Genomic DNA, 55,706 nt, shown 5'->3' on the forward strand with positions numbered 1-55,706 from the left:
GGCGCTTCAAAGCCAGCGAGGACAGCCCGGTCTTGGCCTGGCTGATGAGGTAGATCGCCAAGAACCACAAACGCAACGGCAACTTGGTGTGCTCCATCAGGCTGCCGGCGGTCAGCGAGGTCTGGTGGCGGCAGCCCTGGCACTGAAAGAGCCGGCGCGCACCATGGCCGACGATGTAGTGCTCGGCGCGATCACAGCGGGGGCAGCGAAATCCCTCCGGCCAGCGGGCGGCCTTGAGTGCCGCCGCACACTGCTCCTCGCTGCCGAAGCAGGCCATGAATTCAGGCAGCGACATGCCACGCTGGAACTGGATGAAGTTGAACGCCATGGTCTGCACTCCGGGGTGGTTCGGAGGTCAGATTACGGGTCGGGTAGCTCATGGCGTGAGCCTGCTGAGGCACGTTACCAATCAGGAATCCTTATGCGGCCATGACTGCGGCCTCGTCAGCCACCAGCGGAAGCGTGTCCTACAGCTTCTCCCGCGACGCGGTCGAAAACAATACCCTCGACGCCAACGAGCAGTTCGGATATCAGCTCAATACCACGACGGGCGTGCTCCAGATGCAAACGGCAAGCGGCACGGTACAAAGCCTCAATGACCCGAATTTCGTCAAGATCACGGCATTTTCAGTGACGGACAGCAGCCCCCCCGTACTCTCTCTCGGCTATCGCTGCCCGACGGTATGCCTGGCCGGTACGCCGAACTGCCCGCAGATGTTCATTCGCCGCTACGACCTCGTCCTGACCGCAACATCCGCGCTCGACAGCACCGTCGTCAGAACCATGAACACGACGATCCGCGCGCGCAACGATCAAACCACGGGGGCATGCTCATGAAATACGCCAAAGCCCTGATGCCACCGCCGCATACCCGTCGCTCCGAAAGAGGGGCCGGCACGCTCACGCTCACGGTCATATTGTTGTTCATCACGATGGTGTCGGTTTTCTATACCAACCGCAACGTCATTTTCGAGCAGCGCACGTCGGCCAATGTGGCCAGGCAGGCGTCGGCCCAGGAAGTTGCCGAGGCCGGCCTTGAGTGGGCCATCGGCATGCTGAACCACCCCAGCAATATCGATGCCAATTGCAATGACGTGGCGACGGCCGGCACCAACTTCCGCAAGCTGTATCTGAAACCCGTCAAGACCAGTTTCACCCCGGTTACCAATATCTTTCCGGGTTGCCGGCGCAACGGCAATGCCTGGACCTGCTCATGCCCGACGGCGGCGGGCACAGCCAGCCTCGGCAGCACCGTGGAATCGAGCTTCACGGTCACGTTCGCGCCGCTGGCCGGCTACGCCAACGTCGTGCAGATCACGTCGACGGGGTGTACGCCCCAAAGTGCCGCCTGCACCCCCGCGTCGGCCTCCGGCGCCGATGCCAACGCCACCGTGACGGCCCTGGTCAAACCCAGCCCGCTGACGCCCGGGAACCCGGCCGCCGCCATCACCTGCGGCACCTCCTGCAACTTCAGCGGCTCGTTCAACGCCGTGAACACCGACGTCGCCACCAATGGCGTGCTCGTCAACTCCGGCACGACGAGCAATACCCCCCCGGGCACGACCACCCTCCCGGGCCAGCCGGTTCAGAACGCCATCATTGCCGGAGACACCTCGCTGTCCAGCCTGGCCGGATCGGACACCTCCTGCAACCAGTCCAAGATGTTCAACGCCTATTTCGGCACCACGCTGCAGGAATATCAGAACGCCCCGGGAACCCGGACCATCGACTGCAATATAGCGAGTTGCCCGACCGAAATCGTCAACGCCTACAACTCCGGATGGCGAGCCTTCTACCTGCCCAATGGATTCTCGTACAACAACAGCGCCGGCACCGATCTCGGCACTCCCACCGATCCCGTGACACTGGTATCTGCAGGGAGCGTGAAAATCAACGGCAACATCAATATCTATGGCCTTCTATTCTCAAACGATGCCGTCGACAATGCATTGGGCACCGGCGCCTCCAATATTGCGGGCGCCCTGGTGACCTGCGCCGCCTTCAAGACGAACGGCAACGGCACGGTGACCTATTCACCCGACGTGCTGAATTCGATGAACACCGCCAGCGGCACGATTGTCAAGCTGCTGGGCAGCTGGCGCGACTGGTGACCGGCATACCTTGAGGTCGAATATGCCATCCTTCTGCAACCACCCGACGGCACGCCAGCGCGGCTTCTCCCTGATCGAAGCCGCCATCGCCATGGCCATCATGGCATTCGGCATGCTCGCCATCATCGGCCTGCAGGGAATGCTGCACCAGAAGGCCGATCTCGGCCGCCAGCGCAGCGAGGCGACGCGCCTGGCCGAGCAGCAGCTGGAGCAATTGCGCTCCTTCAATGCCATCAGCTCCGGCACGGGGTTGGTCGCCTGGGCCGACATGGCCAGCGGCAGCGACACGCCCACGGGGTCGAATGCCTCATTCACCCGGAAGTGGACCGTGGGCGGCGCGGTGACGGATTCCTACCGGCCGATTCAGGTGGACGTCACATGGGCCGACCGAGCTTCAACGACTGGCGCGGTCACGATGAACACGGTCACGCTGAATTCGGTGATTGCCAAGGTCGACCCCGCATTGGCCGGTGCTCTCAATTTCCCGCTGCCGGGCAATGGCACGATCAAGCGCCCGTTCAATCGCAACCTGAATATCCCTGTCAAGTCCCTGGACCTTGGCGGCGGCCAGAGTGCCTACCAGCTGGCGAACAATTTCGCCGTCGTCTTCAATAATGCGACGGGCTATGTGGTGATGAAATGCACCTTCACCATCGTCAGCGCCAGCCAATTGAGCCAATGCCCCAACTATAACGCCTATATCGTTGCCGGCTATGTATCCATGGGCGGCAAGAAGCCACCCGCCACGATACCGGCCACCGGCCTCAACCTGTCTCAGACCACCGGCACCGTCTCCCGCGGCAGCACCGAATGCATCTACGGCCCGGCCAAGGATCAAAATACTGGCCAGCCGATTCCCGGCTATAACTACTACCTCTGCGTGATGACCGTCAATGGGGCCAATGGCACCTGGGCCGGGACGATTCAGCTGACCGGCATGTCCAGCGGCAGCCCCCCCTATCTCGTGTGCCGTTATCAGTATCCGGCCTCCACGGGCGCCGACAACAATATGCGCAATGTCCAGCCCTATGTCGCGGTGAACGAATCCCTGGACCAGCAGAACTACGTCATCACCGGAGACGCCAACTGCTCCAACCTGCCGGGCACCGTGCTGCACCAGTCCTGCACGACGGCGAATGCGAGCGGCTGTCCGGCCAACCCGGACTGACCCGGCCCGCCGCAGGCGCCCAACCGCTAGGCGGGCCTCGACGCAGTTGGGCGCCCTATCCGCACCAAGGCCGTGCATGGCCCGTGGCCTGCCCTGGTCGTGCGGGCGCGGGGTGCGGATGCACTCCCGGACGTCCCGGCGATCGCGGGCCGAGCCATGAACCTCGAAACTCCGGGGATGCCCACAGCCGTGCGCTTCGCCCATCCCGCTTGATGGGCGGCGAAAGCCCCAATCGCCAGACGGGCCGTGGATCAAGACAATCGCCGCCTCCCGGCAGCCGGCGGCCTCCTTGAGTCACACAACCTTACCGAAGTCGTACAAAACGCAAGATTGGCGCCGCCGGGTCGCCCGCAAGATGCGCCGCATGCTGGCGTTGGCGCTGTTGCCCTGGAGTTGCGCGGCCCTGGCGGCCGGCCTGCCGGTGCCCGCGGCATCCACGCCCGTCGACGGCGCGGGCGAGCTCAATGTGCTGCACTGGTGGACCTCCGCCAGCGAGCGCGCCGCGGCCAACCATGTCGCCGCGCGCATGGCCGAGAACGGCCTGAAATGGGTGGACGGCGCCGTGGCCGGCGGCGGCGGCGGCCCCGCGATCAAGGTGCTGAACGAACGCATCCTGCGCCGCATGGCGCCCAAGGTGGCCCAGCTCAACGGCCAGTCCATGACCGAATGGGCCGACATGGGCCTGCTGCTCGAACTGGACGGCATCGCGGCCAGGCGCAACTGGTCCAAGGTCATGTTCCCGCAGGTCATGGCCCAGGTCACGGTGCACGGCCACGTCGTCGCGGCGCCGCTGGGCATCCAGCGCATCAACAACCTCTACCTGAACAAGGCGGTGTTCAAGCGCCTGGGGCTGGAGCTGCCCAGCGACTGGGACGGCCTGGAGCACGCCGCCGCCAGGCTGCGCGCGGCCGGCATCACGCCGGTGGCCTTCAGCGACGAGCCCTGGCAGGTGGCCACGGTCTTCGAGGCCATGCTGCTCAGCGAGGCCGGCCCGGCGCTGTACCGGCGCATGCTGGAGCAGCGCGACGTCGCCGCCTTCGCCGACCCCGCGCTGGAGCGCGCCCTGAAGCGCCTGCGCGCCTGGCGCGATCTGGCCCTGCCGGCCAGCGGCGCGCCCCCCGGCGAGCGGCCCTGGACCGACGTCGTGGCCGACTTCGCGGCCGAGCGCTCGGCCATGATGATCATGGGCGACTGGGCCCGCGGCGAGCTCGGCACGATGGGGCTGGAGGGCGAGCGCGACTTCGGCTGCAAGGCCGTGCCCGGCACGGCCCAGGCCCATCTCTACAGCATCGACACGCTGGCCATGCTGGCCGGCAACGGCGGCAGCCAGGCCGACCAGGAGAAGATGGCCGAACTGCTCGGCAGCGCGACGCTGCAGCTGGGCTACAACCGCATCAAGGGCTCCATCCCCGTGCGCCGCGACGTGCCGGTGGACGAGCTGGACCCCTGCGCCCAGGCGTCCTTCCACCTCTTCGCCAACCCGAACACGCCGCGCGTGCCCAGCCTCGTGCACCGCATGGCCTTCGGCGAGGTCGGCAAGAACGCCATCATCGAAACCGTCCACCGCTTTGCGCTGGACCCGAGCCAAACGCCCGCCGCCACGCAGCGCAAGCTGCAGGGCCTGCTGCGCGCGCTCGCGCCCAAGAAAGCCTCCCCATGACCCGCAAGATCCTGATCGTCGACGACGATCAGAAAATCCGCAGCCTGCTCAAGACCTACCTCGAGAAGAACCAGTACGAGGTGCTGCTGGCCCACGACGGGGCCAGCTTCATGGCCGAGTTCGAGCGCCACCGCGACGAGATCAGCCTGTGCATCCTCGACGTGATGCTGCCCGACACCGAGGGCTTCACGCTGTGCCAGTCGGTGCGGCGCCGCTCCGAGGTGCCCGTCATCATGCTGACGGCCAGCGCCGACGAGACCGACCGCATCGTCGGCTTGGAGCTGGGCGCCGACGACTACCTCGGCAAGCCCTTCAACCCGCGCGAGCTGCTGGCCCGCATCAAGGCCATCACGCGCCGCGCCGGCCACGAGAAGGCCCAGGCCCCGCGCTACTACGCCTTCAACGGCTTCACGCTGGACCTGCTGGAACGCCGCCTCATCGACCCCGACGGCACGGCCTCGGCGCTGTCGGGCATGGACTACCAGCTGCTCAAGCTGCTGGTGGAGCACCCCGGCGAGGTGCTGGACCGCAGCCGCCTCGCCGAGGTCACGCGCGGGCGCGACCTGGGGCCGCTGGACCGTTCGCTGGACGTGCAGGTCAGCCGCCTGCGCCAGCGCCTGCAGGACGACGGCAAGCAGCCCGCCCTCATCAAGACGGTGCGCGGCTCGGGCTACGTCTTCTCGACCACCGTGACGGCGCGACATGCCCTCTGAAGTGGCCGAGGCGGGCCTCGGCCCGCCGCTGCCCGCCCGCCGCTGGTGGCAGCGCGCCAGCAGCTTCCTGTTCGACAGCCTGCAGGGCCGCTTCGTGCTGGCCATGCTGGGCGGACTGGCGCTGGTGCAGCTGGCGGTCAACCTCGTCTGGTACAGCCAGATCGAGCAGCGCGTGCGGCGCCAGACCGAGCTGGCCGCCCACCACGTGGCCGGCGGCGCCATCGGCGCGGTGCGGGCGCTGCGCGAGCTGCCCGCCGCCTACCGGCCGCTGCTCATCGAGCAGCTGCGCACGATGGGCGGCACGCGCTTCCTGGTCTTCTTCAACACGGCCGCCGTCGCCGTCACGCCGCTGGCCGGCCAGCCCATGGCGCGCATGCTGGAGCAGCAGGTCGTGCAGGAGCTGGCGGCGCTGCTGCCCAAGGGAACGCCGCTGCGCGTCGTGCTGGCCTCGCCCGTCGGCCTGGCCGTGTCGCCCGCCGGCGCGCTGCTGGGCGACCTGCCGGAGAGCTGGGTCGAGCCCTCGCTGATCACCGCCGAGCGCCCCGCGCCCTTCCTCGTCATCCAGGCCGAGACCGAGCCCGGCCAGTGGCTCTACCTCGGCAGCACCCTGCCCGACCCCTATTTCCTGGAGCAGCTGGAGTTCTTCACCTGGCAGCGCCTGACGCCGCAACTGCTGGCACTCGGCCTGGCCGTCGGTCTGACGCTGATCGCCGTGCGCGCCATCACGCGCCCGCTGGCCGGCCTGGGCCAGGCGGCGGCGCGCGTGGGCCGCCGCGTCGCGCCCAAGCCGCTGCGCGTCAGCGGCACGCAGGAGGTGCGCCAGGCCATCGAGGCCTTCAACGACATGCAGGAGCGCATCCGCCGCTACATCGGCGACCGCGAGCGCCTGTTCGCGTCCATCTCGCACGACCTGCGCACGCCCATCACGCGGCTGCGCCTGCGCAGCGAGCTGCTGGACGACACCGCCGTGCAGGACGAGTTCCATGAGGATCTCGACGAGCTCGACATGATGGTGAAGACGGCACTGCAGATCGTGAAGGACACCGACATCCACGAGAACCGCGCGCCGCTGCGCATCGACCTCGTGCTGCAGAAGATGGTGCGCGACGCGCGCATGGGCGGGCACAAGGTGGAGCTGGAGGGCGGGCCGCTGACGGTGTTCGGCAAGCCGCTGGCGCTCAAGCGCGCCATCGGCAACCTGCTGGACAACGCGATGTTCTATGGCGAGGGCGAGCAGCCGGTCGAGGTCCGCATGGAGGCGGCCGAGGACGGCAGCGTCGTGCTGAGCGTGCGCGACCACGGCCCCGGCGTGCCCGAGGCCGCGCTGGCTCGGCTGGGCCAGCCCTACACGCGCCTGGACCACGGCGCCGCGATGCGCAAGGAAGGCCTGGGCCTCGGCCTGTCCATCGTGCGCGAGATCGTCGCCGACCACGGCGGCACGGTGCGCTTTCGCAACCATCCCGAAGGCGGCTTCGAAGTGCGCCTGGCCCTACCCGCAGGCTGAACCATGACGCCACCCCAACACATCGCCATCGTCGGCGGCGGCACGGCCGGCTGGATGACGGCCTGCCTGTTGCGCCAACGCTGGCGCGAGCGCGGCATCGAGATCACGCTGATCGAATCGGCCGAGATCGGCACGGTCGGCGTCGGCGAGGGCTCCACGCCCTATCTGCGCCGCTTCTTCGCGACGCTGGGCATCGCCGAGCGCGACTGGATGCCGGCCTGCGACGCGACCTACAAATGCGGCATCCGCTTCCCCGGCTGGAGCAGCGTCGAAGGCTACGAGAGCTACGTCCACCCCTTCTTCAACGAGGCCGACCGCGAGCTGGGCAACCAGTTCTTCACCAACGCCTGCCTGCGCCGCCGCGGCCAGGCGGCGGACGCCAACCCGCAGGACTTCTTCCTCGCCGCCGAGCTGGCCCGGCAGCGCCGCGCGCCGCTCTACAAAGCCGAGGGGCCGGGCACCGACTACGCCTACCACTTCGACGCCGGCAAGCTCGGCGTCTTCCTGCGCGGCCATGCGGTGGGCCTCGGCGTGCGCCACGTCGTCGACACCATAGCCCGCGTCGAGCAGCACGAGGGCGGCGACATCGCGGCCGTCCACCTGAAGGGCGGCACGCGCATCGCGGCCGACCTGTTCGTCGACTGCAGCGGCTTCAAGGGCCTGCTGATCAACGAGACGCTGGGCGAGCCCTTCCTGCCCTACCGCGACAACCTGTTCAACGACCGCGCCATCGCGATCCCGACACCGCTGGTCGACGGCGAGGACATTCCCTCGGAGACCGTGTCGACCGCACTGCGCCACGGCTGGGCCTGGCAGATCCCGCTGACGACGCGTTACGGCAATGGCTACGTCTACAGCAGCGACTTCATCAGCGACGACGACGCCGAGCGCGAGCTGCGCGAGCACCTCGGCGCCGCGGCCGAGGGCGCGAGCGCGCGGCGGCTGCGCATGCGCGTGGGCCGCGTCGACCGGCACTGGTCGCGCAACTGCGTGGCCGTCGGCCTGGCGCAAGGCTTCATCGAGCCGCTGGAGGCGACGGCGCTGATGCTGATCCAGCTCAGCGTCGAGGGCCTCATCGCCGCCCTCGAAGCCGACGACTTCGGCCGCGGCCGGCAGGCCGACTACAACCGCCGCGTCAACGGGATGTTCGAAGGCGTGCGCGACTACGTCGTCGCCCACTACCGGCTCAACACACGCCGCGACACCGACTACTGGCGGGCCAACCGCGCGCACCGCCACATCTCGGACCGCCTCGCGAGCCTGCTGGACGTCTGGGACCGCGGCGGCGACTTCGAGGCCGAGCTGGAAAGCCACGGCTCGGCGCTGATGTATCTGCGCCCGTCCTGGTATGCCCTCTTCGCCGGCATGGGGCGGTTTCCGGCCGAGCTGCGCGCGGCGCCGCAGGCCGTCACGGCGGCTCAAGCCAAGGCGCGACTGGGGCCGATGGCAACGACATTCAGCTCACACCGCAGTCAGCTGTTGGGTCAGTGAGGCGGTCGGACAAGGCGCCGCCCGTTCAGCCGCGTCGGCGACGGCCTAACTCTGATCCAAGGCATCCAGGTTCCTCAACTTTCAATTCAAAGCTAGCCTAACCGAAAGCCTCCTGTAGCGACCGACCGTTCCTGGCCGGAAGTAGCCGTCGCGCGTTACAGCTGCGACCGACCGCGACCGCAGCGGAGCGGCCGGCCATAAGGACTCACCAACGCCTGAGCCGGCTACCGAACAGCGCGTAGAACAGGATGAGTCCGTACCAGGGCAGCATGACCCAGTAGCCGCGCTGCGGGCTGCTGACGTCGGCCAGGTGGCCATACAGCATCGGGATCAGCGCACCGCCCGCGATGCCCATGATGAGCAGGGCCGAACCAGCGGCCGTGTACCTGCCCAGGCCCTCCAGCGCCAGCGGCCAGATGGCCGGCCAGACCAGCGCGTTGGACAGGCCGAGCAGCGCGAGGCAGAACACCGTGTCCGGCACGGCCGGCACGCCGGCCCAGCCGAGCAGGGCCTGCGACAGGCCGCTGCTCGTCGCGGAGGTCAACGCGATGCCGCTGGCGAACAGCAGGCCCGTGCCGGCCGACACCACGAGGGCCATGCGCTGCGACAGCCAGCGCGGGATCAGCGCGACGCCGAGCAGATAGCCCAGCACCATGAAGCCCATCGTGTAGGAGGTCAGCACGCCGTAGTGGGCCACGCCGAGCTGGCGGCCGTAGAGGCCAATGGTGTCGCCGGCGATGACCTCGACGCCGACATAACCGAACAGCGCGATGGCGCCGAGCACGACCTGAGGATGCTGGAACACGCCCCAGCGCCTGACCTCGCCGGACGGTACATCGGCCGCCTCCAGCTCGGGCTCGCGCAGCGACGAGAAATGGATCAGCGCCATGAACAGCACGAGGCCGGCCGCCATCACGGCGTAGGGGAAGACCAGGCGCTGCGACAGCTCGTTGCGCAGGGCCTCGCGGCCGGCGGCGTCGAGCGCCGCCAGCGCCGGCTCGGAGAAGCGCTCCATGCCCGACAGGATCATGGCCGTGAACACCAGCGGCACGACGATGCCGGCGCCCTTGTTGAACAGGCCCATGATGGAGATGCGCATGGCCGCGCTCTCGCGCGGGCCGATGCAGACGATGTAGGGGTTGATGGCCGTCTGCATCAGCGTCATGCCGCTGGCCAGCGTGAAGAGGGCCAGCAGGAACACCGGGTAAGCGCCCGAGCGCGCCGCAGGGATGAAGACCAGAGCGCCGGTGGCCATGACGCCCAACGCCACCGTCATGCCGCGCTTGTAGCCGATGCGCGCGAGGATCGCCGCCGACGGCAGGGCCATCACGGTGTAGGCGATGTAGAAGGCGAAGGTCACCCACAGCGCCTGGAAGTTGTTCAGCTCGCAGACGATCTTCAGGAAAGGAATCAGCGAGCCGTTCAGCCAGGTCACGAAGCCGAGGATGAAGAACATCAGCCCGATGAAGATCATGGGCAGCAGCACGCCCTGGCCTGCCGTGGAATTGGGTGTCTTGGTGTGCATGAAAGCTGCGCAACGGATGAAACGCGGGACGAGCGCCGGGCCGCCCCAAGCCGGCCCGCGGGCGATGTGCGTGCGGCTCAATGCCGCACGCATCGCCGCCCCCTCGGGGGGCCGGCTGGGCTCGCCCGCGTTCAGCGCGGCGAGACCGGACGGGGGGCTTAGAACTTCGCGCGCACGCCAACCGTGTAGCGCGGGCCGTTCTCGTAGACCCCGACCGGCAGTCCGTCGGTCGTGTTCGTCTTGATCAGCGAGTTGGTCAGGTTGACGCCGGAGGCATACAGCGTGACCTTGGGCGTGATGTCCCACGCAGCCGTCGCGTCCCACTGGCCATAGGCGCTCGTCACGTCCTGGCCACCCTCGTCCAGGCCGCCATAGGACTTGGAGCGGTAGTTGTAGGACAGCCGCAGGCTCAGGCCGCCCTGCTCGTAGTAGCCGCTCGCATTGAACTGGTGGCGCGAGTTGCCGACGACGTTGAGCCGCGGTGCGCCGGCCACGCTGCCGGCCTTGGCGTCCGTGAGGGTGTAGTTCACGAGGCTGCCGAAGCCGCTGTTGCCGAAGGCCTGCTGCCACTGCAGCTCCAGGCCGTTGATCTTGGCGCCGTTGTCGGCGTTGTGCGGCCGCGTGACCGAGCGCGTCACGCCGCCGACGTTCTCGCTCGCGGTGGAGGTGTAGATGAAGGTGTCGAGCCGCTTCGTGAACAGCGTGGCCGACAGCAGCGAGGCATCGGCGAAATACCACTCGACGCCGATCTCCGCCTGGTTGGCGTGGTAGGGCTTGAGCAGCGGGTTGCCGGCCGTGGCGGCATTGGTCGTGCCGCTGACCTCGGTGGCCGCACTCAGGTCGCTGTAGGTGTTGCGCGCCATCGCCCGGCCGACCGCCGCGCGGACCAGCACTTCCTTGCTGAGGTCGTAGACCGCGTTCACGCTGGGCAGCGCGTCGGTGTAGGAGCGCGACTGGCTGCCCAGCGCGTAGTTGCCGGTGCCGCTCAGATCCTGGTTGGCCTCCGAGATCTGCTGCGTGCGCACCAGGCGCAGGCCGAAGTCGCCGTGCCACTTGCCGACGGCGAAGTCGGCCTTGCCGTAAAGCGCCGTGATCTTCTCGTTGATCTTGTAGAACTCGCCCTTGGCCTCGGCGTAGACCATGCCCTTGTCGTACATCGGGAAGCCCTTGCTGGCGGCCAGGCCGTCGTCCACCCAGGCGTATTGCGTCAGCGAGCCGGCCGTGGCCGCGGCCTGGCTCAGCCGCGGCGAGGGGCCGGTGGAGAGGTCGGCCAGCGTGAAGGACTGCCAGCCCGGGTTGCCCGGCCCGTCGGTGCCGATGGTGCGGTGGTTCTGCACGGTGGTGTCGCGCAGCTTCAGGCCGAACTTGAACGCGGTGATGGGCGAGTTGGAGATGTCGATGGTCACGTCGCCCTGCGCGTAGTTCTCCTTGGTCTCCATCTTGCGGATCCAGTCGCGCGAGCTCTGCAGCGTCAGCGCCTTCGGGTCCAGCGGGTTGATGTCGAGGTAGGAGACCTCATAGGTGTCTGGCGCGATGTTGAAGGTCGTGCGCGTCGTGCCGGTGAACCAGAAATTGCGGTCGTGCTTGCTGCCGCCCGAGCCCGAGGTCGTGCCGACCTGGCCGTGCAGGCGCCAGTTGTCGCCCTCGTAGCTGCCGTCCAGGTCCAGCACGCGGCTCTTGATGTAGGACTGGCGGAAGATGGGCTCGAAGCTGACGCCATTGGTCGGCCCGACGGTGCCGCCGACCAGGGCCTGGGTGCCGTTGGACGTCGTGATGAAGCGTGGGCTGGTCACATGGATGACGCCGTTGGCGTCCGCCAGGCCACCCGCCTGCCAGAGGTAGTTCTGGTTGCTGTTGTTCATGCTCATGTCGGAGTTCATCGCATTGAGCACGAGGTCGGTGCGCGCATTCGGGCGCAGTTGCAGCGCCAGATTGGTCGTCGTGCGCTCGCGGTCCTGGCGGAAGATCGCCGAGCCGCCGCCCCAGGACGCGTAGGCGTTGGGCGTCGAGACATTGTTCTGGTCGACGATGGTGTACTTGGTCGCGTCGGTGAAGTCCTCCAGGCCGTCGCGGCGCATCGTGCGCTGCTGGCGGCTCACGGCCAGCAGCACGCCGAAGGTCTTGTCCTCGTTCTTCCAGTTGACGAGGCCCGCCACCTGCGGGTCGGTCTTTTTGGGCAGCTTGCTGTAGGTCTCCTCCAGCGAGCCCTGCAGCGTCAGCGGCGCCTTGAAGTCCATGGGCCGGCGCGTCTTCACGATGACCAGGCCGCCGATGCTGCCTTCGTCCAGGTCGGCCGACTGGCTCTTGTGCACGTCCAGGCTGCCGACGATCTCGGAGGGCAGGATGTCGTAGTTGAAGCCGCGGCTCTGCGAGTCGTTCTTCCACCAGTAGGCTGACGCGACGGCCTGGCCGTTCAGCTGCGTCATGTTGAGGTTCTTGTCCGTGCCGCGGACGAAGATGTCGCGGCCCTCGCCCCAGCTGCGGTCCACCGAGATGCCGGGCACGCGCTGCAGCGAGTCGGCCACGTTCTTGTCGGGGAACTTGCCCACGTCCTCGGCGCTGATCGAGTCGACGATGTTCTGCGCCTCGCGCTTCTCGGACAGGTTCTTCTTCAGCGTGGCGCGCACGCCGGTGATCTCCACCGTGTCGAGCTGCTGCTTCTCCGGTGCCGCCGCTTGCTGGGCCCAGGCCGGCGCCACCGCCAGGCCTCCCAGCGTCAGACCGATGAGATGGGGCAAGAGTTTTTGCTTGAATTGAGGCTTGGCCACGTGGTGCTCCTGGGCAACGAGTTCTGTCGGACAACAAGGTACCCGCGCCGGTGCTTGGGCCACCGGCATGGGCACGACTCAGGAAGACCAGGGCCGGCTTGTCTCTCGTGCGCGGCGCCTGGTCAGTGCCGGCAATCTAGCGGCGCAGGCGCGCCCCGGAGCACCGCGTTGCGCTTTGTTGGACTTCATTGCGCCGACGTTACGAAGGCGCAAGACAGCCGAGGGTCTGCTCGCACCCCGGCAACGGGTCGCGTTGCTACCAGAAAGGCCGCGAGCAAGGCGCAAACCGCAGCCGGGCAGGTTGCCCGACGAGGATTTGCAACGCCGCGCGCGGCCTTTCTGGTAGCAACCCTTCGGGAAGGCTCGCCATCAGGGGCCACTCGGCGTTGCATCGCTGGCCCGCACATGAGTGCGGGCGGCGCGCTGCGCCTTGATTGGCCCCTGATGGCGAGCCTTCGCGACCCATTGCCGGGGTGCGAGCAGACCCTAGGCGGGCAGGATCAGGCCGTCGCAGGGGCCGAATCCGATGCGGCGGAATCCGGGTTTCTCCGCAAACGCGCGCAGGCCGAGCTGGTCGCCGTCGAGCATGAAGGTTCGCTGCTCGCCATCCGGCAGCGTGATGGGCTGCTTGCCGCCCAGCGTCAGCTCCAGCAGCGAGCCGGCCTCGTCGGGCAGCGGGCCGCTGAGGGTGCCGGTGCCCAGCAGATCGCCCGGCTGCAGATTGCAGCCGTTGCTGGCATGGTGGGTCAGCATCTGCGCGAGCGACCAGTAGGCGTGGCGCAGGTTGGAACGCGAGAGGCGTGTCGGTGCCGCCATCGACGGCGTCTTGAACCAGACCTCCAGCTCGATGTCGTAGGCCGCACCGGCGCGGTGGGCGGGCGAGTCCAGATAGGGCAGAGGCTGCGGGTCCTCGGCGGGCCGCGTGAACGGGATGCGGAAGGGCTCCAGCGCATCCATCGTGACGATCCACGGCGACACGGTCGTGCCGAAGTTCTTCGCCAGGAAGGGCCCCAGCGGCTGGTACTCCCAGGGCTGGATGTCGCGGGCCGACCAGTCGTTCAGCAGCGTCAGGCCGAAGGCATGCGCGTCCGCCTCGTCGATGCCGAAGGGCTCGCCCAGCGCATTGCCCGGCCCGACGTACAGGCCCAGCTCCAGCTCGCAGTCGATGCGGGCGCTGGGTTTGAACACCGGCGCCTCGGCCTCCGGCGACTTGACCTGTCCCTTGGGGCGGCGCAACGGCGTGCCGCTGACGACGATGGAGGAACTGCGGCCGTGGTAGCCGATGGGCACCCACTGGTAGTTGGGCAATAACGGGTTGTCCGGGCGGAACAGCTTGCCGACCGCGCGTGCGTGGTGGATGCCGGTGTAGAAGTCGGTGTAGTCGCCGATGCGGCAGGGCACGCGGTATTCGGCCTGGGCCTGGGGCAGCAGCTCGACCTCGGGTGCGCCGGCCTTCAAGGTGTCGAACAGGCGGTGCCGCAGCGCGCGGCGCTCGCTGGCCGGGCGGGCCATCAGCGCGTTCAGGTCGGCGATGCCCCAGGTGGAGAGGTCCAGGATCTGGTCGCCGATGCCGACGCCCACGCGCCAGGGCTCCAGCGTGCCTTTGCTCCGGAAGGAGCAGAACGGCAGGTTCTGCAGCGGGAAGTCGGTGGCGGGGTCGTTGGCCGAGGCGACCCAGGAGAGGGCCGCGGCGTCGTGGGTGTGATCGATGTGGCTCATGCTTTGAATTCGTCCTTCAGGCCCTGCCAGCAGTCGGCATAGGTCTTCTCGAGCGGTGCGTCCCGCAGCGCCCAGGCGGTGGGCTTCAGCGGCCAGCGGGTCTCGAACATGAAGGCCAGCGTCGCGTCCAGCTTGTGGGGCTTCAGGTCGGCGTTGCTGGCCTTGTCGAAGGCCTCGGTGTCGGGGCCGTGCGGCACATAGCTGTTGTGCAGGCTGGCGCCGCCGGGCTTGAAGCCCTCGGGCTTGGCGTCGTACTGGCCCAGCACCAGGCCCATGAATTCGCTCATCACGTTGCGGTGGTACCAGGGCGGGCGGAAGCTGTCCTCGGCCACCATCCAGCGCGGCGGGAAGATGACGAAGTCGACATTGGCCCAGCCCGGCGTGTCGCTGGGGCTGGTCAGCACCGTGAAGATGCTGGGGTCCGGGTGGTCGAAGCTGACGGTGTTGATCGTCATGAAGCGCGCGGTGTCGTAGCGGCAGGGCACGAGGTTGCCATGCCAGGCGACGACGTTGAAGGGGCTGTGGCCCTGGGTCGCGCGCCAGAGCTGGCCGCCGTGGCGCTTGACGATCTCGTAGCTGCCGGCTTCCTGTTCGTACCAGGCCGTGGGCGTCTCGAAATCGCGTGCGTTGGCGAGGCCGTTGGAGCCGATGGGGCCCAGCTCCGGCAGGCGGAAGGCCGCGCCGTGGTTCTCGCAGACATAGCCGCGCGCGGGCCCGTCCAGCGGGTCCACCTTGAAGGCCATGCCGCGTGGCAGCAGCGCGATGAAGCCCGGCGCCACCTCCAGCCGGCCCAGTTCGGTCGTCACCAGCAGCCGGCCCTGCTGAGGCACGAGCAGCATCTCGGCGTCGGCGTTCACGAGCGCGCGGCGGCCCATGGCTCGGGTCGCGACATAGGCGAGCGCGGCCATGCCGCCGGTGCCGGCCTCGCCGTTGACCGCATAGCTGCGCAGGCCGTCGATGAAGTCGCCCTCGCCCTGCAGCGGCGTCGGGCCCCAGCGCAGCGGGTCGGGCGGCGCGGCCTCGCCGGCAGCCGCGCCGCTCTTCCACAGCGCATGGGCCAGCGGCGTGTAGCCGCCGACGACGACCGAGGGCTGGCGGCGGTAGAGCCAGGTGCGCTGGTTCTGCGCGCGCGGCGCCGTGAACGCGCTGCCCGACAGCAGCTCGGCATAGAGGCCGTGGGGCGCGCGCTGCGGGCTGTTGCGGCCGATGGGCAGCGCGCCGGGCACGGCCTCGCTGCTGTGCTGGTTGCCGAAGCCGGTGATGTATTGCAGGGAGGTCAGTTCAGTCATGATGTTCGCGGGCCAGCGCGAAGGCTTGCCTGAGCACTTCGCGGTCGCCGATGTGGTTGCACAGGATCAGGGTCAGCCTCGCGAGCCAGTCGGCGGCCTGCGCGTCGCCCAGGTCGGCCTGGGCGGCGATCAGTTCGGCATAGAAGGCATCGGCCTCGTCGCCGAAATTCGGGGTCAGGTTCAATTTGCTCATTCGGACCTCCCATGGGCGCGCGCCAGGGCCGCGCGGACGGCCGCGGCGTCGAAGGCATGCCAGCGCGCCGCGACGATGGCGTCGGGCCGCACCAGGTAGAGGCTGCCCGGCCGCGCGCCGTAGCGCGTCGCGGCCAGGCCCTCGCCGGGCAGGGTGATGAGCTTCACGCCCTCCACCGCCACCGGCCAGCCGAAGGCCAGCAGCGCGAAGCCGCCGGCCAGCGCCTCGCTCAGCCAGCCCCCCGCTTCCAGCGGCGCATCGGGCGCCGGGCAGCCGGGCCCGGGGCCGCCGGCCCAGGCCTGGTCGTCGAGCGTGCTCAGCGGCGAGTCCACATGCTCGGTCGGCATGGAGAGCCGGCCGCTGTTGACCAGGGGTTTGGCGAACGCCGTGTGGGCGGCCAGGTCCAGCGCGGCCTTGCGCAGGCGCCGGCTCAGCGCGCTCTTGGGGCTGATGAAATCGGTCGCCCGCGTCGAGTGGCCGATGTTGTCGTCGGCCGCCTCGATGCGCTCGAACTCGTAGCTGTCCAGCAAGCCCAAACCTGCATCAGCGCCCTCGCCCTTCAGCACCGCGGCGAGCTTCCAGCCGAGGTTGTCGACGTCCTGCACACCGCTGTTGGCGCCGCGCGCACCGAAGGGCGAGACCTGGTGGGCCGCGTCGCCGGCCAGCAGCACGCGGCCCACGCGGAAGCGCTCCGCGCGCCGGCAGGCGAACTGGTAGATGGACGACCAGGCCAGCTCGAAGGGCGCGCCGTCCAGCATCTCGCTCACGCGCGCCTTGATGCGCTCGGGCTGCTTCTCGGCCTCGACGTCGGCGTCGCGGCCGAGCTGGAAGTCGATGCGCCAGAGGCCGTCGGCCTGCGCATGCAGCAGCACCGATTGGCCGGGGTGGAAGGGCGGGTCGAACCAGAACCAGCGCTCGGGCCGAGCCGGGTCCAGGCCGCGCGGCCGGGCGCCGGGCGCGAGCCTCACGTCGGCGATCAGGAAGCGGTCCTCGAAGACCTGGCCGGTGAAGCTCAAGGACAGCATCGTGCGCGTCGGGCTGCGCGCGCCGTCGCAGGCGACGACCCAGTCGGCCCGCATGTCGAACAGGCCGTCGGGCGTGCGCACATTGAGCGTGACGCCAGCCTCGTCCTGCTCCAGCCCGATCAGCTCATGCCGGCCGCGCAGCTCGATGCGCGGCTCCAGCTGCGCGGCACGCACGAGGCGGGCCTCGACCTGGTCCTGCTGCAGGTTGACCATGGCCGGCATCTTGTGGCCGGCCTCGGGCAGCAGGTCGAAGCCGTAGGCCTCGCGCTCGCCGTGGAAGACGCGGCCGCGCTGCCAGCGCACGCCCTCGCGCGCGACGGGCTCGCCGACGCCGAGGCGGTCGAACACCTCCAGCGTCTTCTTGGCCCAGCAGACCGCGCGCGAGCCGCTGCCGATGTGGTCGCTGTCGTCGATGACGACCACCGGCACATCGCGCCGGGCCAGGTCGAGCGCCAGCGTCAGCCCGACCGGGCCGGCACCGACGATGACGACGGGCCGGCGCTGCGGCTGGCCGGAGCGCTGCTCCAGGCTCTGGTGGTAGGGGTAGGACGGGAGCTGCATGGCTCAGCCTCCTTCCAGCGCCTTCCACATCTCGACATCGCGCTCGGCCGTCCAGATGCGCGGGTGGGCGGTGCCGCCGGCTTCGTCATAGGCACGCGTCACGTCGAAGGGCATGCAGTGGTCGAAGATGACCCAGTGGCCGTATTTGGGCCGCAGCGTTTCAAGAGTGCGCTGGTAGACCGGCTTCAGCGCCTCGCCCGCCTTCACGCCGGCCTGCACCGCGGCGTACAGCTCGCTGACGAAGGCGCGCGTGCCGGCCAGGCCTGCGGCCACCTGCCCTGCCCCCTTCAGCGCAGGGCCGCGGCCGGGCACGAGGGCGGCCGCGTCGAGCCTGGCGATCGCGTCCAGCGTCGCCGGCCAGTCCTCGAAATGCGCATCGCCGCAATAGGGCGTCGCGTCGAACTCGACGAGGTCGCCGCTGAACAGCACGCGCTCCTGCGGCAGCCAGGCCACCGTGTCGCCGGCCGTGTGGCCGCGCCCGGGCGAGAACATCTCGACCTGCACGCCACCCAGGTCCAGCGTCAGCCGCCCCGAGAAGCTCAGCGTCGGCCAGGTCAGCCCCTGCGGCACGGACTCGACATTGCGGAACAGCCGCGGGAAGCGGCCGATCTCGCTGGCCTTGTCCTGCTCGCCGCGTTCCTGGATCAGGGCCAGCGTCGCATCGCTGGCGATGACCTGCTCCAGGCCCACGGCCTTGAAGGCCGACGCGCCCAGCACCCGCACCGCGTGGTAGTGGCTGAGCAGCACGTATTTGATGGGCACGGCCGACACCTCGCGGATGCGGCGGATCACGTCGGCCGCCATGACGGGCGTGGCCTGGGTGTCGATCACCATGGCCGCGTCGCGCCCGATGACGATGCCGGTGTTGGGGTCGCCCTCGGCCGTGTAGGCCCAGGCATGCTCGGACAGGCGCTCGAAGCTGACCTGCTTTTCTTCCAGGTCGGCTTGCGAGGCAAAGGCTTTGACGCTCATCCACAGTCTCCGGTAGTCGCTGAGCGAAATTTAACCTATTCCAAATCAATTCATCAATATAGAATTTTCAAATGGATGACGCCAAGGCCCCGCGGGGCATACAGAGCATCGAGGTCGGCGGGCAGTTGCTGCTGGCCCTGGCCCACCACGGCCGCCCGATGGCGCTGAAGGATCTGGCCCGCGACGCGGGCATGACGCCGGCCAAGGCCCACCCCTATCTGGTGAGCTTCATCAAGCTGGGCCTCGTGGAGCAGGACGGCGGCAGCGGGCCCTACGGCCTCGGACCGCTGGCGCTGCAGCTCGGCCTCATCAGCCTGCAGCAGTACGACCCGGTGCGGCTGGCCACGCCGGTCATCGAGGATCTGGCCCTGCAACTGGGCCACACGGTGGCGATTGCCGTGTGGGGCACGCGCGGGCCGACCATCGTGCGCGTGGCCGAGGGGCCGACGCCGGTGCACGTCAGCATGCGCCATGGCACGGTGATGAGCCTGTCGGGCACGGCCTCGGGCCGGCTGTTCGCCTGCTGGCGGGCCGCGGAGGCGGTGTCGTTGGGAGAGCGCCTGCCCGACGAAGCCACGACGGCAGCGGTGCGAGAGGCTGGGCTGGCGACGTCGCGCGACGGCGTCGTGGCCGGGGTCAGCGCCGCGGCGGCGCCGGTCTTCGATGCCGCGGGGCGCTTGGTGCTTGCGCTGACGGCCATCGGCCCGAGCGCAAGCTTCGACACGGCCCTGGATGGCGCACCCGTGGCCGCGCTGCGTGACGCGGCCGCCCTGCTGTCACGCAGGCTGGGGCATTGATCAGGGCAGCCGGGCCAGCATCGCGGCCTCGGCGGCCGCGCCCCAGAACAGCGGATACAGGCAGCGCGAGGTCGGCATCAGCTCCGGGCGGCCGCCCAGCAGCGCGATCTGCTCGCGGATGGTGGCGAAGTCGATGCTCATCAGCACGGCCGGCGCATCGACGCGCGGGTTGTGCCGCGGCGTCGTGTAAGGCAACAGGCCCAGCCAACGGCGATAGAAGGCGACGTGGCGGGGGTTCACCTCGATGACGAGGCGATCGCAGCGCGCCCGGCGATGGGCATGCAGATAACCCAGGTGGAAGATCTGCGCCAGCACGCGCTTGGACTCCGGCGCATCGCGGTCCACGGCCAGGCTGCCGAACTCGCAGAGACTGACACCGGCCGCCCGCCACTCGGCCAGTTCGGCCTCGAACAGCAGGTCGGTGTGCAGGCCGCCGTGGCCGTCGAAGCGCACACTCATCGTGCCGATGGTGCGCTCGCCATCACGCGCGGAACAAACGACGTCGCCATCCTCGTTGCGGCTGCTGTAGCGCTCGCGGGTCAGCAGGCCGCGGTCGCTGTAGCGGCGCTCCATCAGGTCGAGGGCATCCCCTTCGATCGCGCCGAAGTCGCTGTTCAACTCCAGCGGCGGACCGCCGAAGGGGTTCAGCGGGGCGCGCTGGCTTTCTTTGAAGAAGGGGATCATCGACTGCATCCTAGGGTGGGGCTCAACACGCCGAGCCGTGGAGTCTAGGGATTGAAATGTGATTTTTCCCGGCCACTCACACACCGATACACATAAATGACGCCAAAACGGGGTTTACCCTGTTCCAGGAGGGGGCGGCCACTTCGGCGGCAAAGGCGGCCTCACGCAGTTGCGCTTCGTTCGTCGTGATCAACTTACGATGGGACTTGCACCCACAGGAGTGCGCCCATGCTGGGCGCACCAAAAAAGGCCGCGCATCGGCGTGGCCTCGGAGCGGGCGCGCAGCGCGCTCAGGCCGCGTACCTGGCCGCCAGGCGGTTCATATTGCCCATCGACAGGCGGTGCATCTCGATCAGCGCGATCAGGCCGTTGCGGTGCAGCTGCAGCACCTTGTCGTCGGGCAGCTCGCCGTACTTCTTCTCGTCCAGCGCGAGGAAGCCCTCGACGTCGATCTTCTCGCCGTTGGGCAGGGTGGCCTCGAAGCGCATGTCCTGCAGCAACTCCATCTCGACGAGCAGGTTGCAGATCAGGCGGGTGCGCTCGGCTTCCTGCTCGAAGTTCTCGAGGAAGTTCTTCGCATTGGTCAGGAACTCGGTCGGCTGGCCGTCCTTGAACAGGGCTTCGCCGGTCGTGTCGTTGAAGCCGGCCCACTGGCTGTCGAAGCAGACGGCGAGGTTGTTGGCATTGCCGTCCAGGCGGGCCATCGCGAAGGGGTAGCGGCGCACATAGGCGGGCACATAGCCGCCGGTCCAGTTGCCGTCCTGCACATAGAGGTTGGAGCCGGGCTTCAGGCCCAGCACGGCCAGCGGCGCCACGGCGGGCTTGCCCTCGGGGCCGCCCTCGCCGGCGCGCACGAAGACGATGGGGTATTCCTTGCAGGCGTCGCCGAACTCGACGGCGGCCAGGAAGACCGAGTTCTGGTCGGCCACGCGGCCGACGACGGTCTTGCCCGTGTCCAGCTTCAGGTTCTTGTGGGCCTCGCGGTCCAGCGGCTGCAGCTCGCCATACATCGGGGGGTTGCTCATGTTCTCTCTCCAGGTTCTTCGGCCAGACGACTGACCAGCACTTTGTCCACACGCTTGCCGTCGAGATCCACGACCTCGAATCTCCACGCGTCCCACTCCACGACATCGGTCGTGCGCGGCAAGCGCCCCAGCAGCAGCATGATCATGCCGGCCAGGGTGTTGTAGCGCCCACGGTCCTCTTCGGGCAGTTCCTTCAGGCCCAGGCGGTCCTTCAGCTCGGGCACGGGGATCAGGCCGTCGATCAGCCAGCTCCCGTCCTCGCGCTGCACCGCCCAGGCGTCGCCGTCGCTCGGGGCGTTGAACTCCCCGGCAATGGCCTCCAGCACGTCGCGCACGGCGATGACGCCCTGCACCTCGCCGTACTCATCGACGACGAAGACCAGCGGCGCGTCCGACACGCGGAAATGTTCGAGCAGCTCCATGCCCGACAGGGTCTCGGGCACGAACAGCGGGGCCTCCAGCCCCTCGGTCAGGTCCAGCGGCTGGCCGTCCAGCAGCCGCGCGAGCAGGGCCGGCGCCGAGGCCACGCCCAGCACGTCGTTCAGCCCGCCGCGGCAGACCGGATAGCGGCTGAAGCCGTGCTCGCGCAGCACGGCCAGCACCTCGGCCGGCGTGGCCTCGGCGTCCAGCCAGGCGATCTCGGCGCGCGGGATCATCATCGAGCCGATCTGGCGCTCGTCCAGCCGGAACACATTGCGCACCATCTGGTGCTCGTGCTCCTCGATGACGCCGGCGTCCAGGCCCTCCTCCAGGCTGGCGGCGATCTCCTCCTCCGTCACGCCGCGCGAGCCGCGGTTGCGCAGGCCCAGCAGGCCCAGCGTCGCCTCGGTGGAGAAGCTCAGCGTGCGCACCAGCGGGCGCGCGGCGATGGAGATGAAGTTCATCGTCGGCGCCACCAGGCGCGCCACCGTCTCGGGGTAGATCTGGCCAATGCGCTTGGGCACCAGTTCGCCGAAGACGATGGTCAGCAGCGTGATGATGACGACGACCAGGGCCGTCGACGCGATGTCGGTCGCATGCGGGTTCAGGTGGAAGGTCTCGGTCAGCCAGCGCGACAGCGGGCCGGAGAAGGCCGCATCGCCGACGATGCCGTTCAGCACGCCGATGCCGGTGATGCCGATCTGCACCGTGGACAGGAAGCGGGTCGGGTTGTCGTGCAGGTCCATCGCGGCCTGCGCGCCGCCATCGCCGCTTTCCACCATCACCTGCAGCCGCGCCTTGCGGCTTGCGGTCAAGGCCATTTCCGACATCGCGAACAGGCCGTTGAGAAGGATCAGAAAGAGAACGAGAGCGGTGTCCATCGAAGGCGCCGGAGCGGGAAAACCCGTGGCGCGTGGGCAAAAACGAAGCCAGTCAGACTATCAGATGCCCATGACGGCGCCCATCGCACATTCCCGAGGGCGGCCCGGTCGCCCCGCTTCGCGCCGACCAGCCCGCCGGCAGCGGATGCGGCCTTAGCATCGCGCCCTCCATCTCCCCCCGCCCATGAACTACCTGATCGGCGACGTCCAAGGCTGCTGCGATGCCCTCGAACGTCTGCTCGCCCTCATCGACTTCTCGCCCTCGCGCGACCGGCTCTGGCTGCTCGGCGACCTCGTCAACCGCGGGCCGCAGTCGCTGGCGACGCTGCGCAGGCTCCAGGCCCTCGGCGACGCGGCCAGCTGCCTGCTCGGCAACCACGACCTGCACCTGCTCGCCATGGCCCACAGCGTGCGCCACACCCACCGCGGCGACACGCTGGACGACATCCTCGCCGCACCCGACCGCGCGGTCCTGATCGACTGGCTGCGCCGCCAACACCTGGCCCTGTTCGAGGCCGGCTGGCTGATGGTGCATGCCGGCGTCGTGCCGCAATGGAGCCGCGACGACGTGCTCGCCGCCGCAGCCGAGGTGCAGGCCGTGCTGCGCGGCCCGGACCTGCCCGACTTCCTGCACGCGATGTACGGCAACGAGCCCGCCCGCTGGGATCCCGGCCTCGCCGGCGACGCCAGGCTGCGCTTCACGGTCAACGTGCTGACGCGACTGCGCTTTTGCACCGCCGACGGCGCGATGGACTTCAAGACCAAGGACGGCGCCGACGCGGCACCGGCAGGCTACATGCCCTGGTTCGACGCGCCGGGCCGGCGCACGGCCGACGTGCCCGTCGCCTTCGGACACTGGTCGACGCTGGGCCTGCTGGACCGGCCCAATCTGCTGGGGCTGGACACCGGCTGCGTCTGGGGCGGCCAGCTCACCGCCGCGCGCGTGGACGGCCCGACCCGGGAGATCATCCAGGTGCCCTGCGAACAGGCGCAGAGGCCGGGCGCCTGAGCCAGGCCCCGTAGAATGCGCAGCCCTCGGAAGCGTGGGAGAGTGGTTTAATCCAGCGGTCTTGAAAACCGCCGAGGCCGTGAGGTCTCCGTGAGTTCGAATCTCACCGCTTCCGCCACTTCTTTTAGGTGTGCCAGTACATGGCCGCGGCCGTTGCCGCCGGACTCTTGTTCCAGTGCGGCTACGACGATCCAGCTTACTGGGTCCTCACCCAGTTTTTGAGCCATAAGCCCAGCTATACCTGGGCTTAGGTGCCCTCGACTCTTTGCCGTTGGCAGTGTTGAGCGTGCTAGCTGCAGCTCTCGTGTCCAGTGTGCGAGCGTGCCTTGTTGCAGCGCTTGGTCGAGCAGGTCCATCGTGGATCGCATGTGCTGTCTGGGTGGTCGCAATAGGTGAGCATGTTACGTGGTCTCTTGTTCGCACATTGCGAGCTGTGGCATATGGTGGCGTTGCTCGCAATGTGCGAGCTTCACCATTGAGGTGCTATATGGAATCCATCATCCAAATCCTGAAGCTCAACGATCTGAAGTCCGGCGTCAGCCGCAAGACCGGTAATCCCTACGAAATGCAGGACGCCGAGTGCCTGCTGCTCAAGGAAGACGGTTCCATCGATCAGGTCGGCGTCCTCCAGGTCCCGAAGTCTCTGCGCGACAAGGCCCTTCCCGGTGTCTATACGGGCTCCTTCGCCCTGCATTCGAACTTTGCCAGCCGCCGCATCGAAGCCGTCCTGACCGACCTGACCCCCGTCCCGCCCGGCACTTACGGCACCCCGAAGGCTCCGAATCCCGCCAAGCAGGCCTGATCGTGGCGGCGTTGGTTGGCGCGTCCCGGTGGTTCTTGAAGAGCCCCGCTCTGTGCGTCACGCCTTCCTCAAGACCTGTATTGGGGAGGGGCCCGCTTTGCGGGAGGGGCGAAGCCCTTCGGGGGCTGGGGTGCAACCCCAGTCTTTGCTGGGCCGTCGCCGATTCCAAGTCCGCGCGTTGATTCCCGGCCTGGCCAGGCGTGGTGCACCGGCCGGGCCTCCTTCAATCGCACCGTGAAAGGTTCTTCATGAACAAGTCCATCGTTCGCGGCCTCCTGGCCGTCGGCGCCCTGGTGGCCTCGGCCGCCGCCTCTGCTGCGGTGACTGACATCACCGCGCAGATCACTGCCACGCAGACCGATGCGCTGGCCGTGGCCGGCGGTCTGTCCACCCTGGCCCTCGCGGTCTGGGGCGCGAACTACATCCGCCGCAAGTTCTTCGGTCGGTGACCCGTGGACGGGCTCGGCTTCGGTGCGGTCTGCTACCGCGACTCTGCGGAGTTGGCCGCTTCGGCCTGCTCGTCCATCTCCGGCGTCACTGGCGCCGGAGTCGCCTCCTGCTCTAACCCGGCAGTTACGGGCACCGTCTTGACCTACACCCTGCGCGTCGATTCCGCGTCGGGCACCTCGACGAGGGCCGTAACCGTCGACCTCCAGCCGTGCGAGCCGCAAGATATCCAGACCTGGGCACCGGCGCTCGCCGCCTGGCTCAGCGCCCTGGTCGCCATCCTTTGCGCTCGCATGGTCGTCACCAGGATGTTTAACCGTGACTCTTCCGTATGACCTGGGCAAGCCTCATCGCAATCGTGCTCGTCGCTGGGCTCATCTGGTTCTCTGTGCAGGGCTGGGACTAACCCTCACCGCGCACGCCGGCTCGGATTTCGTTCTCATGAACGGCGCTCCGACAACGGTGCCGCTGCCTGGCGGCGGCTGGAAAGTCATTCCGCCCGCGCCGGGCTCGTCGCCCGATGCGACGCGTATCTGGCTCGGCCGAATGGTCAACGGCACGACAAGTGTCGAAGAGGCGCTCCAGATTGCTGGCCGTGGAGGCGCCGTTCCCGCTCGTGTTCAGCAGGTCGTCAAGGTCGCGGACGCGGCCGGCGCGGTGGCCCGCTGCTTGAAGGCGCCTGTCGTTTGCGCCGCGATTGCGGCCGGCGTGGCTGCCGGGGCGTACTACTTCTACCGGAAGTACGGCGTCAAGCCGGATGGCAATGGTGGCCTCGTTGCCGATCCAGGCCAGCCGCAAGAGCAGCACCCGAAGTACAACTGTGGCGTTTCGCCGGACGGTAAGTCGAGCTTCGATGGGACGTCTCCAGAAGCCGCGTGCAAGTTGGCTATCAAGTTTTACGATTACGACTACGTCGACGTAAATGGTGCACATCGTTGGAGAGTTAGCACGCTCACTTCGTGCACGCCTACGGCTTGCACGTTTGACTATTCGGTCGGTAGTTCGCGGCCCGGTTATCCGACGATTTCCGATGGTTCTACGGCCACGATTCCAGTGGCGCAGGTTGGCACGATTGGGCTTTGCCCTGCGGTGGTTAATTTCTATGACCCGGCCTACAGCACTCCCGGTGGCCCACCCGGACCGGATGGGCTGTGTCCGACCGGGAACTATTCGCAGCCGGTCACGGTTGAAGAGGCTCAGCGCCGCGTCATCGTCTACCCGCCGCCTGACGACGACACGGCGCTGCCTGGTGCCCTTCGTGAGGCGGTCGAGCATGGTCAGGCGGTGCCCTCGACCATTAGGACGACTGGTCCCGCCACACAAACTGGTCAGCCGGTTTCGACGACGACAACAGATGCAAAAGGAACGTCAACGTCCACGCAGACGCCTACCTACTCGTATCACTATGACGGCGACCAGATTACTTACGACACGACCGTGACGACGACCGTCATCAACAATGACGGCTCTACGTCGTCCAGCAGCACGACGACATCTGGCCCCAGTCCGGACAAGGAACCTAAGGACCCTTGCGACCTTCACCCCGAGCGCGTTGGCTGCATGGGCCTTGGCTCGCCACCCGACGACACGGTGAAGAAAACCCAAAGCCAACTTTCGTGGCAAACCGAGTCTCTCGGCTTCGGTGCATCTTGTCCCTCTGACCTCGTGATCCAGCAGCGTACTGGTCCTGCCATCACCCTCACCTATCGCGACGCCTGCGATACCGCGACAAGGCTCAAGCCTCTTGTGATCGCAGCCGGCGCCCTGGTCGCGCTCTTGATGGTCACCGCAGCGCTGAGGAACGCGTGATGAACGGCCTTCTTGCTGCAATCGCTAGTCTCGCCGCGCCCATGGCCGCTCGCGTCCTGGCGTCGCTTGGGTTCGGCGTCGTCAGCATCATTGGCGCATCGCTTGCCGTCGATCAGATCAAGGGCTTGGTCTTGATGTCTCTCGGCTCCGTGCCGACGGCCATCATGCAGATTGCCGGCCTTGCTGGCTGCTGGACAGCCCTCGGCATGGTCTTCGGCGCGGTGACATTCACGGTGACCCTGTTCGGCTTGACGAAGGCCGTCCGTCTCGCGGGCCTGGGCTGACATGGGCGTCCACAATCTCGTCACTGGCCTGAACGGCCACGGCAAGACCCTCTTCGTCGTGGCGACGAAGCTCCGGCCGCTCGCTGACCAGACCGTCAACTACAAGGGCCGCGACATCCCCCGCCGCCTGGTCAACGGCGGCATCCCGGAGCTGCTGCTCGACCATGAGTTGATGGAGGTGCCGGAGATCGATCCCGAGGTCTTCGTCGATGAGTGGGCCACTGCCCTGCGCAATCCCAGCGACCCGCCCATTCAGTTCGTGCGAAGAGTCGTCGTCAACTCGAAGAGCCAGGCGCTCGGCTGGGTGGCCTGCGGTCCCGATGACGACGGTGCAGAGCCGAACATCTGCACCGCGGTCAATTGGTGGACCTGGTGCGCGCCTGGCGATGTGATCGTCATCGATGAATGCCAGCGCCTCTTCAGGCCAATGGCCAGCGGTCGGCGCATCCCAAAGTTCATCGCGCAGTTGGAGACAGCTCGGCATTACGGCGTTGAGTTCATCTACATGACTCAACATCCGCAGCTTCTCCATGTCAACGTTCGCAACCTTGTTGGCCCTCATGAGGATGTGCGCCGCATCTTCGGCACGGCCAGGTGCATGGTGTACCAATGGGACAAGGTGTCGAATCCCGACCGGATCAACAAGGCCACCGGTCGGATGTGGCAGCACGACAAGACGGCTTATGGCCTCTACAAGTCGAGTCAGCTCCACAACAAATTTTCGATGAGGTTGCCGCTGGCGGCCTTCGTCCTCATCCCCGCGCTGATCGGTACCGGCTACTTCTTCTGGTGGTTGGTGTGGGGCAGGTCGCACCATGCGCCGGCTCCGGGCGCCCCTGCGGCCGTTTCGACGGCTGCGGCGCCGTCTACCCCCCCGCAGCCTGCGCAAAACGCCTCTGGCGCCTCGCCAGGTGGTCGCACGGGCTCAGCCTGGCCGGTCACGGAGGCTGACGCGTATCGGCTGGACCGTGAGCCCTATGCCGGCCGTGGCCTTCAGATCGAAGGCGGCTATGAGGTCAACGGCAAGCCCGTGGCCTACTTCGGGCTCGTGCAGGATGGCCAGCGCATCGCTACCGTCACGCTTGCTGAACTTGTGCACGCTGGCTACTCGTATACGGCCGTGGCTCCATGTGCCGGCCTGCTGCGTTTCGGTGATCGGGAGCGCGTGCTGAGCTGCGGCCAGCGCGGCGTCGTTGAGCGCGCCGCCTCGCCTGCGGCCGCGGCGTCCTCGGGGTCCGTGACATGACGCCCTGCCGCTGCCTGGTGGCGGGGGTATGCGGCTGCAAGGCCCCATCTAGACCTCGGCCCTCCGCCGCAGTCCGCTGCCTGCCGCGTGCCCTGCGCTGCGCATGCGCCCGCTGGTGCCCCGCGCCATCAAGACTGGATTCGGGCGCGCTGGCGCAGCCGGCGGCTGAGCAGCGCGAGGACGGCGGCGCGCAGCGCCGCCTATATTTATCTCTAGGACACTTTGGAACACACAGGCTGTCGTGGCGCTGCCCGGCCTGTGAAGGCAAGGGATTTGATGACCTTGGCCGCTGCGAAGAGTGCTGCGGCTGGGGTTGGTTCCTCTGGCCCGAATCGGACGCCCATGGGACGTTTTTGTGGCTCCGGTGAGCCTCTGGGTCCAGCCCGACCTGTTCGGCGGCCCTGACGTTGTTTTAGGCCCCTGCATGGGGCAAAAGAAAACCCCCGCGACTTCTGCAAAAAGTCCGGGGGCGGTGACTGAACGAAAAGTAGGAGGCACGTCCAGTGCTAAAAAATGTAGCAGGCATCTGGTTCGAAAGCAAGCCAGCCGAGGATGAGTGGGTTGTTCGGACCTATCAGTTGGGCAATGGCCACAAAGAGGCCGTCATCTCGCGCCCTACGGTCTGGCAAGAGGTGCCCCCGCACCTCCAGCAGCTGTTTGGTGATGACTGGCAGCAAATGGCCGACCGTGATCGCGAGGAAAAGGCTGATGAGCGCCGCGAGGCAAACCGTCAGCGCGCCGCGCGTCGCGCAAAGACCCGCGTTCGTCGCTCGGTGAAAGTCCTGGGCCTCGACGCCCTCCTGACCCTCACCTACCGCGAGAATCAGACCGACCTGGCGCTCTGTAAGCGGCATATGAAGGAGTTCGTTCGCCGCATCCGCCGCGCTCTCCCTGGCTTCGTCTACGTTGCCGCTTTTGAGCGGCAGAAACGCGGTGCTTGGCATGTGCATATGGCTGTCCACGCTTTGCCGCGCCAGCTTGCTGCTGCCAACGGTGTCAAGGTAAAGAGTTTTCCTGTCGTGCTCGCGATCTGGCGTAGCGTTACTGGGGATCTTGGTGGCTCAATTAATCAGAAGCTTCGTAAGCGCTGGTCGCAGCGGTCTGTCGGCAAGCTCGCGGCCTACCTCTCAAAGTACATGCTCAAGGCCTTTGAGGACGGTGACGACTGGTCGAACCGCTACAGCGGTAGCGCCGGTATCGAGATACCTGAGGCCGTCCGTATGCGTTTCCGCGATGCCCAGCTCGCCGAGCTGATTGGGCTTGTCTTTGACGATGTGGCCGCTGGTCCCTGCGAGCTCATGACCTGGCTCTCTCGCTGGGGCGATGTGTTTTTCCTGTCGACCGAGGGCCCACCTATTTCGTAACGCGTGCCGAAAGTGGCTTGACCTTCTCGGCCTTCACGCGCCGATTGATCTTGTAGCAGTCTAATTCGTAACGCGTTGCGAGTTCGGCCAGCAGCTCTTCAGCGCGGTACTTGGCGCCCTCGCTGAGGTCCGTGTCTGGCGGGCGTCGGTCGAGCTGGTCGAAGCAGTCAACAAGCTGCTTCATTATCGTAACGCGTGACAGGTCGCGGGCGTTGTTGTCGTACCGTTCCTCGGCCAGGCGTTCTCGATAGGCTTTCTGGCGCTCTGCCGGCGTCATGGCTCTTTCACCGACTGGCGGCCGGCCTCGGCGCCCCAGTCCCGGGAGTTCCTTTGTCTTCTTGTCCTCGGCTTGCTTCATTTCGTCACCCGTTGCGATTCGATGGGTGAACTATAGAGTATCGCAACGCGTTACGCTAATTGTATTTAGCTAACGCGTTACGCAATTGATAGCTATATCGTAACGCGTTATCGAATCAGGATGCGCGCTACATAGGCGGCGGCAACGATGAGTGCGATCACGCAGGCGGCCCGTGTCCAGAACTCCGTCCACGCGGTCTGCTTCTGCTGCTGTCCTAGGTTGATTCGGAACTTGGCGCGTTCTTTGTAGCCGGTTCGCTTGCGCAGTTCGTCTCTGTACCAGTCACGGTCTTCGATTCCCATTGGTCCCTCCAGTCAAGCCGCTAGGGTACAGGGGGTTTCTGTTGCGTTGGCCATACGCGTTTTTCTTTGGATTGGTCTGGCCCTGGTTTGATTAGGGTCGCCTCGGGGGGTTTAACTACAGTGCTGATCGGATATGCCCGTGTGTCTTCTAGCGAACAGGAAACGACGCTGCAGCGTGACGCTTTGCGACGCGCAAAGGTTCGCCGGATCGTTGAGGAAAAGCGTAGCTCGCTGAAGTCGCGGCCAGCGCTTGAGGTCCTTCTGGATGGCCTTCGGCCGGGCGACGTTGTGCTGGTCTATAAGGTGGACAGGTTCGCGCGGTCTCTGGCAGATCTGCTGCGCATCCTGGATCGGATCGAGCGGGCTGGCGCTGGCTTTCGTAGCCTCACGGAGCCCATAGACACGGGCTCACCGGCTGGCCGGATGATGATGCACCTGCTCGGCGCCTTCGCTGAGTTTGAGCGGTCAATGATCCGGGAGAGAAGTATGGCTGGCCAGGGTGCTGCCGCCGCGCGGGGTGTCCACTGCGGTCGGCCGCGCTCACTGTCCTCCGCTGTGGAGGCGCAGGTTTACCGAAAGTGGGCTTCGGGTGGGTACACCATGACCGAGCTGGCGGCCTCGCACGGTGTTCACCTGTCGTCAATCAAGCGGGTCATCTTGCGACGGGAGCGCCCCGATTCGCCGGCTGTAGCGCGGCGCGACTGGCAAAACGAAGGGGCCTAACGGCCCCTTTCTGTTGTTTTTTTCGTTGGTGTTTTTACCCTCTTGACTGGTTCGGAAATCACCGCTTCCGCCACAAGCCCATCGCAGCCGTGCGGCTCCTGCGACTTGAAGCATTGACTTGCGCCTGATGCAGGTCTTAAGTTCATTTCGCAGGGGCAAACCTTAAGTTCAACGGTGCCGCAAGGGCTGTTTTCTTTTCAGCGTGCGCACATCGCCGGTACCTGGCTTGCCGCCGCGGACCGAAAGCCGACTGGTTCGAAGGGGCGTTGCAATCATTCCATGCCGGCCGTGCCGCGCTGGGGAATGAAGCTCCCGAGGCAGGTGGCGGTTGAGCACGCCGCCGAGTTTGTCGAGCGCTGGCCACAACCGTCCGAGGCTGAAGCCAAATGGTCAAGCTGGCTTCGGCAGGCAACTGGACTGGTCGCCACAGTCAGCCAGCCAACGATCGCAACTGGCTGCTGCCGCATAGCCGCCCCGCCGTAGAGGGCGCAGTGAGCCGCGATCCGGCCTCGCCGCCAAAGCGCTCACTGCGTCGCTTCGCCTGGCGAGCACTTGGATTGCCACGCCGCATCAGAGGCCCAGATCAGCGGCCGATCTGCACCCAGGCGAGTTCCAGCCAGTTGTCCGGGCGGTGCACCGGCGTCACGTTCGCCTGCGCCGCCCAGGGGATGACCTGGCGGTGCAGCGGGATCACGTTGACCTGCTCGCGCAGCGCCGCCAGCGCGCCGCGGATCTGGGTCTCGCGCTTCTTCGGGTCGGGCTCGACGCTGCTCTGCGCGGCCAGCGCATCGGCACGGTCGTTGCGGAAATCGCCGTAGTTGTAGTCGCCCACGCCTTTCTCGCCGCGGTTGCGGTAGAGCGGCGTCAGCGCCGTCTCGGCGTCCGTCACGCTGCCGCCCCAGCCATACATGTAGAGGCTGGTGTCCAGCTTCTCCAGCTTGGGGAAATAGAGCGCCCGCGGCATCGCGTTGACCTTGACCTTGACCTTGAGCTGGGCCCACATCGCGGCCAGCGCGATGCAGATCTGCTCGTCGTTGATGTAGCGGTTGTTGGGGCAGTCCAGCGTCACCTCGAAGCCATCGGCAAAGCCTGCCTCGGCCATCAGCCTGCGGGCAGCGGCCAGGTCGTAGGGCAGGCGCGTCTGCAGCGCGGGATCGTCGAAGGAGGCGTTGGCCGACGGCGTCAGCCCGCCGGTGGGGGTGGACAGGCCTCTCATCAGCTTGCTGCGCAGGGCCTCGATGTCGATGGCCTGGTAGAGGGCGCGGCGCACGCGCTGGTCCTTGAAGGGGTTGCGGTTGCCGGGCACGTTGCCGTAGAGCAGCCTGTCGCGCGCCTGGTCCATGCCGATGAAGACGAGGCGGTTCTCCGGGCCGTCGATGATCTTCACGCCGGCCGTGTTGCGCAGCCGGGCCACGTCGCGCGGCGCCGGGTCGTGCACGAAGTCGACCTCGCCCGACACCAGCGCGGCCAGCCGCGTCGCGTCGCTGGCGATGGGCGTGAAGACGAGTTCCTGCACATTGCCCTCGAACTTGTTCCACCAGTTCGGGTTGCGCCTGAGCACGGTCCTGATGCCGGGCTGGCGGCTCGCCAGCATGAAGGGGCCGGTGCCGTTGGCGTTCAGCGCCGCGTAGCCCTCCTCCTTGTTCTTGAAGTCCAGCGGCTTGACGGCGCGATGGGCCTCGCACCATTTGCGGCTCATGATCCAGAGCTGGTCGATGTGCTGCAGGAAGACGGGGTTGAAGCTGGAGAGCTGGAAGTCCACCGTCAGATCGTCCGCGCGCCGGGCCACGCCCACGGCATTGGCGTAGTTGGCGATCTGCGAGGTCGGCTCCTTGGCGCGCTGCACCGAGAAGACGACATCGTCCGCCGTCAGCGGCGTGCCGTCGTGGAACTTCACGCCGGGGCGCAGCTTGAAGCGCCAGCTCAGCGGCCCGGTCTGGGACCAGGACGTGGCCAGGCCGGGCACCAGGGCCAGCTTGGCGTCGCGATTGGTCAGGCGCTCGTAGATCTGGCCGTTGACGACATTGGTCAGGCTCTCGTTCTGCGAGTGCGGGTCCAGCGTCTGCGGGTCGCCCGCACCGGCCCAGCGCAGCGTCTGCGCCGACGCGCCACAGGCCCATGCCAGCAAGGCCATGCCCAACCATCGCTTCATCACGGTTCTCCCGACTGCAGGGCGGCCAGTTTAGGAGGGCCCGGATGCCCCTGCGCCGGCGGCTAATTCTTGGGGTTCCAGAAGTCTTCCAGGTAGTTGAAGCCCCAGTTCTCGGGCGGCTCACGGCCGGCGATGCGGTCCGATGTGCCGGGGGCGGCGAGGTCCAGCAACTGCACCGGGATGGGCATGTTCGACTTGGTCGAATAGAAGACCTTGACCCGCGGCGCCACCAGCGACGCGGGGTTCTGGTCCACCACCACGGCCAGCCGGCCCGACTGCAGGCGCACCAGCGTGCCGGTCGGGTAGATGCCGACGCTCTTCACGAAGGCCTGGAAGACAGCCGGGTCGAACTGGCCCTTCCACTGCGCCATGCGCTGCAGCGAGCCGGCCGGATCCCAGGCCGCCTTGTAGGGCCGCGTGGATGTGATCGCGTCATAGACGTCGCAGACGGCGCCCATGCGCGCCAGCAGGCTGATCTGCTCGCCGGCCAGCTTGTGGGGGTAGCCGGTGCCGTCGATCTTCTCGTGGTGGTGCAGGCAGACGTCCAGCGCGGTGGCCGGCACCTTGGCGCCTTCCTTCAGCAGCTCCCAGCCGCGCTCCGGATGGCTGCGCATCACGCTGAACTCGGCATCGGTCAGCGAGCCGGGCTTGTTCAGCACCTCCAGCGGCATCTGCATCTTGCCGACGTCGTGCAGCAGCCCGGCCAGCCCGGCCTCGCGCGCCTCGGCGTCGCCCATGCCCATCTGCCGGGCCAGGGACACCATCAGGCCGCAGACGGCGACCGAGTGCATGTACGTGTAGTCGTCCCGCGTCTTCAGCCGGGCCAGGCTGATGAAGGCCGACGGGTTGCGCGCCAGCGACGACGCGACCTGCTCGACGATGGGCAGGCAGCTTTCCGAATCGATGGCATTGCCCAGGCGGGCCTCCGTGAACAGCGCCGTCACGGCCTGCCGGGAGCGGTGCAGCACCTCGGCCGCGCGGCCGATCTCGTCCTCGAAATGGGCATTGGGCTGGCGCGCGGCGGCCGGTGCAGCGGCCGGTGCCGCAGGCCGCGCGGGCACGGCCGCCGGCGCCGCCACGGGCCCGACATCGCATCCCCTGTCGACATCGATCCACACCGCCGCCACGCCGCTGGCCTTGAGCGCCGCCAGGTCGGCCTCCTCCGTCAGCACGAAGCTGGTCTTCCAGAACGGATGCGACAGCCAGGAGCCCTCGAGAGCCTGCAGGAACATCCCGAGCCTGGCTTCGGAGGTGGGAATCTTTTTCAACATTGCAAGCGCGACTCTCGCGCCGAGTATCCGCGCCATCGGCGGGACGCGGGAGCCGGCGAGCGTGCAGCCCTGCACGCTCGGCCCGCTTCCCAGCACCCAGCAAAAAGCCGCCCTCGCGGGGCGGCTCCTGGGCGGCGGCGCGGGGCCGGTCAGCGGAACTTGTTCTGCGGCACCGTGCGCAGCTCGCTCGGCAGCGAGGCGATGTAGGCGGCGATGGCCTTCAGCTCGGCGTTGCTGAACTGCTTGACCTGGCCGGCCATGATGGCGTTGCCGCGGCCGACATTGGGGTTGCCTTCGGTCTTGTAGGCCTTCAGCGCAACGCTCAGGTAGTCGGCATGCTGGCCGGCCAGCTTGGGGTAGCTGGGGTCGATGGGCTTGCTGAAGTTGGCGCCGTGGCAGGAGATGCAGGCGCCCTTCTTCAGCAGCTCGGCCACCTGGGCCGGCGCCTCGACAGGGGTGTCGGGCACGGCGGGCGCCTGGGCCTGCTGTTCATAGAAGGCGGCGACGTCGGCGATGTCCTGGTCGTTCAGCGAGCCGGCGATGCCGCGCATCGTCGGGTGCCTGCGCTCGCCCTTGGCATAGGCATGCAGGGCCGACGCGATGTACTTGGCGTTCTGGCCCGCGATCATCGGCACCTTGTGGATCTCGGGGAAGCTGGCCTGATAGCCCGCGATGCCATGGCAGCCGATGCACATCGCCACCTTCTTCTCACCCGCCTTCGCATCCTGAGCCTGGGCGGCAAAAGCGCCAAGCAGGGTGGCCAGGACGAACGACATCTTCAGCAGTTTTTTCATGTCTCGATGGGTGTCGGGTTCTTGAGCGGCGGCGATTATAGGAGGGCTCCTATACTGGTCCGGCCCCCTTCAAACCCCGGTTTTCCCCCATGAAATTCCAAGGTTCCGACCAGTACGTCGCCACCGCCGACCTGATGCTCGCGGTCAATGCCGCGGCCACGCTGCAGCGTCCGCTGCTCGTCAAGGGCGAGCCCGGCACGGGCAAGACCATGCTGGCCGAGGAGGTCGCGTCCGCCCTCGGCATGCCGCTGCTGCAGTGGCATATCAAGAGCACGACCAAGGCCCAGCAGGGCCTGTACGAGTACGACGCCGTCAGCCGGCTGCGCGACAGCCAGCTCGCCGGCATCGAGGGCAGCGAGCGCGTCAGGAACATCGAGAACTACATCGTCAAGGGCGTGCTGTGGCAGGCCTTCGAGGCGGACCGCCCGGTCGTGCTGCTGATCGACGAGATCGACAAGGCCGACATCGAGTTCCCGAACGACCTGCTGCGCGAGATCGACCGCATGGAGTTCTACGTCTACGAGACGCGCCAGCTCGTCAAGGCCCGGCACCGGCCGCTGGTCTTCATCACGTCCAACAACGAGAAGGAGCTGCCCGACGCCTTCCTGCGCCGCTGCTTCTTCCACTACATCAGGTTTCCCGACGCCGAGACGATGCGCAAGATCGTCGACGTGCACTTCCCGACCTTGAAGAAAGACCTGCTCGCCGCCGCGCTGAAGAACTTCTACGACGTGCGCAACCTGCCCGGCCTGAAGAAGAAGCCCAGCACGTCGGAGCTGATCGACTGGCTGAAGCTGCTCGTCGCCGAGGACGTGCCCGTGGACGCGCTGCAGGCCAGGGACGAAAAGGTCAGCATCCCGCCGCTGGTGGGCGCGCTCTTGAAGAACGAGCAGGACCTGACCCTGTTCGAGAAGCTGGTCTTCATGCAGAGGAACAACCGCTGATGCAGGCCGTCCTTCCCCTGACGCTGGCGGCAGGGCCGATCCGCCTCGTGCCGCTGGCGCTGGACCACGTGCCCGGCCTGCAGGCCGCGGCGGCCGACGGCGAGCTGTGGAATCTGCGCTTCTCCAGCGTGCCCGAGCCCGTGCAGACACGCGCCTATGTCGAGACCGCGCTCCGGGGCCAAGCCGACGGCCACCGCCTGCCCTTCGCCGTGCTGGACGCGGCCAGCGGCGAGGTGCTGGGCTCGACCAGCTATCACGACATCGTGCCGGCCATAGACCGCGTCGAGATCGGCTACACCTGGTATGCCCGGCGCGTGCAGCGCAGCGCCGTCAACACGACGGCCAAGCTGCTGCTGCTGAGCCATGCCTTCGAGACCCTGGGCGCGCAACTCGTGGGCTGGCGCACCGACAACTTCAACCACGCCTCGCAGCGCGCCATCGAGCGCCTCGGCGCCAAGCGCGACGGCGTGCTGCGCCACCACGCGCTGCGCCGCGACGGCACGGTGCGCGACAGCGTCATGTACAGCCTGACCGTGGGCGAATGGCCCGAGGTCAAGGCGCATCTGAACTGGCAGCTGAGCCGACCCCGCGCATGAAGCAAGCCGCCAAGGCCTTCGACGTCGACGCGCTCTGGGCCCTGGACCGCATCGGCGAGCCCAGCCTCGCCCCCGACGGCGCCCAGGCCGTGGCCGGCGTCACGCGCCACTCGATGGAGGCCAACAGGGCGCAGGCCAGCCTGTGGCTGTTCTCGACGCTGGGCGGCGCGCCGCGCCGCCTGACCGAGGCCGGCGAGAAGGACGGCAACCCGCAGTGGAGCCCGCGCGGCGACCTGATCGCCTTCACGGCCAGGCGCGCGCAAGGCGGCGCGGCCGACGAGGAGGCCCAGCTCTACGTCATCGCGCCCGATGGCGGCGAGGCGCGCCGCGTCGGCCAGGTGGCCACCGGCGTCGAGGCCTTCAAGTGGTTCCCGGACGGCCGGCACATCGCCTTCGTATCCTGGGTCTGGCCCGACCGCAGGGCCGCCGCTCAGGCCGAGGCGCTGAAGGACTTCAAGGCCCGCAAGGAAACCGCCTATGTCACCGACGCGGCCCTCTACCGCTTCTGGGACCACCACATCCCGATGGGCCGCGTGCCGCATCTGCATGTGATGGACCTGGCCACGGGCCGGGTGCGCGACCTGTTCGAGGGCACGGCCTGGGAACTCAGCCGCACCGAGCCGGATGCGAACGGCTTCGACATCGCACCCGACGGCCGCCGCATCGCCTTCTGCTTCGACCCGGCCACCGACAAGCGCACGGACGGCCGCTTCGCGCTGGCCGAGATCGACGTGCGCACGCGCCAGGCCCAGGTGCTGCTGCAGGACGCCGACTGGGACTTCGACGCGCCCTGCTACAGCCATGGCGGCGCCCATCTCGCCTTCCTGGCCAGCCAGCAGGCGCTCGGCCACAACCGGCCCCACCAGCTCGCCGTGCTGGACCAGCAGGGCCGCTGGGCCGTCTTCAGCGAGGACTGGGACCACGAAGTCGCCGCGCCGCTGCGCTGGGCCGCGGACGACCAATCCGTGCTGTTCGCCGCCGAGGACCGCGGCCGCCGCCATCTGTGGCGGTTCGGCCTCGGCGACCGGCTGGCCGAGCCCATCTTCGAGGGCGGCCATGTCGGCAGCTTCGCGCTCGCCGCCGACTTCGTCGTCATCAACCACGACAGCCTGCAGTTCCCGCCGCGGCTGTCCGTGCTCGGCGAGGACGGCCTGCGCCGCATGGAGGCGCTGAACGATGAGCGCCTGGCCGCCCACGCCTTCGGCCGCCACGAGGAAGTGATGATCACCGGCGCACGCGGCGACGCGGTGCAGATGTGGCTGGTCTATCCGCCCGGCTTCGACGCGAAGAAGAAGCACGCCGTCATGCAGCTAATCCACGGCGGTCCGCACACGGCCTTCGGCGACGGCTGGCACTGGCGCTGGAACCACCAGGTGTTCGCCAACGGCGGCTATGTCGTCGCCTGCGTGAACTACCACGGCTCATCGAGCTTCGGCTTCGAGTTCCTCGACTGCATCACCGGCCGCTGGGGCGAGTACGAGCTGCAGGACGTCGAGGCCGGCACCGACTGGCTGCTGAAGAAACGCTGGGTGGACAGGAAACGCGTGGTCGCCGCCGGCGGCAGCTACGGCGGCCATATGGTCGCGTGGATGAACGGCCATGTGGAGGCCGGCCGCTACCAGGCCTATGTCTGCCACGCCGGCTGCTACGACTGGCCGGCCATGGTCGCCGACGACGCCTACGACTGGCACCGCAAGGAGCTGGGCGCGGCCTGCTGGGACGACCCGGCCAAGGTGGCCGCGCAAAGCCCCGACACCTTCGCCAAGAACTTCAGCACGCCCACCCTCGTCATCCACGGCCAGCTCGACTACCGCGTGCCCGACGCCCAGGGCCTGGCCCACTACAACACGCTGAAAAGCCTCGGCGTGCCGGCCCGGCTGGTCTGGTTTCCCGACGAAAACCACTGGGTACTGAAAGCCCGCAACAGTCGACTCTGGTACGGTGAGTTCTTCGCCTGGCTGAAGAAGTACGCGAGCTGACATGAAACCCCTCGTCCAAGGAGTACCTTGGCCGGTCCCCCGAGGGGACGGCGATGCTCGCGGGGCTTGCCCCGCTCGCACATCGCCGGACGGGCCGGCTTGGGAGCGGCCCGGCGCTCGGCCCGCAGGTTTGATGCGCTGTGAATGGCGCGAGCGCTCAATGGAGCCCTGACGATGCTGATCCAGTTCTTCTACACGCTGCGCGCCGCCAAGCTCAAGGTGACGGTGCCCGAGTACCTGACGCTGCTGGAGGCGCTGCAGGCCGGCGTCATCGCGTCGCCCGAGGACGGCGGCGTCGCGAGCATCGATGACTTCTACCACCTGGCCCGCGCCACGCTGGTCAAAGACGAGACCCAGTACGACAAGTTCGACCGCGCCTTCGCCGCCTACTTCAAGGGCGTGGAGATGCTGACCGACTTCAGCGCCGAGGTGCCGCTGGAGTGGCTGCGCAAGCAGCTGGAACTGGAGCTCACGCCCGAGCAGAAGGCCGCCATCGAGAAGATGGGCTGGGACGAGCTGATGGAGACGCTGAAGAAGCGTTTCGAGGAACAGAAGGAGCGCCACGAAGGCGGCAACCGCTGGATCGGCACCGGTGGCACCAGCCCCTTCGGCAACTCGGGCTACAACCCCCAGGGCATCCGCATCGGCGGCAAGGGCGGGGGAAAAAGCGCCGTCAAGGTCTGGGAGCAGCGCGCCTACCGCGACTACGACGACACGCTGGAGCTGGGCACGCGCAACATCAAGGTCGCGCTGCGCCGGCTGCGCCGCTTCGCACGCGAGGGCTCGGAGCTGGAGCTGGACCTGGACGGCACCATCCACGGCACGGCCGCCAGCGCCGGGCTGCTGGACATCCGCATGCAGCCCGAGCGCCACAACAAGGTCAAGGTGCTGCTGCTGATGGACGTGGGCGGCACGATGGACGAGCACATCCACCGCGTCGAGGAGCTGTTCTCGGCCTGCAAGAGCGAGTTCAAGCACCTGGAGTTCTATTACTTCCACAACTGCGTCTACGACTTCGTCTGGAAGAACAACCGGCGCCGCTTCGCCGAGAAGCTCAGCACCTTCGACCTGATCCGCAAGTACAACAAGGACTACAAGCTCGTCTTCGTCGGCGACGCGACGATGAGCCCCTACGAGATCCTGCAGGTCGGCGGCAGCGTCGAATACAACAACGACGAGGCCGGTGCCGAATGGCTGCAGCGCCTCACCCACGCCTTCCCCAAGTACGCGTGGATCAACCCCGAGCCGCAAGGCGTCTGGCAGTACCGGCAGAGCATCGCGCTGATCCAGCAACTGATGCAGCAGCGCATGTTCCCGCTGACCCTCTCCGGCCTGGAAGGCGCGATGCGGCTGCTCAGTAAATGACGCGAGGAGTCTGGGGGGCGGCATGTGCGGCCCGCGCCAGGACGAGTTGCGGCATCCGGCAAGGCGCAGGTGACGCGGCGTGGCAGGCGCCACGCAAGGAGCCGGCAACGCCGCCGGATGCCGCAAATCGCCCTGGCCCTTCGGGTTGGGTTTGGCAGGGGGCGCGGGCGTTGTTGCTCGTCGTTGCGGGCGCGAGCCCGCGGCCTCCTCGACGCCTAGCCCGCGCCCCCTGCCAGACCCAACGCGGGCCACACATGCCGCCCCCCAGACTCCTTGTCGCCCTGCTGCTCGTGGCGGTGCTGAGTGGCTGTGCGACGAAGGCGCCCCAGCCGCCGCAAGCCGAAGCCGCGCCCGGCATCCCCGCCGACGCTCCCGCCGTCTACAGCCTCGACATCCGCGTCGACGGCGACCGCGCCAGCGAGCTGCGCGCGCTGCTGCTGCAGAACCTCGACCTCGCCCGCTACCGCGCCAGCGAGGCCGCGCTGAGCCGCGTCGAGCTGGCGCGCCTGGCCGCCGCGGCGCCCGCGCAGGCCGAGGCCCTGCTGGAGACCGAGGGCTATTTCAGCGCCAGGGCCGATGTCGACCGCGACCCGGCCGACGCGACCCGGCTGCGCCTCGTCGTCAGGACCGGGCCGGTCATGCGGGTCGGCAAGGTCGAGCTCGACTTCACCGAGGGCCTGGCCGAGGACGAGGCCGCCGCGCTGCGCGACGGCCTGCGCCGGGCCTGGCCGCTGAAGGAAGGCGCCGCGTTCACGCAGCCGCAATGGGCTGCGGCCAAGAGCGAGCTGCTGCTGCACGCCCGCACCGGCGGCTTCCCGCTGGCGCGCTGGGGCGAGACGGCCGCGCGCGTCGACCCCGACGCGCAGGCCGCCGAGCTGCACCTCGTGCTCGCCAGCGGCAGGCGCGCGCGGCTCGGCGCGCTGCGCATCGAGGGCCTGAAGCGCCAGAGCCGCGACACCGTCGAACGCCTGGCCGGCTTCGGCACCGGCGACGCCTACACCGAGCAGAAGCTGGCCGAGTTCCAGGAGCGCCTGGCCAAGACCCAGCTCTTCGACGCGGTGCGCGTGCAGTTGCTCACCGACACGCTGGACGCCGACGGCAGCAACCCCGTGCAGGTCAGCGTCACCGAGTCCGCGCTGCAGCAGGCCACCGTCGCCGTGGGCTACCACAGCAACAACGGCCAGAGCATCAGCGTCGAGCACCTGCACCGCCGCCCCTTCGACCTGCCCCTGCGTGCGCGCAGCAAGCTCCAGCTCAGCCGCAACCTGAACAGCGCCGAGCTCGAACTCAGCTCCCATCCCCAGCCCGACCTGCACCGCAACCTCGCGTCCACGCAGTTCGAGCAGACTCGTTCCGGCGACACCGTGGCGACCAACCTCGGCCTGCGCCTGGGCCGGCTCTACGAGGCCACGCAGGACGAGCGCCTGAGCTACGTCGAACTGCTGCGCGCCCGCGAGACCACGGGCGCGCAGGTCAACACCAACCTCGCGCTGTCCGCCAACCAGCAGTGGATACGCCGCCGCCTGGACAGCAGCCTGCTGCCCACCGACGGCTACCAGAGCCTGGCCCTCGTCGGCCTGGGCTATGCGCGCGGCGGCGGCACGGACGACAGCGGCCCCTTCGCGCGCCTGCAGCTCAAGCTCGGCGCCTACAAGCCCCTCGGCGCGAACTGGTACGGCTCGGCACGCGCCGAGGTGGACCAGGTCGTCGTGCACGACAGCGTCGGCGTGCCCGAGAAGCTGCTCTTCCTCGCCGGCGGCGACGACTCCGTGCGCGGCTATGCCTACCGCAGCCTCGGCCCGCAGAAGAACGGCCTGACCGTCGGCGGCCGCGTGCTGGCCGCCGGCAGCCTGGAGGTCGCGCGGCCCTTCACGATCGGCATGCCCAGCCTGTGGGGCGCGCTGTTCGTCGACGCCGGCAACGCCGCCTCGCGCTGGACGGACTACCACGCCGTCGTCGGCGTCGGCGCCGGCGTGCGCTGGCGCAGCCCGGTCGGCCCGCTGCGCGTGGACCTCGCCCGCGCCGTGGAAACCGGCAAGTGGCGGCTGCATTTCAGCGTGGGGATCACGCTGTGAAGCCAGACGCTGCGGCTTCGCCGAACAGCGTGGGGATCACGCTGTGACGCGCACCTGGCGAATCCTGCGCATGCTGCTGATCGCACTGGCGCTGCTGAGCGCAGCCGCCGTGGCCTTCGTCGCCTGGCTGCTGCACCGCCCCGCCGGCAGCGCCTGGCTGCTGGCGGGGCTGCCCGGCGTGCAGGTGGAAGCGCCCGAAGGCACGCTGCTGGGCGACTTCAGCGCCCGCCGCCTGCAACTGAGCTGGCCCGGCGGCTCGGCCGAGCTGCGCGGCCTGCGCTGGCGGGGCCTGGGCATCGCCATCGGCGAGCGGCAGTTGCTCGCCCGCGAGCTGGTCGCAGACGAGCTGAGCGTGCACAGCGAGCCCGGCGACACGCCGCTGGCCGCGCCGGCCGACCTCGGCCTGCCCCTGGCCGTCCACATCACCAGCCTGCGCATCGCGAAGCTGAGCTGGGCGCCCGACCAGGCCCCGCTGCTCGGCCTGGAGGCCGAGGTCAACCTGCCCCGCGACGGCATCCACCACCTCCAGCTCAAGGCCGCGCGCTGGCAACACCTGAACCTGGCCGGCGAGGCCCGCATCGCCAGCGCCGCGCCGCTGCAGACCGACGCGACGCTGCGCCTGCTGCAGGCCGAGGCCACCGAGCTGCCCTGGCTGGCCGTGGCCACCGTCACCGGCCCGCTCGCCCGGCTCAAGGCCAAGGCCGAGCTGCAGGCCGCCCACCAGGCGCTGCAGGCCGATGGCGAGGTCCAGCCCTTTGCGCGCTGGCCCGTCAACGCGCTGCAGCTGCGCGCCGACCAGCTCGACCTCGCCCCCTTCGCGCCCGGCCTGCCGCGCACGGCCCTGACCGGCACGGCCCGCCTCCGGGCGCCCGCCTACGACGCCGAGGCCACGCTGCAGGCCGAGCTGCGCAACGGCGCCGCCGGCCGCTGGGACCAGCGGGCCCTGCCCGTCGCCCGCCTGGCCATCGTGCTGGCCGGCCGCCCCGACCAGCCCACCCGCCTGCGCCTGACCACGCTGGACGCCGAGCTGGCCGGCGGCGCCCGCGTGCAGGGCCAGGGCCGGCTCGATGCCGACGGCCGCTGGCAGCTCGACGCCCGCGTGCAGGGCCTGCGCCCCGAGGCGCTGGACGCGCGCGCCACACCCGCGCGGCTGGACGGCCCGCTGACGCTGTCCGGCAGCAAGGCCGGCCCACTGTCGGCGCGGCTGGACCTGGGCGGCACGCTGCAGGACCGCCCGCTGCGCCTGCAGGCCCGCGCGCAGGGCGAGGGCAAGGCCTGGCAGATCGAGAACATCCAGCTGGCCAGCGGCGACGCAACGCTGCAGGCCCGCGGCCGGCTCGACACCGGCGGCGCGCTGCAGCTGCATGCCGAGCTGCGCCAGCTCGACCCCCATCTGCTGTGGCGCGGCGCGCCCGCCTCGGCCTGGGCCCGCCTGCCCGGCCCGACGCGGCTCAACGCCGATGCCGACCTCGACCTGCGCGGCACGACCGCCGCCAGCCTGAGCGGCCGCGTCGACACCCGCCTGCTGCCCGGCCAGCTCGCCGGCCTGGCGCTGGAAGGCCATGCCACGCTGAAGCGCGACAGCGCCGCGGCCCCGGCCGCCTTCGACATCGACGCCCGCCTGGGCAGCAACCGCCTGCAGTCAGGCGGCCAGGCGGCGCCGGAGGCCCTCACCGGCACGGCCGCGCTGAAGGCCGGCGCGCTGGCCGAGCTCAACCCCGTGATAGCGCTGTTCGGCCAGCCGCCCGTCGCCGGCCAGGCCGATGCCGACGGCAGCTTCCAGCTGCTGCGCACCGCCAGGGGCTGGCAGGCCGGCGGCAGCGGGCGGCTCGCGCTGGCCTCGGCCCAGGCCCTGGGCGCCAGCATCGCCAGCGCCAAGGCGCGCTGGGAGCTGCCCCTGCCCGGCGCCGACGGCGATGGTCCCGTCGCGCTCAGCCTCGACATCGGCCAGCTGCGCAGCCCGCACGCCCAGCTCGCCGGCGTCAAGCTCGACCTGCAGGGCCGGCGCAGCGCCCACGAGCTGAAGGCCCAGGTCAACGGCCGCCTGCCGCGCGACGCCGGCGACCTGGACCTGAACGCCCAGCTCCAGGCCCGCGGCCGCTGGGACGGCCAGGCCTGGGCCGGCCGCATCGCCCAGCTCGACATCGGCCCGCTGCGCCCCGGCACGCCGGCCCTGCTGGCCGCGCGCGACATCGGCCTGCGCTGGGCCGGCGCCGGTCCGCAGCTCGCGGCCGAGCCGGGTCGCGCCGAGGTCGGCGGCGCCTTCGTGCGCTGGCAGGCGCTGAACTGGACCGGCGGCGAGCATCCCGAGCTGCGCGCCGAGCTGCAGCTCGAAGACCTCGCCGCCGCGCCGCTGCTGGCGCGCTGGCAGCCCGACTTCGGCTGGGGCGGCGACCTGCGCATGGCCGGCCATGCCACGCTGCTGCTGAACGACAGGCTGACGGCCGACGTGATGATCGAACGCCAGGGCGGCGACCTGCGCGTGACCGACGAGTTCGGGCCGCGCGCGCTGGGCCTGACCGATCTGCGCATCGCGCTGAACGTGCACGACGGCGTCTGGCGTTTCGCCGAAGGCCTTGCCGGCAAGGATCTCGGCAGCCTCGGCGGCGCGCTGACGCTGCGCCCCGCCGGCCTGTGGCCCGACGCGAACACGCCGATGGAAGGCGTGCTGCAGGCCAACGTCGCCGACCTCGCGACCTGGGGCCGCTGGGTGCCGGCCGGCTGGCGCCTGGGTGGCCGCGCCGCGGCCACCGTGCAGCTCGGCGGGCGCCTCGGCACGCCCGACCTGAACGGCCGCGCCGAGGGCCAGGGCCTGGCCCTGCGCCATCTGCTCTACGGCGTGGACGTGACCGAGGGCCACTTCGCGCTGGCACTGCAGGGCCAGCACGCCGAGCTGACCCGGCTCGAAGCCCGCGGCGGCGACGGCTGGCTGCGCGCCAGCGGCCGGGCCGAGCTCGGCGCCCAGCCCAGCGCCCACCTCCGGCTGACGGCCGACAGGCTGCGCGTGCTGTCGCGCGTGGACCGCCGCATCGTCGCCAGCGGCGACGCCACCCTCGACCTCGATGCCCAAGGGCTCAAGCTCGACGGCCGGCTGCGCGCCGACGAAGGCCTGTTCGACTTCAGCCGCGCCGACGCGCCGGCCCTGGCCGACGACGTCACGGTGCTGCGCGGCACGCGCAGTCCCGGCGACAGCGCCCCCACCGCGCCACCGGCGCCCAAGGCGGTGCGCAACAGCGTCGTCAACCTGGCCGTGGACTTCGGCAGCGACTTCAAGGTGCGCGGGCGCGGCCTGACGACCCAACTGCGCGGCGAGCTGAAGGCCACGCAGAACAACGGCCCGCTGCGCGTGACCGGCCACCTCGACGCCAACGGCGGCCAGTACGCGGCCTACGGGCAGAAGCTGGACATCGAGCGCAGCGACATCAACTTCACCGGCGCCTTCGACAACCCCGCGCTCGACCTGCTGGCCGTGCGCCCCAACCTCGACATCCGCGTCGGCGTGCGCGTGGCCGGCACGGCGCTGGCGCCGCGCGTGAGCCTCTATTCCGAGCCCGACATGGCCGACACCGACAAGCTCTCCTGGCTGCTGCTCGGCCGCGGCCCCGACGGCCTGGGCCGCACCGACACGGCCCTGCTGCAGCGCGCCGCGCTGGCGCTGCTCAGCGGCGAGGGCGAGGGCCCGACCGGCAAGGTGCTGCGCAACCTCGGGCTGGACGAACTCTCGCTGGCCCAGAGCGACGACGACACCCGCGCCACCATCGTGCGCCTGGGCAAGCAGCTCTCCAGGCGCTGGTATGTGGGCTACGAGCGCAGCCTGAACGCGACGACGGGCAGCTGGCAGCTGATCTACCGCATCGCCCAGCGCTTCACGCTGCGCGCCCAGGGCGGCGACGACAACGCGCTGGACGTGATCTGGCAGTGGAAGTGGGACTGAACACCCCTCGCCCGGGGGGATGGCGATGCTTGCGGCATTGAGCCGCAAGCACATCGCCTGCGGGCCGGCTAGGGGCGGCCCGGCGCCGGTCCGCGATTCATGCACGACGCCTCGGAGCTACTTCGACCTGCCGTCGAAGTGCGTGACCGGCACCGCCGCGAGGTCGATGCCCTCGATGCAGCGGATGTTGACCGCCGCCATCGCGTCGCCGTCGGGCCCCTGGCCTTCGCCGTAGGGGTGGATGCCGCAGGTCGGGCAGAAGCGGTGCTGGATGACGTGCTTGTTGAAGGTGTAGCTGGCCGTGTCGCTCTCGGGCGCCAGCAGGCGCAGCGCCGCGCGCGGCACGAACCACAGCAGCGAGCCCTTGCGCTGGCAGATCGAGCAATTGCACGAGAGCGCCGAGCCGATGTCGCCATCGACCTCGAACCTGATGCGGCCGCAGTGGCAGCTTCCGGAATGAGTCATCAGGCCTCCTGCAGATCGGGTTGAAGCAGCACCGCGCCGAGCTTGTCGATGGCCGGCTGCCAGCCGCGCTCGTGGTTGGCGCGGGCCGCGTCGTCGAAGAAGCGGTCATGCACGAAGTGCAGCGCCGTGCCGCCGTCTTCGGCCACGAAATCCAGGCTCACGCGCGACACGCGCTCGGGCGTGCTGTGCCAGGCCCAGCTGAAGACGAGGCGGCGCTGCGGCACGACCTCCTGGTATTCGCCGCCGACGTCGTGCGTCTCGCCGTCGGGCAGCCGCGTGAGGATGCGGTAGCGCCCGCCCACGCGCAGGTCGATCTCGGCCTCGACGACGGCGCCGGGGCGGCCGGCGAAGAACCAGCGGCTCAGCGCCTGCGGGTCGGTCCAGGCGCGCCAGACTTTCTCGACGGCGACGGGGTAGTGCCGGTCGAAGCGGACCTGGGCCGCGGCTTGCTCTGTGCTGTCTTGCATGGCATGACTTCCTGTTGATGGTGCAGATAACGGCCGAGCGCATCGAGCTGCCCGCCCCAGAAATGCTCGTAGTGCGAGATCCAGGCCGCGGCGGCCTGCATGGGCGCGGCATCGAGCTCGCAGCGCACGACCCGCCCCTCCTTGGCCCGCGCGATGAGGCCGGCGGCCTCCAGCACGGCGAGGTGCTTGATGAAGCCCGGCAGCGACATGTCGTGCGACGCCGCCAGCTCGCTGACGCAGGCCCCGCCGCCGCCGAGCTGCTCCAGCACGCGCCGCCGCGTCGCGTCGGACAGCGCGGCGAACACGAGATCGAGCTGGGCATCTTTTTTATTAACCATTTGGTTTAGTATTTGTCGACGGACACCGCGTTGTCAAGCCGTCAGCAAAAAGATCGGCGGCACCGGATTTCGGCGCGACGCTACAGTCCCGCCCCCGTCCGCCGCACCACACGCGCCGCCATCGCCGCCGAGCCCGTGCGAGAATCCGCGCCTTTCCGGCCCCGGGCCGAGGGCTCTCCGTAGTTCAATGGATAGAACGGCCGCCTCCTAAGCGGCAGATACAGGTTCGATTCCTGTCGGAGGGACCAGCATCACCTGCTGCTCCATGGCTGTCTACTTCCGCGCCCACTGCCCCTCCCCGATCCCGCTGCTGTGCCTGGCCCTGGCCTGCGCCGCGCCACAGGCCAGGGCCGCCGGCACGCTGCTGCTGCTGGACGCGCCGCCGGCCAAGGCCACCTGGTCGGCCGGCATGTCCTGGCGCGGCTGGCCGCGGGCGCCGGGCAGCGCGCGCGAGCGCCATTCGCTGCTGCCGGCGCTGGACTACGAATCGCCGAGCGGCGTCTTCGTCGCCACCGACACCGGCGTGGGCTGGAACCTCGCGCCCCAGTTGCTGGAAGGCGAGGCCGCCAGGCAATGGCAGTTCGGCGCGCGCATGTGGCCGCAATCGGGCCGTTCGCGGCGCGAGTCGCCGCCGGGCGTGCAAAGCCTGGGCTCGCGGCTGATCACGCAGCTGTTCGCCAACACCCAGGTCATGCCCGAGCTGCTGCTGCAGTCCGGCCTGTCCTGGGGCAGCGGCCGCCATCGCAACGGCGGCCAGTTCGAACTCGGCGCCACCAGCGGCCTCCCGCTCGGCGACGAGCTGCTGGCCATCAGCCTGGCCGCCACCTATGCCAACGCGGCGCATCTGCGCGGCAGCTACGGCGTCGGGGCGGGCGAGTCTGCCGCCAGCGGCCTGCCCGTGTTCCGCCCGCACAGCGGCTGGCTGGACTGGAGCGTCGCGCTCAGCGCCGAGCACAAGTTCTCCGGCAACTGGTCCGTCAACGGGCAATGGCTGCACGCCCGCCTCGTCGGTCAGGCCACCCGCTCGCCGCTGACGCGCAGCCTCGACCAGCCCTCCTTCATCGTCAGTGTCTGGCACCAGTTTTGAAAATTAAGCCCCTCGTCCAAGGAGTACCTTGGCCGGTCCCCCTGGGGGACGGCGATGCTTGCGGCATCGAGCCGCAAGCACATCGCCAGGGCGGGCCGGCTTGTGTAAAGCGCCAATTGGTCTGAGGCATCACGACACTTGGTATGAGGCATCAAACCAAGTGTCGCAAACTCCGCCGGCTTACAACTTGATCAGGGCGTAGAAGGCCACGTTGCGCGGCCTCGTCTCGTTGCCCACGACGCCGGCCGGATTGATGACGCCGTCGTAGTCGCTGCCATCGTTGGAGTGGTACCAGTAGTCGTCACTGTCGGTATTACCGGAGCCCTTCTTCCCGCCGGTGTTCGAGTTGCCAAACGGCCCAGCACCGAGCGAGGAAGGCGCCCACTCCCCCCAAGGCACCATGTGCTTGTGGCGTTGGACCTGGCCAGCCTGCGCGGAGCCGACCAGGCGGCCAGCATCGATGCCACGCCCGGCGTCGAGGGCGCGTATGAACTCGCTGCGGATCTCGGGCTTGTTGAAGGTGGTGGTGCCGTTGCCGGCGCCGTAGGTCGTGCCGATGCGTGCGAACAGCCGTGCGTAAGCCACACGGTCCAACTCGCCGCCGTCGGCCAGAGACCAGCCAGGGGGCGCCACGCTACCAGCGTCATAGGCGATGAAGCCCGGCGGGAAGGCGGCGTCAGTGAAGTATTTGATGGCCGCCAGCAACTGCGTGTTGTTGGGCTTGGCGAGCGCGGCGCCGGTGGCCTCGATGACTCCCGCCAGCTCCTCCTGGACGGCCTCGGCCCAGGCCTGCGAGACGATGGTCGCCGGCACACCGGTGTTGGGGTCGCCGTCCGTGAAATGTCCGCCAGGCGCCGCTGCAGGTCCGTCAATTCGATGCATTCAAACTCTCCTCAAAGTCGGTTTGGTCAGGCCGTGGCGTAGGCGAAAAGCAGGCGGGTGTGCGCGGGCTTGTAGCGGTTGAACTGGCACTCCAGCACCTCATTGCTCCACGCACGCAACGGCTCACCAACGGCGCCCGCACCCACGCGGAAATAGGTGATCGAGACCGCCACAGGGACGTTGACGCGCCAGGTGTGCGCCCATTCGTCGCCAGTGAATGGGATGCCGGCCGCGGTGGCCTCTGCGGCCGAGCGGAACTCGTCGATGGTGATGCTGTAGCCCAGCCGGAAAGCCAGCTCGGTGAAGAAGCGGCGGCTCTGGCCGCCCACGGCGGTGAGGCGGCCTTCGAGCGCCTGGCGGCGCTGGGCCACCGTCTGGACTTGCGTGACGCAGGGGTCGGGCAGGCCGACGACGCGCTCCCAGTCGGCCAGCAGCTCGGTGGTGGCGGCCGGGTCGGTCTCGGCGAGCAGCTGGGCGGCGCGTGCGTCGACGCGCTCCATCTCCACGGCCAGGCTGGCCAGGAACTTCATCAGCGCGGCCTCGGGATCGCGCGGCCAGGCCGGGCCGGTGGGGAGCAGCGCGGCGAGCGCGTCGCGGTACTCGTCGCGGGAGTGGCTCACCAGGCCGAACTGCTCGCGCAGCTGCTGAAGCATCGTGGTCTCCCAGACTAGGTAGGCATCGCCGAAGGTGAGCAGTGCGCCGCCCTCGGTCGTGACGTAGATGTGGTCATAGGTCGGTTCGACCATCAGAGTGCAGGCTGCGTGGGCCAGGCCATGCCCGGCCAGCTCGGGTGAGCGGGAAGGTCGCGCAACTGTTGGCGCCATGAGGCCCAGGCGGTGACCTGCGCCGCAGTCAGCGGCGCGTCCCGCACCTGGGTCCAGTCGGACGCGCGCAGCTGGCTGTCGCGCCGGGCCCGAGCGGATGCGTCTTTCTCCGCCGAGGTCCGGATATCCACCCAGATCAGCTCACCGCCCACCAGACGGAGCTGCGCCGACTCGAACGGCGCTTGCGGCCAGCCCTTCCAATCCGGCAGCTCGACACAGCTGGCGCTGGCCTCGCCCGGAGGGCATGCGGACGCACTCTTCACCACACGCAGCACGAAGCCGGACGAGTCCAGAACAGCAATGTGCTTCACTTCATCAGTCATGGCGGTAGCCCGTGCGTTGCAGAAATCATGAACGACGCCTCGGTGGCACGACCGTTTCCATCCCGCACCGTGCAAGTCACATAGATAGTGAGGATGTTGTCCGTGGCGTAGCCGGTGAAGTTCGCGGTCGCCGTCGTCGCGCCGGTGTTGACCTCGGCGCCATAGGCATTGGTGGTGTTTCCGGAAAACACCTCCGTGACCGTCCAACGGTAGGAGTACGGCGCAATTCCACCGGCCACGGACACGGTGCGCGATCCATAGGATCGACCGCCGTTTCCGACGTAGATAAAGATGTCCCCACCGGGAATCGAAGCACTGAAGCTGGGCAGCCTCACATCGAGGCCGGTGCTTGACGAGAACTTCAGCCAGGCGGCGTTGTTGCCCACGTGAAGCTGAGGATCGCCACCCGTGTTCGCAATCCAGAAGCCGGCCGTCGTGTCGCCGAAGCCGGCCTTGCCCGAACGGAGGTAGCCACCAACGCCGATGTTCACTGTGCCAAGGTCGGAGGCCACTGCAGACAAATAGGGCACCGACAACTTGCCCGGCGTGATGGTGGCGTCGCCAATGCGCGCGGCCGGCACGCGCAGCGTCGTCACGCCATTCACGACGCCCACTTCCAGGAAGCCGACCGGCGCAGCATTGGCCGAGTCCGAGGGCACAAACATCAGGCTGTCGGCCGACAGAATGATCTGCGAGGCGCCGGTGCCGCTGTTGGGCGCCGTGGCGGCCAGGCCGATCATGCCGAAGACCGGGCGGCCATCACCGCGCTGCGCGACGACCTTCAGCGCGTACTGGGATTGCAGGCCGTTGGCGCCGCCCACCGCCTGCTGCAGCGTCGAGATGGAGCCGCTGTAGGGGCCGTACTCGGCGCGCAGCGTGCTGACGGTGGCCGCCATTGCGGCGTCGCTCGCTGCCTTGGTGTAAGCGTAGCTGTTGGCCGTGGCCAGGCTGTTGGCGATGTCGCCACCGGCGTTGAGGCGCGCGCTGATGGTGCTGGCGGAGGCCGAGATGGCCGCGTCGGCCTGCGCCTTGGTGTAGGCGTAGCTGTTGGCCGTGGCCAGCGAAGCGTAGATGTCGCCGCCCGCATTCAGGCGGGCATTGATCGGGTTGAACTCACTGCGCAGCGTCGTCTGCGAGGACGAGATGGCCGAGTCGGTCTGGGCCTTCGTGTAGGCGTAGCTGTTGGCGGTGGCCAGCGAGGCGTAGATGTCGCCACCCGCGTTCAGGCGGGCGTTGATCGGGTTGAACTCGCTGCGCAGCGTCGTCTGCGAGGACGAGATGGCCGAGTCGGTCTGAGCCTTCGTGTAGGCGTAGCTGTTGGCGGTGGCCAGCGACGTGGCGATGTCACCGCCGGCATTCAGCCGCGCGCTGATCGCGCTGGTGGCGACGGCGATGGCGTTGTCGGCCTGGGCCTTGGTGTAGGCGTAGGTCGCCGCCTGCGCGAGGCTGACGGCAATGTCGCCCGTGTTCAGCCGCGCCGACACGTTGTCGATGCGCTGGCCCAGCGCCGTGTTGGCGGTGGAGAGCGTCAGCACCTCCTGCGAGACGCGCGAGTTGACCGTGGCGTCGCCCTGCGTGAACTCGCTGCGCAGAGTGTTCACCGCCGCGGCCGTGGCGGCATCGCTTGCGGCCTTGGTGTAGGCGTAGCTGCGGGCCTCGCTCAGCGCGGAGGCGATGTCGCCGCTGTTGAGTCGCGCGCTGACGGTGTCGATGCGAACGCCCAGCGCCGAGTCGGCCTGCACGAGGTTGGCCACCTCGGTCGTGATGCGGCTGCCCAGCGTGCTGTCACCTGCGTTGATGTCGGCCAGCAGGATCGTCGTCAGAGAGTTCACGGCCGAGGTGATCGCCGCGGCGCGAGCGGTCGCCTCGTCGGTGATGGCCGTGACGCGCGCGTTGGTTTCCTGCTGCAGGCGCTGATTCACGCTGCCCACGTCGGTGACGGCCGAGCTGATCTTGGCGATCTCCGCCTGCACGCCGGCGGAGAGCTGGTCCAGCGCGATGCGGCCGGTCAGGTCGCTGAGCAGCGCGTCGACATCGCCCCAGGGCTGGCCGTTGCCGATGCCGGTGATGACGGCCTTGAGCCGACCGCCCACCGTGTTCTGGCCATAGGCCAGCAGCGGGTTGAAAGCCATCATGCCGGCGCCGTGATCGGACCTGGCGCCGTCGAGCATGTCGGACAGGAAGGCCACGACGGCGCGCCGCACGCGCACGCGCAGCCGCTGCTGCACGGTGTCGTCGATCAGCTCGATGCCGTCGTCTTCGGTGAGGCGGCGAGTCTGGAGCAAAGGCATCGTCAGGCCCAGGTGATGGTGCCCAGCACGGGCATCTGGCCCGGTGCGTGGGTCACGTCGGCCGTCGGCGTGGACAGCACGTTGTTGATCTCGCCGGCGGCCACGCTGATGGCCTCGCGCAGGTGGCTCAGCAGCAGCGTGCCGCCGGGCATGGCCTCGCGGCGCACCACATCGGCCAGCTCGGCCGTCACGGCGGCGCGCACGGCGGCGGTGTTGGGCGTGAGCTGGATCGTCAGGTTCAGCGGCGCGGCCGTGGGGGCCTGCACGCTGACGTTGGCCGTCACCGGCCGCAGGTCATCGATGTAGTGCTGCACCGCGCTGACCTCGGCGGCGTCGGGGATCAGGTCGGCGTCGTTGTCGCGCACGAAGCGCACGACGACGGAGCCAGGCCCGTTCTCCAGCGGGTAGACCCAGGCCCGCGTCACGCCGGCGACCTGCAGCGCCCAGGCCTCGTAGTCGCTCTTGGCGCCGCCCATCGGCGGCCGTTGAACGCGCGCCAGCACCCGGCCGCGCAGCGCAGCGTCGGTCTCGCGGTCGGCGCCCTGGGTGAGGCCGCCGGCGGCGACCACGGCGGCGGTGTTGACGCCGGCCAGAGGTGCGATGAAGGCCATGCGGGTGCCCGCGTCGGCGTTGCCCGCGATGCCGGCGGAGATGGCCGCCACGGGCACATCCGCTGCGCCGGCGACGATGGTGGAGTCACCAGTCGTCGTGTAGCCCACGCCGTCGCTGCGCTGCAGCTGCGATCCGGCGGGCACCACCACGCCGCTGGTGCCGGTGACAGAAACGGTGCCAGCGGCGAAAGAGGCCGGCACGCGCAACACGCCCCAGATGCCCGCGTAGCGGTCCAGGAAGACCGTCTCGGCGGTGTCGATCATGATCTGCCGCGCCAGCCAGTCCAGATAGCCGTAGATGCCGTGCACGGCGCCGGCGTGCATGCGGGCCAGCACGGCCAGGTTGCTGCGGCGCAGGCGCGCATCGGCGCCCGGCAGCGCGGCTTCGATGTCCGCGGCGTTGCGGGCGATCAGGTCGGCCAGCGATGGACGTGCAAACGGCATTTACTGCCCCTTCCAGAAAGACTCGAATCGGAACTGCGCCACCGGCCTGTCGCTGCGCGTGACGCCGATGGCCAGCGCCAGCACCTCGCCCTGGGCGCCCACGGCCTCGGCCGCGACGGTGACGCTGCGAGCCACGCCGTCGTCGACCAGCCACTGCAGGGCCTCGCGCGCATAGGTCTCGGCGCGGCCGAGCACGGCCGGCGTGCGCTTCTCGCGGGCCAGCTTCCACAGGCGCGAGCCGATGCGGTCGCCGTCCACGTCGGCGAAGGCGTCGCCCCACCAGCCGCGGCGGCCGGTGGACTCGATGCCCGTCTCGCCGGCGTCGGCCACGCGGTCGGTGAACAGGCTGACGATGACGGCGGTCTCCAGCCCTTCGTCGACGTCGAACGACGGGCCGGCCAGGCGCCAGTCGCCGCCCAGGTCACTCCAGAGGGTGCGGATGTCTGCCATGCGTCACATCCCCGGCGTGGACAGGGCCGCCGTGCCGTTCTTGTGGCTGTTGAAAGTCGAGCGCATGCCGGCCATCGTCTTGGCGCCGCCCTGGTCGGCCACGTTGCCGGCGGCCGTGATGTCGGCGCCCGAGGCCACATTGCCGGCGACGTGCAGATCGGCGTTCAGCTCGGCGTGGCCGTCGACCTGCAGCGTGCCGCGCACGATCAGGTTGCCGCTGCACTCGACCAATGGTGTACGAACGTCCACTTTGGTGGCGGCCAGCACTTCGATGGTGCCGCCGCGCTTGATGACGATGTGGTCGCCCTCGTCGGTGTAGATGGCCACCTCGCCCTCGGCCAGGCCCTTGAGCCGGTAGCGGCGGTCATCGACGGCCACCACGATGACGTGGTCGCGGCTGCCGGCCACGCTCAAGGCCACCGCCTCCGCGCCCGGCTTGGGGTGGCTCGTGAAGCCGTATTGCTGGAAGCGTTCCACGTCGCCGCGCAGCTCGTCGGCCAGCAGCGCCACCTGCAGGCTCTGCAGTGCGGTGCCGTCGTTCACCAGCTGCAGCATGGCGCGGCCCACCATCAGCTGCACGCGCTGGGCCAGGGGGCGCATGAGGCGTTGCAGGGCCTGCATCACTTCGCCGCCTGTGCCTTGGGCACGGTCCAGAAGTTGCCGGCGTCATCCATCGGCTTGATAGGCAGCAGCGTGTAGGCGTCGGCGCGCGTCAGCGTCAGCGTCGTCGTGCTGCCCTCGGTGCCGGACAGGCCGAACTCGGCCGCGGTGATCATCAGCTCGGCCGCCAGGTGCAGCTCGTTCGCCACCACCGTGGCCAGCATATTGGGCGCCCACAGGCCCTCGGCATGGCGCCACCCCTGCACCACGGCCGTGACGGTGAGCGAGCGCGCAGCGCGGCTGTTGGCCTCCCACTGCGCCCTCTGCTGCAGCGTGGCGGCGATATCGGGCGCGTCGGCGGTAATGAGCAGCGGCCGGTAGCGCGTCATGCCGCCGTCGGCGGCCCTGGCCGCGATCTGCGCGGCGGCGGCGCCGTTGAAGTAGTCGCTGCCGGGCGCCTGGCCCTTGAGCAGGTAGTCCCGATACCGGTCTTTCCAGTCGCTCTTGACCGAGCACTTCAGCAGGTTGACGCCCAGCTCCAGCGTGGTGCCCACGCGGGCGCTCGCGGCGCGCGTGATCAGCAGGCCGCCAGTGCTGTCGCTCACCACCAGCAGCGCGCGGATGCGCGCGGCGCGCGTGATGGCGTCGAAGACGGTCTCGCCCTCCTGAATCGCGAACGAGGTGAGCGCCTTGCCGGTGTCCACATCGGCGCGCACACGCACGCCGAAGGGCGCGGCCAGCTCGGCGGCGATCTGCTCGATGCGCAGGCCGCGCCACTGGCCGGCCTTGCGCACCGCGCTGCAGTCGATCAGGTCGGCCACGGCATCGCGGCCGGCCACGCTGACCGTGTGGCTGCTGCTGTCGATGCTGGCCTCCACCTCGTCCACATAGCCCGTGATGACGGTCTCGCCGGCGACGCGCACTTCGCAGCGCTCGCCGGGCCTGACCTGGCGCGGCGCATCCA

51 protein-coding genes and 2 tRNA genes (1 of these 53 running past the window's edge) are annotated in these 55,706 nt (G+C 68.7%); 26 read left to right on the top strand and 27 right to left on the bottom strand.

Going from position 1 to position 55,706, the window contains the following annotated elements; all coding sequences use genetic code 11:
• On the bottom strand, nucleotides 1-328 hold a 328-nt coding region (locus NYP07_RS02270; protein WP_268146969.1), incomplete at its 3' end, for an IS1595 family transposase.
• 134 nt (nucleotides 329-462) lie between these two features.
• Here NYP07_RS02270 and NYP07_RS02275 point away from each other — a divergent pair.
• The 7 genes from NYP07_RS02275 (at nucleotide 463) to NYP07_RS02305 (ending at nucleotide 8,647) form a co-directional block, all read left to right on the top strand.
• Nucleotides 463-837: a hypothetical protein gene (locus NYP07_RS02275; protein WP_268146971.1), complete on the top strand. Its 375-nt coding sequence runs from the start codon at nucleotides 463-465 to the stop codon at nucleotides 835-837.
• The gene (locus NYP07_RS02280; protein ID WP_268146973.1) at nucleotides 834-2,111 is read left to right on the top strand and encodes a PilX N-terminal domain-containing pilus assembly protein; all 1,278 of its coding nucleotides are present in this window, start codon (nucleotides 834-836) and stop codon (nucleotides 2,109-2,111) included. The genes NYP07_RS02275 and NYP07_RS02280 overlap by 4 nt, the downstream gene beginning before the upstream one ends.
• Before the next feature lie 22 nt (nucleotides 2,112-2,133).
• Nucleotides 2,134-3,279, top strand: coding sequence for a type IV pilus modification PilV family protein (locus NYP07_RS02285; RefSeq protein ID WP_268146976.1), 1,146 nt, complete (start codon nucleotides 2,134-2,136; stop codon nucleotides 3,277-3,279).
• A gap of 355 nt (nucleotides 3,280-3,634) precedes the next feature.
• Nucleotides 3,635-4,939: an ABC transporter substrate-binding protein gene (locus NYP07_RS02290; protein WP_268146978.1), complete on the top strand. Its 1,305-nt coding sequence runs from the start codon at nucleotides 3,635-3,637 to the stop codon at nucleotides 4,937-4,939.
• Nucleotides 4,936-5,652, top strand: a complete 717-nt coding sequence (locus tag NYP07_RS02295; RefSeq protein ID WP_268146980.1) for a response regulator — start codon at nucleotides 4,936-4,938, stop codon at nucleotides 5,650-5,652. Before NYP07_RS02290 ends, NYP07_RS02295 begins: the two co-directional genes overlap by 4 nt.
• Complete coding sequence (locus tag NYP07_RS02300; protein ID WP_268146983.1) at nucleotides 5,642-7,156, top strand: ATP-binding protein; 1,515 nt, start codon at nucleotides 5,642-5,644, stop codon at nucleotides 7,154-7,156. Before NYP07_RS02295 ends, NYP07_RS02300 begins: the two co-directional genes overlap by 11 nt.
• A 3-nt stretch (nucleotides 7,157-7,159) precedes the next feature.
• Entirely contained in the window at nucleotides 7,160-8,647 is a 1,488-nt protein-coding gene (locus NYP07_RS02305) for a tryptophan halogenase family protein (RefSeq protein ID WP_268146985.1), read from the top strand.
• A 205-nt stretch (nucleotides 8,648-8,852) separates the two neighbouring features.
• On the opposite strand, the gene NYP07_RS02310 is transcribed toward NYP07_RS02305, so the two are convergent.
• The 7 genes from NYP07_RS02310 to NYP07_RS02340 all read right to left on the bottom strand — a co-directional run bounded on the left by NYP07_RS02310 (nucleotide 8,853) and on the right by NYP07_RS02340 (nucleotide 18,699).
• Entirely contained in the window at nucleotides 8,853-10,172 is a 1,320-nt protein-coding gene (locus tag NYP07_RS02310; protein ID WP_268146987.1) for a sugar MFS transporter, read from the bottom strand.
• A gap of 158 nt (nucleotides 10,173-10,330) precedes the next feature.
• Nucleotides 10,331-12,940 (bottom strand): TonB-dependent receptor, encoded by a 2,610-nt coding sequence (locus NYP07_RS02315; RefSeq protein WP_268146989.1) that lies wholly within the window; start codon nucleotides 12,938-12,940, stop codon nucleotides 10,331-10,333.
• Between the two features lie 486 nt (nucleotides 12,941-13,426).
• Nucleotides 13,427-14,659: a fumarylacetoacetase gene (gene fahA / locus NYP07_RS02320; protein WP_268146992.1), complete on the bottom strand. Its 1,233-nt coding sequence runs from the start codon at nucleotides 14,657-14,659 to the stop codon at nucleotides 13,427-13,429.
• The gene (gene hmgA / locus NYP07_RS02325) at nucleotides 14,656-15,948 is read right to left on the bottom strand and encodes a homogentisate 1,2-dioxygenase (protein ID WP_268146994.1); all 1,293 of its coding nucleotides are present in this window, start codon (nucleotides 15,946-15,948) and stop codon (nucleotides 14,656-14,658) included. The genes fahA and hmgA overlap by 4 nt, the downstream gene beginning before the upstream one ends.
• Entirely contained in the window at nucleotides 15,941-16,141 is a 201-nt protein-coding gene (locus tag NYP07_RS02330; RefSeq protein WP_268146997.1) for a DUF2783 domain-containing protein, read from the bottom strand. Before NYP07_RS02330 ends, hmgA begins: the two co-directional genes overlap by 8 nt.
• Complete coding sequence (locus NYP07_RS02335; RefSeq protein WP_268146999.1) at nucleotides 16,138-17,727, bottom strand: FAD-dependent oxidoreductase; 1,590 nt, start codon at nucleotides 17,725-17,727, stop codon at nucleotides 16,138-16,140. The genes NYP07_RS02330 and NYP07_RS02335 overlap by 4 nt, the downstream gene beginning before the upstream one ends.
• Before the next feature lie 3 nt (nucleotides 17,728-17,730).
• A complete protein-coding gene (locus NYP07_RS02340) occupies nucleotides 17,731-18,699 on the bottom strand; it encodes an MBL fold metallo-hydrolase (protein WP_268147001.1) in 969 nt (322 codons plus the stop codon).
• A gap of 71 nt (nucleotides 18,700-18,770) precedes the next feature.
• Between NYP07_RS02340 and NYP07_RS02345 the strand changes: the two genes are divergently transcribed.
• On the top strand, nucleotides 18,771-19,496 hold the full coding sequence (locus NYP07_RS02345) for an IclR family transcriptional regulator (RefSeq protein ID WP_268147003.1): 726 nt from the start codon (nucleotides 18,771-18,773) through the stop codon (nucleotides 19,494-19,496).
• Here NYP07_RS02345 and NYP07_RS02350 read toward each other — a convergent pair whose 3' ends face one another.
• From NYP07_RS02350 to NYP07_RS02360, 3 genes are all read right to left on the bottom strand, one after another.
• Nucleotides 19,497-20,180, bottom strand: a complete 684-nt coding sequence (locus NYP07_RS02350) for an N-acyl amino acid synthase FeeM domain-containing protein (RefSeq protein ID WP_268147005.1) — start codon at nucleotides 20,178-20,180, stop codon at nucleotides 19,497-19,499.
• 290 nt (nucleotides 20,181-20,470) lie between these two features.
• Nucleotides 20,471-21,205 (bottom strand): SapC family protein, encoded by a 735-nt coding sequence (locus NYP07_RS02355; RefSeq protein WP_268147007.1) that lies wholly within the window; start codon nucleotides 21,203-21,205, stop codon nucleotides 20,471-20,473.
• Nucleotides 21,202-22,506, bottom strand: a complete 1,305-nt coding sequence (locus NYP07_RS02360; RefSeq protein WP_268147009.1) for a hemolysin family protein — start codon at nucleotides 22,504-22,506, stop codon at nucleotides 21,202-21,204. Before NYP07_RS02360 ends, NYP07_RS02355 begins: the two co-directional genes overlap by 4 nt.
• A gap of 184 nt (nucleotides 22,507-22,690) precedes the next feature.
• On the opposite strand from NYP07_RS02360, the gene NYP07_RS02365 reads away from it, so the two are divergent.
• From NYP07_RS02365 to NYP07_RS02405, 9 genes are all read left to right on the top strand, one after another.
• Nucleotides 22,691-23,515, top strand: a complete 825-nt coding sequence (locus NYP07_RS02365; RefSeq protein ID WP_268147011.1) for a symmetrical bis(5'-nucleosyl)-tetraphosphatase — start codon at nucleotides 22,691-22,693, stop codon at nucleotides 23,513-23,515.
• 28 nt (nucleotides 23,516-23,543) lie between these two features.
• Nucleotides 23,544-23,633, top strand: a tRNA-Ser gene (locus tag NYP07_RS02370).
• Nucleotides 23,634-24,002: 369 nt separating this feature from the next.
• The gene (locus NYP07_RS02375) at nucleotides 24,003-24,317 is read left to right on the top strand and encodes a hypothetical protein (RefSeq protein ID WP_268147013.1); all 315 of its coding nucleotides are present in this window, start codon (nucleotides 24,003-24,005) and stop codon (nucleotides 24,315-24,317) included.
• Nucleotides 24,318-24,565: 248 nt separating this feature from the next.
• Complete coding sequence (locus NYP07_RS02380) at nucleotides 24,566-24,766, top strand: major capsid protein (protein WP_268147015.1); 201 nt, start codon at nucleotides 24,566-24,568, stop codon at nucleotides 24,764-24,766.
• A gap of 138 nt (nucleotides 24,767-24,904) precedes the next feature.
• Nucleotides 24,905-25,099, top strand: a complete 195-nt coding sequence (locus NYP07_RS02385; RefSeq protein ID WP_268147017.1) for a hypothetical protein — start codon at nucleotides 24,905-24,907, stop codon at nucleotides 25,097-25,099.
• A 106-nt stretch (nucleotides 25,100-25,205) separates the two neighbouring features.
• Nucleotides 25,206-26,573, top strand: a complete 1,368-nt coding sequence (locus tag NYP07_RS02390) for a virulence factor TspB C-terminal domain-related protein (protein ID WP_268147019.1) — start codon at nucleotides 25,206-25,208, stop codon at nucleotides 26,571-26,573.
• A complete protein-coding gene (locus tag NYP07_RS02395; protein ID WP_268147021.1) occupies nucleotides 26,573-26,857 on the top strand; it encodes a DUF2523 family protein in 285 nt (94 codons plus the stop codon). Before NYP07_RS02390 ends, NYP07_RS02395 begins: the two co-directional genes overlap by 1 nt.
• 1 nt (nucleotide 26,858) lies before the next feature.
• A complete protein-coding gene (locus NYP07_RS02400) occupies nucleotides 26,859-28,103 on the top strand; it encodes a zonular occludens toxin domain-containing protein (RefSeq protein WP_268147023.1) in 1,245 nt (414 codons plus the stop codon).
• A gap of 503 nt (nucleotides 28,104-28,606) precedes the next feature.
• On the top strand, nucleotides 28,607-29,467 hold the full coding sequence (locus NYP07_RS02405) for a rolling circle replication-associated protein (protein WP_268147025.1): 861 nt from the start codon (nucleotides 28,607-28,609) through the stop codon (nucleotides 29,465-29,467).
• Here NYP07_RS02405 and NYP07_RS02410 read toward each other — a convergent pair.
• Nucleotides 29,457-29,825 (bottom strand): hypothetical protein, encoded by a 369-nt coding sequence (locus NYP07_RS02410; RefSeq protein ID WP_268147028.1) that lies wholly within the window; start codon nucleotides 29,823-29,825, stop codon nucleotides 29,457-29,459. The genes NYP07_RS02405 and NYP07_RS02410 overlap by 11 nt on opposite strands.
• 107 nt (nucleotides 29,826-29,932) lie before the next feature.
• Nucleotides 29,933-30,127 carry a hypothetical protein gene (locus tag NYP07_RS02415; RefSeq protein ID WP_268147030.1) on the bottom strand — a complete coding sequence of 65 codons (195 nt, stop codon included), beginning with the start codon at nucleotides 30,125-30,127 and terminating at the stop codon, nucleotides 29,933-29,935.
• A 120-nt stretch (nucleotides 30,128-30,247) separates the two neighbouring features.
• Between NYP07_RS02415 and NYP07_RS02420 the strand changes: the two genes are divergently transcribed.
• On the top strand, nucleotides 30,248-30,850 hold the full coding sequence (locus tag NYP07_RS02420) for a recombinase family protein (RefSeq protein WP_268147031.1): 603 nt from the start codon (nucleotides 30,248-30,250) through the stop codon (nucleotides 30,848-30,850).
• Nucleotides 30,851-31,433: 583 nt separating this feature from the next.
• Here the strand turns inward: NYP07_RS02420 and NYP07_RS02425 are convergent.
• The 3 genes from NYP07_RS02425 to NYP07_RS02435 all read right to left on the bottom strand — a co-directional run bounded on the left by NYP07_RS02425 (nucleotide 31,434) and on the right by NYP07_RS02435 (nucleotide 35,067).
• The gene (locus tag NYP07_RS02425) at nucleotides 31,434-33,002 is read right to left on the bottom strand and encodes an ABC transporter substrate-binding protein (RefSeq protein WP_268147032.1); all 1,569 of its coding nucleotides are present in this window, start codon (nucleotides 33,000-33,002) and stop codon (nucleotides 31,434-31,436) included.
• Between the two features lie 62 nt (nucleotides 33,003-33,064).
• Nucleotides 33,065-34,234: an HD-GYP domain-containing protein gene (locus tag NYP07_RS02430; protein WP_378990156.1), complete on the bottom strand. Its 1,170-nt coding sequence runs from the start codon at nucleotides 34,232-34,234 to the stop codon at nucleotides 33,065-33,067.
• A gap of 188 nt (nucleotides 34,235-34,422) precedes the next feature.
• Nucleotides 34,423-35,067, bottom strand: coding sequence for a c-type cytochrome (locus tag NYP07_RS02435; protein ID WP_378990158.1), 645 nt, complete (start codon nucleotides 35,065-35,067; stop codon nucleotides 34,423-34,425).
• Between the two features lie 89 nt (nucleotides 35,068-35,156).
• On the opposite strand from NYP07_RS02435, the gene NYP07_RS02440 reads away from it, so the two are divergent.
• The 6 genes from NYP07_RS02440 (at nucleotide 35,157) to NYP07_RS02465 (ending at nucleotide 45,960) form a co-directional block, all read left to right on the top strand.
• Entirely contained in the window at nucleotides 35,157-36,011 is an 855-nt protein-coding gene (locus tag NYP07_RS02440; RefSeq protein ID WP_268147035.1) for an AAA family ATPase, read from the top strand.
• Nucleotides 36,011-36,607, top strand: a complete 597-nt coding sequence (locus NYP07_RS02445) for a GNAT family N-acetyltransferase (protein ID WP_268147039.1) — start codon at nucleotides 36,011-36,013, stop codon at nucleotides 36,605-36,607. The genes NYP07_RS02440 and NYP07_RS02445 overlap by 1 nt, the downstream gene beginning before the upstream one ends.
• Nucleotides 36,604-38,586 carry a S9 family peptidase gene (locus tag NYP07_RS02450; protein ID WP_268147041.1) on the top strand — a complete coding sequence of 661 codons (1,983 nt, stop codon included), beginning with the start codon at nucleotides 36,604-36,606 and terminating at the stop codon, nucleotides 38,584-38,586. Before NYP07_RS02445 ends, NYP07_RS02450 begins: the two co-directional genes overlap by 4 nt.
• A gap of 174 nt (nucleotides 38,587-38,760) precedes the next feature.
• Complete coding sequence (locus tag NYP07_RS02455) at nucleotides 38,761-39,951, top strand: vWA domain-containing protein (RefSeq protein ID WP_268147043.1); 1,191 nt, start codon at nucleotides 38,761-38,763, stop codon at nucleotides 39,949-39,951.
• Nucleotides 39,952-40,205: 254 nt separating this feature from the next.
• On the top strand, nucleotides 40,206-42,026 hold the full coding sequence (locus NYP07_RS02460; RefSeq protein WP_268147045.1) for an autotransporter assembly complex protein TamA: 1,821 nt from the start codon (nucleotides 40,206-40,208) through the stop codon (nucleotides 42,024-42,026).
• Nucleotides 42,027-42,096: 70 nt separating this feature from the next.
• Complete coding sequence (locus NYP07_RS02465) at nucleotides 42,097-45,960, top strand: translocation/assembly module TamB domain-containing protein (RefSeq protein WP_268147047.1); 3,864 nt, start codon at nucleotides 42,097-42,099, stop codon at nucleotides 45,958-45,960.
• A 117-nt stretch (nucleotides 45,961-46,077) separates the two neighbouring features.
• On the opposite strand, the gene NYP07_RS02470 is transcribed toward NYP07_RS02465, so the two are convergent.
• From NYP07_RS02470 to NYP07_RS02480, 3 genes are read right to left on the bottom strand one after another with little or no spacing between them, the layout of a single operon-like run.
• The gene (locus tag NYP07_RS02470; protein ID WP_268147050.1) at nucleotides 46,078-46,425 is read right to left on the bottom strand and encodes a GFA family protein; all 348 of its coding nucleotides are present in this window, start codon (nucleotides 46,423-46,425) and stop codon (nucleotides 46,078-46,080) included.
• Nucleotides 46,425-46,892, bottom strand: coding sequence for an SRPBCC family protein (locus NYP07_RS02475; protein ID WP_268147053.1), 468 nt, complete (start codon nucleotides 46,890-46,892; stop codon nucleotides 46,425-46,427). The genes NYP07_RS02470 and NYP07_RS02475 overlap by 1 nt, the downstream gene beginning before the upstream one ends.
• Entirely contained in the window at nucleotides 46,787-47,230 is a 444-nt protein-coding gene (locus tag NYP07_RS02480; RefSeq protein ID WP_268147057.1) for an ArsR/SmtB family transcription factor, read from the bottom strand. Before NYP07_RS02480 ends, NYP07_RS02475 begins: the two co-directional genes overlap by 106 nt.
• A 173-nt stretch (nucleotides 47,231-47,403) precedes the next feature.
• On the opposite strand from NYP07_RS02480, the gene NYP07_RS02485 reads away from it, so the two are divergent.
• Nucleotides 47,404-47,478: transfer RNA gene (locus NYP07_RS02485), tRNA-Arg, on the top strand.
• Nucleotides 47,479-47,495: 17 nt separating this feature from the next.
• Complete coding sequence (locus NYP07_RS02490) at nucleotides 47,496-48,317, top strand: MipA/OmpV family protein (protein WP_268147060.1); 822 nt, start codon at nucleotides 47,496-47,498, stop codon at nucleotides 48,315-48,317.
• Nucleotides 48,318-48,497: 180 nt separating this feature from the next.
• Here the strand turns inward: NYP07_RS02490 and NYP07_RS02495 are convergent, their stop codons facing one another.
• The 8 genes in view from NYP07_RS02495 to NYP07_RS02530 are tightly spaced (at most 26 nt apart) and all read right to left on the bottom strand, a layout consistent with a single transcriptional unit that may run on beyond the window.
• Nucleotides 48,498-49,199 (bottom strand): tail fiber protein, encoded by a 702-nt coding sequence (locus tag NYP07_RS02495; RefSeq protein ID WP_268147062.1) that lies wholly within the window; start codon nucleotides 49,197-49,199, stop codon nucleotides 48,498-48,500.
• Nucleotides 49,200-49,225: 26 nt separating this feature from the next.
• Entirely contained in the window at nucleotides 49,226-49,945 is a 720-nt protein-coding gene (locus NYP07_RS02500; protein WP_268147065.1) for a YmfQ family protein, read from the bottom strand.
• A complete protein-coding gene (locus NYP07_RS02505; RefSeq protein WP_268147067.1) occupies nucleotides 49,945-50,346 on the bottom strand; it encodes a tail fiber assembly protein in 402 nt (133 codons plus the stop codon). Before NYP07_RS02505 ends, NYP07_RS02500 begins: the two co-directional genes overlap by 1 nt.
• The gene (locus NYP07_RS02510; protein WP_268147069.1) at nucleotides 50,343-52,637 is read right to left on the bottom strand and encodes a hypothetical protein; all 2,295 of its coding nucleotides are present in this window, start codon (nucleotides 52,635-52,637) and stop codon (nucleotides 50,343-50,345) included. Before NYP07_RS02510 ends, NYP07_RS02505 begins: the two co-directional genes overlap by 4 nt.
• Before the next feature lie 2 nt (nucleotides 52,638-52,639).
• Complete coding sequence (locus NYP07_RS02515; protein ID WP_268147071.1) at nucleotides 52,640-53,692, bottom strand: baseplate J/gp47 family protein; 1,053 nt, start codon at nucleotides 53,690-53,692, stop codon at nucleotides 52,640-52,642.
• A complete protein-coding gene (locus NYP07_RS02520) occupies nucleotides 53,693-54,142 on the bottom strand; it encodes a phage GP46 family protein (protein ID WP_268147073.1) in 450 nt (149 codons plus the stop codon). It abuts the gene before it with no gap.
• A gap of 3 nt (nucleotides 54,143-54,145) precedes the next feature.
• Entirely contained in the window at nucleotides 54,146-54,763 is a 618-nt protein-coding gene (locus NYP07_RS02525) for a phage baseplate assembly protein V (RefSeq protein ID WP_268147075.1), read from the bottom strand.
• A protein-coding gene (locus NYP07_RS02530; RefSeq protein WP_268147077.1) for a phage baseplate assembly protein crosses the window boundary here: on the bottom strand, nucleotides 54,763-55,706 show its 3' portion. It continues 130 nt past the right edge of the window; 944 of the gene's 1,074 nt are visible here — the last part of the coding sequence; the start codon falls outside the window, past its right edge — the gene reads right to left on this strand; its stop codon occupies nucleotides 54,763-54,765. The genes NYP07_RS02525 and NYP07_RS02530 overlap by 1 nt, the downstream gene beginning before the upstream one ends.

Origin of the sequence: Pelomonas aquatica (assembly GCF_026712205.1) — a bacterium.
Taxonomy (GTDB): domain Bacteria; phylum Pseudomonadota; class Gammaproteobacteria; order Burkholderiales; family Burkholderiaceae_C; genus Pelomonas; species Pelomonas aquatica.

Bases quoted from the DNA above. Each gene is read 5' to 3' on its own strand.
- NYP07_RS02390 (WP_268147019.1), top strand. From the start codon at position 25,206: ATGAACGGCGCTCCGACAACGGTGCCGCTGCCTGGCGGCGGCTGGAAA.
- NYP07_RS02445 (WP_268147039.1), top strand. From the start codon at position 36,011: ATGCAGGCCGTCCTTCCCCTGACGCTGGCGGCAGGGCCGATCCGCCTC.
- NYP07_RS02465 (WP_268147047.1), top strand. From the start codon at position 42,097: ATGCTGCTGATCGCACTGGCGCTGCTGAGCGCAGCCGCCGTGGCCTTC.
- NYP07_RS02400 (WP_268147023.1), top strand. From the start codon at position 26,859: ATGGGCGTCCACAATCTCGTCACTGGCCTGAACGGCCACGGCAAGACC.
- NYP07_RS02290 (WP_268146978.1), top strand. From the start codon at position 3,635: ATGCGCCGCATGCTGGCGTTGGCGCTGTTGCCCTGGAGTTGCGCGGCC.
- NYP07_RS02510 (WP_268147069.1), bottom strand. From the start codon at position 52,637: ATGCCTTTGCTCCAGACTCGCCGCCTCACCGAAGACGACGGCATCGAG.
- NYP07_RS02515 (WP_268147071.1), bottom strand. From the start codon at position 53,692: ATGCCGTTTGCACGTCCATCGCTGGCCGACCTGATCGCCCGCAACGCC.
- NYP07_RS02360 (WP_268147009.1), bottom strand. From the start codon at position 22,506: ATGGACACCGCTCTCGTTCTCTTTCTGATCCTTCTCAACGGCCTGTTC.
- NYP07_RS02495 (WP_268147062.1), bottom strand. From the start codon at position 49,199: ATGCATCGAATTGACGGACCTGCAGCGGCGCCTGGCGGACATTTCACG.
- fahA (WP_268146992.1), bottom strand. From the start codon at position 14,659: ATGAGCCACATCGATCACACCCACGACGCCGCGGCCCTCTCCTGGGTC.
- hmgA (WP_268146994.1), bottom strand. From the start codon at position 15,948: ATGACTGAACTGACCTCCCTGCAATACATCACCGGCTTCGGCAACCAG.
- NYP07_RS02305 (WP_268146985.1), top strand. From the start codon at position 7,160: ATGACGCCACCCCAACACATCGCCATCGTCGGCGGCGGCACGGCCGGC.
- NYP07_RS02500 (WP_268147065.1), bottom strand. From the start codon at position 49,945: ATGGTCGAACCGACCTATGACCACATCTACGTCACGACCGAGGGCGGC.
- NYP07_RS02285 (WP_268146976.1), top strand. From the start codon at position 2,134: ATGCCATCCTTCTGCAACCACCCGACGGCACGCCAGCGCGGCTTCTCC.
- NYP07_RS02490 (WP_268147060.1), top strand. From the start codon at position 47,496: ATGGCTGTCTACTTCCGCGCCCACTGCCCCTCCCCGATCCCGCTGCTG.
- NYP07_RS02415 (WP_268147030.1), bottom strand. From the start codon at position 30,127: ATGGGAATCGAAGACCGTGACTGGTACAGAGACGAACTGCGCAAGCGA.
- NYP07_RS02480 (WP_268147057.1), bottom strand. From the start codon at position 47,230: ATGGTTAATAAAAAAGATGCCCAGCTCGATCTCGTGTTCGCCGCGCTG.
- NYP07_RS02440 (WP_268147035.1), top strand. From the start codon at position 35,157: ATGAAATTCCAAGGTTCCGACCAGTACGTCGCCACCGCCGACCTGATG.
- NYP07_RS02470 (WP_268147050.1), bottom strand. From the start codon at position 46,425: ATGACTCATTCCGGAAGCTGCCACTGCGGCCGCATCAGGTTCGAGGTC.
- NYP07_RS02410 (WP_268147028.1), bottom strand. From the start codon at position 29,825: ATGAAGCAAGCCGAGGACAAGAAGACAAAGGAACTCCCGGGACTGGGG.
- NYP07_RS02395 (WP_268147021.1), top strand. From the start codon at position 26,573: ATGAACGGCCTTCTTGCTGCAATCGCTAGTCTCGCCGCGCCCATGGCC.
- NYP07_RS02425 (WP_268147032.1), bottom strand. From the start codon at position 33,002: ATGAAGCGATGGTTGGGCATGGCCTTGCTGGCATGGGCCTGTGGCGCG.
- NYP07_RS02525 (WP_268147075.1), bottom strand. From the start codon at position 54,763: ATGCAGGCCCTGCAACGCCTCATGCGCCCCCTGGCCCAGCGCGTGCAG.
- NYP07_RS02435 (WP_378990158.1), bottom strand. From the start codon at position 35,067: ATGAAAAAACTGCTGAAGATGTCGTTCGTCCTGGCCACCCTGCTTGGC.
- NYP07_RS02310 (WP_268146987.1), bottom strand. From the start codon at position 10,172: ATGCACACCAAGACACCCAATTCCACGGCAGGCCAGGGCGTGCTGCTG.
- NYP07_RS02460 (WP_268147045.1), top strand. From the start codon at position 40,206: ATGCCGCCCCCCAGACTCCTTGTCGCCCTGCTGCTCGTGGCGGTGCTG.
- NYP07_RS02300 (WP_268146983.1), top strand. From the start codon at position 5,642: ATGCCCTCTGAAGTGGCCGAGGCGGGCCTCGGCCCGCCGCTGCCCGCC.
- NYP07_RS02345 (WP_268147003.1), top strand. From the start codon at position 18,771: ATGGATGACGCCAAGGCCCCGCGGGGCATACAGAGCATCGAGGTCGGC.
- NYP07_RS02335 (WP_268146999.1), bottom strand. From the start codon at position 17,727: ATGCAGCTCCCGTCCTACCCCTACCACCAGAGCCTGGAGCAGCGCTCC.
- NYP07_RS02295 (WP_268146980.1), top strand. From the start codon at position 4,936: ATGACCCGCAAGATCCTGATCGTCGACGACGATCAGAAAATCCGCAGC.
- NYP07_RS02330 (WP_268146997.1), bottom strand. From the start codon at position 16,141: ATGAGCAAATTGAACCTGACCCCGAATTTCGGCGACGAGGCCGATGCC.
- NYP07_RS02365 (WP_268147011.1), top strand. From the start codon at position 22,691: ATGAACTACCTGATCGGCGACGTCCAAGGCTGCTGCGATGCCCTCGAA.
- NYP07_RS02280 (WP_268146973.1), top strand. From the start codon at position 834: ATGAAATACGCCAAAGCCCTGATGCCACCGCCGCATACCCGTCGCTCC.
- NYP07_RS02430 (WP_378990156.1), bottom strand. From the start codon at position 34,234: ATGTTCCTGCAGGCTCTCGAGGGCTCCTGGCTGTCGCATCCGTTCTGG.
- NYP07_RS02380 (WP_268147015.1), top strand. From the start codon at position 24,566: ATGAACAAGTCCATCGTTCGCGGCCTCCTGGCCGTCGGCGCCCTGGTG.
- NYP07_RS02350 (WP_268147005.1), bottom strand. From the start codon at position 20,180: ATGATCCCCTTCTTCAAAGAAAGCCAGCGCGCCCCGCTGAACCCCTTC.
- NYP07_RS02520 (WP_268147073.1), bottom strand. From the start codon at position 54,142: ATGGCAGACATCCGCACCCTCTGGAGTGACCTGGGCGGCGACTGGCGC.
- NYP07_RS02375 (WP_268147013.1), top strand. From the start codon at position 24,003: ATGGAATCCATCATCCAAATCCTGAAGCTCAACGATCTGAAGTCCGGC.
- NYP07_RS02455 (WP_268147043.1), top strand. From the start codon at position 38,761: ATGCTGATCCAGTTCTTCTACACGCTGCGCGCCGCCAAGCTCAAGGTG.
- NYP07_RS02475 (WP_268147053.1), bottom strand. From the start codon at position 46,892: ATGCAAGACAGCACAGAGCAAGCCGCGGCCCAGGTCCGCTTCGACCGG.
- NYP07_RS02505 (WP_268147067.1), bottom strand. From the start codon at position 50,346: ATGACTGATGAAGTGAAGCACATTGCTGTTCTGGACTCGTCCGGCTTC.
- NYP07_RS02450 (WP_268147041.1), top strand. From the start codon at position 36,604: ATGAAGCAAGCCGCCAAGGCCTTCGACGTCGACGCGCTCTGGGCCCTG.
- NYP07_RS02355 (WP_268147007.1), bottom strand. From the start codon at position 21,205: ATGAGCAACCCCCCGATGTATGGCGAGCTGCAGCCGCTGGACCGCGAG.
- NYP07_RS02340 (WP_268147001.1), bottom strand. From the start codon at position 18,699: ATGAGCGTCAAAGCCTTTGCCTCGCAAGCCGACCTGGAAGAAAAGCAG.